General features: G+C 41.1%; 59 protein-coding genes (1 of these 59 running past the window's edge). 48 read left to right on the top strand and 11 right to left on the bottom strand.

Features of this window, described 5'->3' with window-relative positions; genetic code table 11:
- Positions 1-259 precede the first annotated feature (259 nt).
- The 24 genes from ACFQ38_RS01760 (at position 260) to recO (ending at position 25,807) form a co-directional block, all read left to right on the top strand.
- Positions 260-2,260 (top strand): methyl-accepting chemotaxis protein, encoded by a 2,001-nt coding sequence (locus ACFQ38_RS01760; RefSeq protein WP_381479632.1) that lies wholly within the window; start codon positions 260-262, stop codon positions 2,258-2,260.
- Between the two features lie 187 nt (positions 2,261-2,447).
- Positions 2,448-4,271: a translation elongation factor 4 gene (gene lepA / locus ACFQ38_RS01765; RefSeq protein ID WP_336822599.1), complete on the top strand. Its 1,824-nt coding sequence runs from the start codon at positions 2,448-2,450 to the stop codon at positions 4,269-4,271.
- A gap of 335 nt (positions 4,272-4,606) precedes the next feature.
- A complete protein-coding gene (gene hemW, locus ACFQ38_RS01770; protein ID WP_381479633.1) occupies positions 4,607-5,740 on the top strand; it encodes a radical SAM family heme chaperone HemW in 1,134 nt (377 codons plus the stop codon).
- Between the two features lie 95 nt (positions 5,741-5,835).
- Positions 5,836-6,888: a heat-inducible transcriptional repressor HrcA gene (gene hrcA / locus ACFQ38_RS01775; protein WP_336822601.1), complete on the top strand. Its 1,053-nt coding sequence runs from the start codon at positions 5,836-5,838 to the stop codon at positions 6,886-6,888.
- 11 nt (positions 6,889-6,899) lie between these two features.
- Complete coding sequence (gene grpE, locus ACFQ38_RS01780) at positions 6,900-7,499, top strand: nucleotide exchange factor GrpE (RefSeq protein WP_336822681.1); 600 nt, start codon at positions 6,900-6,902, stop codon at positions 7,497-7,499.
- A 45-nt stretch (positions 7,500-7,544) separates the two neighbouring features.
- The gene (gene dnaK, locus ACFQ38_RS01785) at positions 7,545-9,374 is read left to right on the top strand and encodes a molecular chaperone DnaK (protein ID WP_336822602.1); all 1,830 of its coding nucleotides are present in this window, start codon (positions 7,545-7,547) and stop codon (positions 9,372-9,374) included.
- 220 nt (positions 9,375-9,594) lie between these two features.
- On the top strand, positions 9,595-10,728 hold the full coding sequence (dnaJ, locus tag ACFQ38_RS01790) for a molecular chaperone DnaJ (RefSeq protein ID WP_336822603.1): 1,134 nt from the start codon (positions 9,595-9,597) through the stop codon (positions 10,726-10,728).
- 15 nt (positions 10,729-10,743) lie between these two features.
- The gene (gene prmA / locus ACFQ38_RS01795) at positions 10,744-11,688 is read left to right on the top strand and encodes a 50S ribosomal protein L11 methyltransferase (RefSeq protein WP_336822604.1); all 945 of its coding nucleotides are present in this window, start codon (positions 10,744-10,746) and stop codon (positions 11,686-11,688) included.
- Positions 11,689-11,691: 3 nt separating this feature from the next.
- Positions 11,692-12,432 carry a 16S rRNA (uracil(1498)-N(3))-methyltransferase gene (locus ACFQ38_RS01800; protein WP_336822605.1) on the top strand — a complete coding sequence of 247 codons (741 nt, stop codon included), beginning with the start codon at positions 11,692-11,694 and terminating at the stop codon, positions 12,430-12,432.
- Between the two features lie 16 nt (positions 12,433-12,448).
- The gene (gene mtaB, locus ACFQ38_RS01805) at positions 12,449-13,789 is read left to right on the top strand and encodes a tRNA (N(6)-L-threonylcarbamoyladenosine(37)-C(2))-methylthiotransferase MtaB (RefSeq protein WP_381479634.1); all 1,341 of its coding nucleotides are present in this window, start codon (positions 12,449-12,451) and stop codon (positions 13,787-13,789) included.
- A gap of 333 nt (positions 13,790-14,122) precedes the next feature.
- The gene (gene deoC / locus ACFQ38_RS01810) at positions 14,123-14,794 is read left to right on the top strand and encodes a deoxyribose-phosphate aldolase (RefSeq protein ID WP_336822607.1); all 672 of its coding nucleotides are present in this window, start codon (positions 14,123-14,125) and stop codon (positions 14,792-14,794) included.
- A 183-nt stretch (positions 14,795-14,977) separates the two neighbouring features.
- Positions 14,978-15,151, top strand: coding sequence for a 30S ribosomal protein S21 (gene rpsU, locus ACFQ38_RS01815; protein ID WP_336822608.1), 174 nt, complete (start codon positions 14,978-14,980; stop codon positions 15,149-15,151).
- 238 nt (positions 15,152-15,389) lie between these two features.
- On the top strand, positions 15,390-16,670 hold the full coding sequence (locus ACFQ38_RS01820; RefSeq protein ID WP_336822682.1) for an NfeD family protein: 1,281 nt from the start codon (positions 15,390-15,392) through the stop codon (positions 16,668-16,670).
- 14 nt (positions 16,671-16,684) lie between these two features.
- A complete protein-coding gene (gene floA / locus ACFQ38_RS01825; RefSeq protein WP_336822609.1) occupies positions 16,685-17,689 on the top strand; it encodes a flotillin-like protein FloA in 1,005 nt (334 codons plus the stop codon).
- A gap of 37 nt (positions 17,690-17,726) precedes the next feature.
- Positions 17,727-18,242: a hypothetical protein gene (locus ACFQ38_RS01830; RefSeq protein WP_381479635.1), complete on the top strand. Its 516-nt coding sequence runs from the start codon at positions 17,727-17,729 to the stop codon at positions 18,240-18,242.
- A 48-nt stretch (positions 18,243-18,290) separates the two neighbouring features.
- Positions 18,291-18,542 carry a hypothetical protein gene (locus ACFQ38_RS01835; protein ID WP_336822610.1) on the top strand — a complete coding sequence of 84 codons (252 nt, stop codon included), beginning with the start codon at positions 18,291-18,293 and terminating at the stop codon, positions 18,540-18,542.
- A complete protein-coding gene (locus tag ACFQ38_RS01840) occupies positions 18,535-19,620 on the top strand; it encodes a sporulation protein YqfD (protein WP_381479636.1) in 1,086 nt (361 codons plus the stop codon). Before ACFQ38_RS01835 ends, ACFQ38_RS01840 begins: the two co-directional genes overlap by 8 nt.
- Before the next feature lie 6 nt (positions 19,621-19,626).
- Positions 19,627-20,583 (top strand): PhoH family protein, encoded by a 957-nt coding sequence (locus ACFQ38_RS01845; RefSeq protein ID WP_381479637.1) that lies wholly within the window; start codon positions 19,627-19,629, stop codon positions 20,581-20,583.
- Between the two features lie 70 nt (positions 20,584-20,653).
- Positions 20,654-22,792 carry an HD family phosphohydrolase gene (locus ACFQ38_RS01850; protein WP_381479638.1) on the top strand — a complete coding sequence of 713 codons (2,139 nt, stop codon included), beginning with the start codon at positions 20,654-20,656 and terminating at the stop codon, positions 22,790-22,792.
- A gap of 21 nt (positions 22,793-22,813) precedes the next feature.
- Positions 22,814-23,284 (top strand): rRNA maturation RNase YbeY, encoded by a 471-nt coding sequence (ybeY, locus tag ACFQ38_RS01855; RefSeq protein WP_336822614.1) that lies wholly within the window; start codon positions 22,814-22,816, stop codon positions 23,282-23,284.
- A 6-nt stretch (positions 23,285-23,290) separates the two neighbouring features.
- Positions 23,291-23,641, top strand: coding sequence for a diacylglycerol kinase family protein (locus tag ACFQ38_RS01860; protein WP_336822615.1), 351 nt, complete (start codon positions 23,291-23,293; stop codon positions 23,639-23,641).
- Positions 23,642-23,663: 22 nt separating this feature from the next.
- A complete protein-coding gene (locus tag ACFQ38_RS01865; RefSeq protein ID WP_336822616.1) occupies positions 23,664-24,077 on the top strand; it encodes a cytidine deaminase in 414 nt (137 codons plus the stop codon).
- Complete coding sequence (gene era, locus ACFQ38_RS01870; RefSeq protein WP_336822617.1) at positions 24,058-24,975, top strand: GTPase Era; 918 nt, start codon at positions 24,058-24,060, stop codon at positions 24,973-24,975. The genes ACFQ38_RS01865 and era overlap by 20 nt, the downstream gene beginning before the upstream one ends.
- 46 nt (positions 24,976-25,021) lie before the next feature.
- Positions 25,022-25,807: a DNA repair protein RecO gene (gene recO / locus ACFQ38_RS01875; RefSeq protein WP_336822618.1), complete on the top strand. Its 786-nt coding sequence runs from the start codon at positions 25,022-25,024 to the stop codon at positions 25,805-25,807.
- Between the two features lie 34 nt (positions 25,808-25,841).
- Here recO and ACFQ38_RS01880 read toward each other — a convergent pair whose 3' ends face one another.
- On the bottom strand, positions 25,842-27,221 hold the full coding sequence (locus ACFQ38_RS01880) for a glycine--tRNA ligase (RefSeq protein ID WP_336822619.1): 1,380 nt from the start codon (positions 27,219-27,221) through the stop codon (positions 25,842-25,844).
- 383 nt (positions 27,222-27,604) lie between these two features.
- On the opposite strand from ACFQ38_RS01880, the gene ACFQ38_RS01885 reads away from it, so the two are divergent.
- The 9 genes from ACFQ38_RS01885 (at position 27,605) to ACFQ38_RS01925 (ending at position 37,155) form a co-directional block, all read left to right on the top strand.
- Positions 27,605-28,234, top strand: coding sequence for a helix-turn-helix transcriptional regulator (locus tag ACFQ38_RS01885; RefSeq protein ID WP_381479639.1), 630 nt, complete (start codon positions 27,605-27,607; stop codon positions 28,232-28,234).
- Positions 28,235-28,271: 37 nt separating this feature from the next.
- Entirely contained in the window at positions 28,272-29,084 is an 813-nt protein-coding gene (locus ACFQ38_RS01890; protein ID WP_336822621.1) for a pyruvate, water dikinase regulatory protein, read from the top strand.
- Positions 29,085-29,415: 331 nt separating this feature from the next.
- Positions 29,416-31,344: a DNA primase gene (gene dnaG / locus ACFQ38_RS01895; RefSeq protein ID WP_381479640.1), complete on the top strand. Its 1,929-nt coding sequence runs from the start codon at positions 29,416-29,418 to the stop codon at positions 31,342-31,344.
- 36 nt (positions 31,345-31,380) lie between these two features.
- The gene (gene rpoD, locus ACFQ38_RS01900; RefSeq protein ID WP_381479641.1) at positions 31,381-32,556 is read left to right on the top strand and encodes an RNA polymerase sigma factor RpoD; all 1,176 of its coding nucleotides are present in this window, start codon (positions 31,381-31,383) and stop codon (positions 32,554-32,556) included.
- A 97-nt stretch (positions 32,557-32,653) separates the two neighbouring features.
- A complete protein-coding gene (locus ACFQ38_RS01905) occupies positions 32,654-33,202 on the top strand; it encodes a hypothetical protein (RefSeq protein WP_381479642.1) in 549 nt (182 codons plus the stop codon).
- A 93-nt stretch (positions 33,203-33,295) separates the two neighbouring features.
- Positions 33,296-34,435: an acyl-CoA dehydrogenase gene (locus tag ACFQ38_RS01910; RefSeq protein WP_381479643.1), complete on the top strand. Its 1,140-nt coding sequence runs from the start codon at positions 33,296-33,298 to the stop codon at positions 34,433-34,435.
- Positions 34,436-34,843: 408 nt separating this feature from the next.
- A complete protein-coding gene (locus ACFQ38_RS01915; protein WP_336822626.1) occupies positions 34,844-35,215 on the top strand; it encodes a cytochrome c in 372 nt (123 codons plus the stop codon).
- 126 nt (positions 35,216-35,341) lie between these two features.
- The gene (locus ACFQ38_RS01920) at positions 35,342-36,040 is read left to right on the top strand and encodes a tRNA (adenine(22)-N(1))-methyltransferase (protein WP_381479644.1); all 699 of its coding nucleotides are present in this window, start codon (positions 35,342-35,344) and stop codon (positions 36,038-36,040) included.
- Positions 36,037-37,155, top strand: a complete 1,119-nt coding sequence (locus ACFQ38_RS01925; protein WP_381479645.1) for a Nif3-like dinuclear metal center hexameric protein — start codon at positions 36,037-36,039, stop codon at positions 37,153-37,155. Before ACFQ38_RS01920 ends, ACFQ38_RS01925 begins: the two co-directional genes overlap by 4 nt.
- A 48-nt stretch (positions 37,156-37,203) precedes the next feature.
- On the opposite strand, the gene ACFQ38_RS01930 is transcribed toward ACFQ38_RS01925, so the two are convergent.
- Both ACFQ38_RS01930 and vrrA read right to left on the bottom strand, forming a co-directional pair.
- The gene (locus tag ACFQ38_RS01930) at positions 37,204-38,181 is read right to left on the bottom strand and encodes a 4-hydroxy-3-methylbut-2-enyl diphosphate reductase (protein WP_336822629.1); all 978 of its coding nucleotides are present in this window, start codon (positions 38,179-38,181) and stop codon (positions 37,204-37,206) included.
- A 64-nt stretch (positions 38,182-38,245) separates the two neighbouring features.
- Positions 38,246-38,710: a VrrA/YqfQ family protein gene (vrrA, locus tag ACFQ38_RS01935; protein ID WP_336822630.1), complete on the bottom strand. Its 465-nt coding sequence runs from the start codon at positions 38,708-38,710 to the stop codon at positions 38,246-38,248.
- Between the two features lie 113 nt (positions 38,711-38,823).
- Between vrrA and ACFQ38_RS01940 the strand changes: the two genes are divergently transcribed.
- Together ACFQ38_RS01940 and ACFQ38_RS01945 are read left to right on the top strand one after the other, a co-directional pair.
- Positions 38,824-40,128, top strand: coding sequence for a DEAD/DEAH box helicase (locus ACFQ38_RS01940; protein ID WP_336822631.1), 1,305 nt, complete (start codon positions 38,824-38,826; stop codon positions 40,126-40,128).
- Positions 40,115-41,017: a deoxyribonuclease IV gene (locus ACFQ38_RS01945; protein WP_381479646.1), complete on the top strand. Its 903-nt coding sequence runs from the start codon at positions 40,115-40,117 to the stop codon at positions 41,015-41,017. The genes ACFQ38_RS01940 and ACFQ38_RS01945 overlap by 14 nt, the downstream gene beginning before the upstream one ends.
- A gap of 57 nt (positions 41,018-41,074) precedes the next feature.
- Here ACFQ38_RS01945 and ACFQ38_RS01950 read toward each other — a convergent pair whose 3' ends face one another.
- Positions 41,075-41,323, bottom strand: coding sequence for a hypothetical protein (locus ACFQ38_RS01950; protein WP_336822633.1), 249 nt, complete (start codon positions 41,321-41,323; stop codon positions 41,075-41,077).
- Positions 41,324-41,477: 154 nt separating this feature from the next.
- Between ACFQ38_RS01950 and ACFQ38_RS01955 the strand changes: the two genes are divergently transcribed.
- From ACFQ38_RS01955 to ACFQ38_RS01965, 3 genes are read left to right on the top strand one after another with little or no spacing between them, the layout of a single operon-like run.
- Positions 41,478-42,248, top strand: coding sequence for a metal ABC transporter ATP-binding protein (locus ACFQ38_RS01955; protein WP_381479647.1), 771 nt, complete (start codon positions 41,478-41,480; stop codon positions 42,246-42,248).
- Positions 42,245-43,111 (top strand): metal ABC transporter permease, encoded by an 867-nt coding sequence (locus ACFQ38_RS01960; RefSeq protein ID WP_381479648.1) that lies wholly within the window; start codon positions 42,245-42,247, stop codon positions 43,109-43,111. The genes ACFQ38_RS01955 and ACFQ38_RS01960 overlap by 4 nt, the downstream gene beginning before the upstream one ends.
- Positions 43,108-43,524, top strand: coding sequence for a Fur family transcriptional regulator (locus ACFQ38_RS01965; RefSeq protein WP_336822636.1), 417 nt, complete (start codon positions 43,108-43,110; stop codon positions 43,522-43,524). The genes ACFQ38_RS01960 and ACFQ38_RS01965 overlap by 4 nt, the downstream gene beginning before the upstream one ends.
- Positions 43,525-43,730: 206 nt before the next feature.
- Here the strand turns inward: ACFQ38_RS01965 and ACFQ38_RS01970 are convergent, their stop codons facing one another.
- From ACFQ38_RS01970 to ACFQ38_RS01985, 4 genes are all read right to left on the bottom strand, one after another.
- A complete protein-coding gene (locus ACFQ38_RS01970) occupies positions 43,731-44,315 on the bottom strand; it encodes a 5' nucleotidase, NT5C type (protein WP_381479649.1) in 585 nt (194 codons plus the stop codon).
- A complete protein-coding gene (gene ispG, locus ACFQ38_RS01975) occupies positions 44,312-45,436 on the bottom strand; it encodes a flavodoxin-dependent (E)-4-hydroxy-3-methylbut-2-enyl-diphosphate synthase (RefSeq protein ID WP_336822638.1) in 1,125 nt (374 codons plus the stop codon). Before ispG ends, ACFQ38_RS01970 begins: the two co-directional genes overlap by 4 nt.
- An 85-nt stretch (positions 45,437-45,521) precedes the next feature.
- A complete protein-coding gene (locus ACFQ38_RS01980; RefSeq protein WP_336822639.1) occupies positions 45,522-45,848 on the bottom strand; it encodes a hypothetical protein in 327 nt (108 codons plus the stop codon).
- Between the two features lie 45 nt (positions 45,849-45,893).
- Entirely contained in the window at positions 45,894-46,397 is a 504-nt protein-coding gene (locus ACFQ38_RS01985) for a DUF1189 family protein (protein WP_381479650.1), read from the bottom strand.
- Between the two features lie 203 nt (positions 46,398-46,600).
- Between ACFQ38_RS01985 and ACFQ38_RS01990 the strand changes: the two genes are divergently transcribed.
- The 4 genes from ACFQ38_RS01990 (at position 46,601) to ACFQ38_RS02005 (ending at position 51,781) form a co-directional block, all read left to right on the top strand.
- Complete coding sequence (locus ACFQ38_RS01990) at positions 46,601-48,232, top strand: Na/Pi cotransporter family protein (RefSeq protein ID WP_381479651.1); 1,632 nt, start codon at positions 46,601-46,603, stop codon at positions 48,230-48,232.
- Positions 48,233-48,318: 86 nt separating this feature from the next.
- Complete coding sequence (locus ACFQ38_RS01995) at positions 48,319-48,804, top strand: DUF456 domain-containing protein (protein WP_381479652.1); 486 nt, start codon at positions 48,319-48,321, stop codon at positions 48,802-48,804.
- Positions 48,805-48,888: 84 nt separating this feature from the next.
- The gene (gene sodA / locus ACFQ38_RS02000; protein ID WP_336822643.1) at positions 48,889-49,491 is read left to right on the top strand and encodes a superoxide dismutase SodA; all 603 of its coding nucleotides are present in this window, start codon (positions 48,889-48,891) and stop codon (positions 49,489-49,491) included.
- Positions 49,492-49,597: 106 nt separating this feature from the next.
- A complete protein-coding gene (locus tag ACFQ38_RS02005) occupies positions 49,598-51,781 on the top strand; it encodes a peptidoglycan D,D-transpeptidase FtsI family protein (protein WP_381479653.1) in 2,184 nt (727 codons plus the stop codon).
- Between the two features lie 72 nt (positions 51,782-51,853).
- Here ACFQ38_RS02005 and ACFQ38_RS02010 read toward each other — a convergent pair whose 3' ends face one another.
- Positions 51,854-52,327 carry an endolytic transglycosylase MltG gene (locus ACFQ38_RS02010; RefSeq protein WP_381479654.1) on the bottom strand — a complete coding sequence of 158 codons (474 nt, stop codon included), beginning with the start codon at positions 52,325-52,327 and terminating at the stop codon, positions 51,854-51,856.
- Positions 52,324-52,677, bottom strand: a complete 354-nt coding sequence (locus ACFQ38_RS02015) for a DUF433 domain-containing protein (protein WP_336822646.1) — start codon at positions 52,675-52,677, stop codon at positions 52,324-52,326. The genes ACFQ38_RS02010 and ACFQ38_RS02015 overlap by 4 nt, the downstream gene beginning before the upstream one ends.
- A gap of 171 nt (positions 52,678-52,848) precedes the next feature.
- On the opposite strand from ACFQ38_RS02015, the gene rpmG reads away from it, so the two are divergent.
- The 5 genes from rpmG to ACFQ38_RS02040 all read left to right on the top strand — a co-directional run bounded on the left by rpmG (position 52,849) and on the right by ACFQ38_RS02040 (position 57,031).
- Positions 52,849-52,998 (top strand): 50S ribosomal protein L33, encoded by a 150-nt coding sequence (gene rpmG, locus ACFQ38_RS02020; RefSeq protein WP_060210366.1) that lies wholly within the window; start codon positions 52,849-52,851, stop codon positions 52,996-52,998.
- A gap of 60 nt (positions 52,999-53,058) precedes the next feature.
- Positions 53,059-53,637 (top strand): 5-formyltetrahydrofolate cyclo-ligase, encoded by a 579-nt coding sequence (locus tag ACFQ38_RS02025; RefSeq protein ID WP_336822647.1) that lies wholly within the window; start codon positions 53,059-53,061, stop codon positions 53,635-53,637.
- Complete coding sequence (locus ACFQ38_RS02030) at positions 53,634-53,825, top strand: YqgQ family protein (protein WP_336822648.1); 192 nt, start codon at positions 53,634-53,636, stop codon at positions 53,823-53,825. The genes ACFQ38_RS02025 and ACFQ38_RS02030 overlap by 4 nt, the downstream gene beginning before the upstream one ends.
- Positions 53,826-53,969: 144 nt before the next feature.
- The gene (locus tag ACFQ38_RS02035) at positions 53,970-55,847 is read left to right on the top strand and encodes an LTA synthase family protein (RefSeq protein WP_336822649.1); all 1,878 of its coding nucleotides are present in this window, start codon (positions 53,970-53,972) and stop codon (positions 55,845-55,847) included.
- Positions 55,848-55,927: 80 nt separating this feature from the next.
- A complete protein-coding gene (locus ACFQ38_RS02040; RefSeq protein WP_381479655.1) occupies positions 55,928-57,031 on the top strand; it encodes a YqgU-like beta propeller domain-containing protein in 1,104 nt (367 codons plus the stop codon).
- A 56-nt stretch (positions 57,032-57,087) separates the two neighbouring features.
- Here the strand turns inward: ACFQ38_RS02040 and ACFQ38_RS02045 are convergent, their stop codons facing one another.
- Positions 57,088-57,270, bottom strand: coding sequence for a DUF2759 domain-containing protein (locus ACFQ38_RS02045; RefSeq protein WP_336822651.1), 183 nt, complete (start codon positions 57,268-57,270; stop codon positions 57,088-57,090).
- 159 nt (positions 57,271-57,429) lie between these two features.
- On the opposite strand from ACFQ38_RS02045, the gene ACFQ38_RS02050 reads away from it, so the two are divergent.
- Positions 57,430-57,671, top strand: partial view of an MBL fold metallo-hydrolase gene (locus ACFQ38_RS02050; protein WP_336822652.1) — the 5' portion only. It continues 391 nt past the right edge of the window; only the first 242 of its 633 coding nucleotides appear in the window; it begins with the start codon at positions 57,430-57,432; its stop codon lies off the right edge, out of view.

The following is a 57,671-nucleotide window of genomic DNA, read 5'->3' on the forward strand; positions in this document are numbered from 1 at the left end:
TGGAACGGAAAGCGACGGTTGTCAGGGGTTCCCCATTTATTCTCCAACCAGAAAGGGACTATCACAGAAAATCAGTTTTCACTGACTTTCTGGACAGCCCCTTTTCATGTTTATTAGGCAATATGTATGAGTTAAATTTCTAAAATATGTACATTTAGTGAATAGTAGCTTTATTGTTGCGGACTATTCGCCTATAATGGAGTGAAGAAAGTCGGAATGGATTGAATATAAAGAAAAAACACGTATTGGGGGCTGGAGCATGAAATCGATTAAAGCAAAAATTATTGTAAGTGTATCTTTATTATTTTTAATTTCTTTAGGAGTCATTTATGTAATTGTTACGAATCAAGTGCTCAAGCATTCAGAAAATGTCATTTTGGATCAAAGCCAAGTTGCCGTCGATGAAATGGGGCGCAGCATTGAAAATTTCATGTTGCAGTACGAAAAAGCTTTGCAATTAATTACAAAAAACCCGGCAGTATTAGAATTCATAGAAACTCAGAATGGAAATGTCGAGGAAGAGGAGTTGCTCAATCGGAATATTGAACAAGCCTTCGAAAATTATATGGAGCAATTGCCGGAAGCAGATCTAATGTATTTTGGTTTTCAGAATAAAAATATTAAATTTGTGCCACACGTTGAAATCCCTAATTTTGACCCGACTAGTCGAGTTTGGTACATAGGTGCAAGTGAACAACCCGATAAAGTAGTTTGGTCGGACCCTTATGTCGACGCAGCTACAGGTGGTTATGTCATTACTGCATCGAAAGCTGTTGCTCATAATCGTTCGGTTGTTGGAGTAGTTGGTGTAGATATCAGTTTAGGCAATATTACGAAAAGCGTGTCAGAAAGTGACTTCGGTTTCGAAGGATATCCATTTTTATTTGATAGCAACGGTGGAGCGATCGTACATCCCTTAATTGTTCAGGAAGAAGAGATGAAGGATTTTTCCTATATGACAACACTGTTTAGCACTGAAAACCAAAAAGGCGTTGGACGGTATATCGAAAACAAAGAAAAGATGATTAGTGTCCATAGTGAAATTCCTCATTTGGGGTGGACGGTAGGCGCTGCATTCAAGCAAAATGCTATCGCTAAATCAACAAGCCAAATGAAACTGATCATTATAGCCATCTTCATCATAACAGAAATAGTGGCAGTGGCTGTATTATGGGTTATCATTTCAAAAATTATTAGCCCTCTATCCGTAATCCGCAGAACTATAAACCGAGTGGCGGAAGGAGATTTGCATGCCTCTGTCGAAGGTGCTACAAAAGATGAATTAGGTAAGTTAGCGGAAAACTTTAATATGATGATAGCGAAGGTTAGAGAAATTGTTTCAGTCGTAAATCGGTCTGTCAGTGAGGTACGCTTATCTGCAGAGGGACTGAGCGCATCTGCGGAGGAGACAACTGCCGTTAGCGAGCAGATGGCTGGAGCAATTGATGACATTGCATCTGGGGCGACAAAATCGGCCCATGATACTGAATTTGCAGTCGAAACCGTCAATCAATTAAATGATCAAATTAATGGTATACAAGAGAAAGCAAGATTGATGACATCCATTGCGTTTGAGGCTAACGAAGCGAATAATGAAGGAAGCAAGCGAGTGGATGAACTACAAGTATCATTTAATAATTGGAAAACGAATTTACAATCGATGGCAGAAGTCATTGAACAGCTTGAGTCAAAAGTAGGCGCGATTGGAGTTGTGATGGAAACGATCACTACTATTTCAGCACAAACGAATCTACTTGCTCTAAATGCAAGTATTGAAGCTGCGCGGGCAGGTGAGCATGGAAAAGGTTTTGCGGTAGTAGCAGAGGAAGTAAGAAAGCTTGCTGAGCAATCTACCCTTGCGACAGAGGAAGTGAAAATGACTGTCCAAGAACTTCAACAAGGCTCAAGACAAGTGACGCAGCAAATGAAAGAGACAGGTGAAACTTTTCATGCACAGGAACAAGTTGTGTTGGATACTCAACGGACATTTGGCGATATGTCTAACTTAATGGAGAGGCTTGAACAATCAATTAGTAGTGTTTTTGATGAGATTAATCGAGTCGTCGAACGTAAGGAAAAGGTTCTTGAAACGATTGAAACGATGTCATCGACTGCCGAAGAGACAGCTGCAGCGAGTGAGGAAATTAGCGCCTCCACGGACGAGCAACTTCGAGCGATACGCGAGGTTTCAGAAGCAGCGGACACGTTGACAAGTCTAAGTGATGAATTGCAAAAAGCAATTAGCCAATTTAAAATTTAGCATAAAGTGTAATTAGTGAGTGGAGAATGCTATCTGTTTCTCCACTTGCTTTTTTTAGATAAGAGTGTCCGGCATGCCGTAAATGATGTATTTTTACAATAAAATAGCATAGCGACATAAGATTTTGTAACATGTTCCTGAGTTATTTGCTATAATGCAAATAGCTGAAATAGGAGTGAACTGACAGATGAATCTTGATGAGAAATTAGCACGTCAAAAAAATATTAGAAACTTCTCCATCATCGCGCATATCGACCATGGTAAATCGACTTTGGCCGATCGGATTTTGGAAAAGACAGAAACAGTCAGCTCGCGCGAATTGAAATCACAAACATTGGATTCTATGGATTTGGAGCGCGAACGCGGCATTACGATAAAACTGAACGCTGTGCAACTGACCTATACGGCGAAAAATGGAGAGGAATATATTTTCCATCTTATCGACACACCAGGGCATGTCGACTTCACATACGAAGTGTCCCGCAGCCTTGCCGCATGTGAAGGCGCGATTTTAGTAGTCGATGCGGCACAAGGCATTGAGGCTCAAACATTGGCAAATGTATACTTAGCATTGGACAATGATCTTGAAATTTTGCCGGTCATCAATAAAATTGATTTGCCAGCAGCAGATCCAGATCGTGTAAAGCAAGAAATTGAAGATGTGATTGGGTTGGATGCCTCAGAGGCGGTCCATGCATCTGCAAAGGCCGGCATTGGCATTGAAGAAATTTTAGAGCAGATCGTTGAAAAAGTGCCTGCCCCTCAAGGAGACCCAGAAGCACCTTTGCAGGCGTTAATCTTTGATTCCCATTATGACCAATATAAAGGCGTAATCGTCAACATCCGTATAATGGAAGGTTCAGTCAAACCGGGCGATACGATTCGCATGATGGCTACTGGAAAAGAATTCGAAGTAATTGAGACGGGTGTTTTTACACCGAATATATCATATCGTGATGAACTGACAGTCGGGGATGTAGGCTTTTTATCGGCAGCTATTAAAAATGTCGCCGATACACGCGTCGGTGATACGATTACAAATGCTAAAAAACCTGCGAGCGAGCCGTTACCTGGTTACCGACGCATGAATCCGATGGTTTTCTGTGGACTATATCCAATCGATTCATCGAAATATGTTGACTTGCGTGAAGCGCTCGAAAAATTGGAGTTAAACGATTCTGCATTGGAATACGAAGCGGAAACTTCACAAGCGTTGGGCTTCGGTTACCGTTGTGGTTTCTTAGGTCTTCTCCATATGGAAATTATTCAAGAACGTATCGAGCGGGAGTTCAAAATTGATTTAATCACTACGGCACCAAGCGTTATATATAATGTAGTGATGACGGATGGCACTGAGTTAAAAGTAGACAATCCGTCAATGATGCCAGATGCACAAAAAGTCGATTACGTTGAAGAACCATATGTCAAGGCGTCCATAATGGTGCCGAATGATTATGTTGGATCTGTTATGGAATTATGCCAGCATAAGCGTGGTAATTTCATCACGATGGATTACTTGGATAATTCACGGGTGAATATTATTTATGAATTGCCTTTAGCTGAAATTGTTTTCGACTTTTTCGATCAATTGAAATCAAGCACGAAAGGTTATGCGTCGCTTGACTACGAGTTAATCGGCTACAAACAATCCAAACTAGTGAAGATGGATATTCTCCTCAACGGAGAGCAAGTCGATGCGTTAAGCTTTATTGTTCACCGTGACTTCAGTTATGAGCGCGGAAAAGCGATTGTTGAGAAATTGAAATCATTAATTCCAAGGCAGCAGTTCGAAGTGCCTGTTCAAGCGGCAATCGGACAGAAAATTGTCGCCCGTTCCACAATTAAATCAATCGGTAAAAACGTACTTGCAAAATGTTACGGCGGAGACATTTCCCGGAAACGTAAACTATTGGAAAAACAAAAAGAAGGTAAAAAACGCATGAAGCAAGTTGGATCAGTTGAAGTGCCGCAAGAAGCTTTCATGGCTGTTTTGAAAATGGATGAAGATTAAATATAAAATGGCGATTTCCTATTTGTCTTTGAATAGGAAATCGCTTTTGTGTTTTTATAGGCAAACTGGATGTCTATGCGCTTTTTATTCGACTTCTGCGCGTTAAAAAGGAGTTATGCGGCTTTGGAACTTTTTATGTGTGCGTTTCGAAGATTATGCGCATAAGGTAAGCATTTATCCGTTTTTGTCAGATTTTATGAAGTAGAGGGGAATAAAATGTGATTGGATGGAGGGTATCATTTGTACCGCAAACATTGATAAGGTATCATATTTGGGTATTGTAATGCGGGGAATCGACGCTAATCGTCGATGCCGTCAAGAAAGGAGCAGGGCGAATGAGAGGCATGTATATCCATATTCCTTTCTGTCATCAAATTTGTCATTATTGTGATTTCAATAAAGTGTTTTTTAAAAATCAACCTGTAGATGAATACATTGAGTCGATCGGACATGAACTATCTATTTTACAAAATGAAGGGCATTCTTTTAGCAATATAGAAACAGTGTTCCTTGGCGGAGGCACTCCAACTTCATTGTCTGAAAAACAATTGGATCGGCTTTTAGAAATTATTAATGCATTTGTAGATTATAAAAAGCTTCGTGAGTTTTCGACGGAAGCTAATCCAGATGAACTTACTGAAGACAAATTAGCGGTATTAAAAAATGGCGGAGTGAGTCGATTGAGCATTGGCGTCCAATCATTCGATGAAGAATTACTGAAACAGATCGGAAGGACGCATGGGGCGAATGACCCGAAACGAGTTATCGATGAAGCAAGGCGCATCGGCTTTGAAAATATTAGTATCGATCTTATATATGGTTTACCGAACCAAACGATCGGGCAATGGAAGGATACATTGGATGAAGCACTTTCACTTGACTTGCCCCATTACTCAGGGTATTCGCTTATCATTGAACCGAAAACTGTATTTTATAACTTAATGAACAAAGGGAAACTACCGTTGCCTGGGGAAGATGCAGAAGCGGAAATGTTTGCAATACTGATGGAACAAATGGAAAGAGCAGGCAAAAAACAATATGAGATTAGTAATTTCTCAGTACCGGAATATGAATCGGTACATAATCTAATTTATTGGGATAATGATGAATATGCCGGCGTAGGGGCAGGAGCCCATGGCTATTTGAAAGGGGAGCGATATGCGAATATTGGTCCGCTGAAAAAATATATGGAGCAAACCGACAATGGAAATCGTCCACTTTTCAATATTCATACAGTATCGCAGAAAGAACAGATGGAAGAAGAAATGTTTTTAGGACTTAGGAAATTGAAAGGTGTAACCTTTTCGGAATTCGAACGTAAATTTACTACCCCATTAAAAGAGGTGTATGGCGAGCAATTGGATGAACTTGTCGAAAAGGGGTTGATTCAAGTAAAGGATGATCGTGTCCAGTTGACTCGAAAAGGGATATTTAGGGGCAATGAAGTATTTCAACGTTTCCTATTGTAAACGTGAGTCAATTCATTGACACATCTCAGGGGATTTGATAAATTATGAGTAGCATTAGCACTCGCAATTATAGAGTGCTAACAGGAGTGATGATTATGTTGACAAACAGACAATTGCTTATTTTGCAACTGACGGTTAACGATTTCATCGAATCCGCTCAACCTGTCGGATCAAGACAGTTATCAAAAAAACCGGAGGCTCCTTACAGTCCGGCGACGATCCGCAATGATATGGCGGATTTGGAAGAGTTGGGCTACTTGGAAAAGACCCATACTTCATCCGGCAGGGTGCCATCTGAAAAAGGCTACCGTTTCTATGTAGATCACCTGTTGACGCCCGACAAATTGAAATTGGAAGACAGTTTGCAATTGAAATCGATTTTTCAGGATCAGGTAGTTGAAACGGAAGAATTGATTCGGAATTCCGCGAAAATCATTTCGGAATTAACGAATTATACATCCATATTATTAGGTCCAGATATGTCGACTCATTCGGTGAAACGTTTTTCGATCATCCCTTTAGATGAAACAAAAGCTGTTGCGCTCATCGTGACAGATAACGGCCATGTCGAAAGTCGGGTCTTCGATGTCCCGAGTGGTTTAAAAGCTAGTGATGTCGAGAAGATGGTGAATATTTTAAACGAAAGTCTTGTTGGGACTTCGCTGAACCAGCTTCAAAATAAGCTTGCACATGTGACAAAAGCTATTTTTGATCGACATATACAACATGCTGGAGATTTGTTCGCTTCTTTCCAACAAGCTATGACAATTAAGCCAGAGGAAAGAATTTATTTTGGCGGCAAATTGAACATGATGAAGCAGCCCGAATTCAATGACCTCCAAAAAATGAAAAAGTTTTTTGATCTAATTGAAAATGACGCACCTGCTTTGACGTTCTTCCAGGACGATTCAAAAGGGATCCATGTTCGAATTGGATCGGAAAACAAGCATATTGCTATGGAAGACTGCAGTGTTATCACCGCTAACTACTCTGTCGGAGATCATACGTCAGGCTCTATTGCAATCGTTGGACCAAAACGGATGGATTACGGCAGGGTCATCACGCTGCTTGACATCCTTAGCGAGGATTTATCGAGTGCCTTATCCAAGATGACAATCGGTGGAGGGGCGGACAGGAGGAAAGAGTAGTGACTGAAGAAATGAAACAAGCTGAAGAAAAGGCCCGCGAAGAAGGGGCGATTGAAGAAGAACAACAAAATGCTGCTAGTGAACAAGCGGCAAATGAAACAGAAAATGAATCGGCACAAGCGGAGCAATCTGATGCAACCGAAGAACAAATCGATGAAAAAGATGCCCTGATTCAGGAGTTAGAAGAAAAGCTGCAAGAGGAAGAGAACAAACTTCTTCGAGTGTTGGCAGACTTCGAAAACTTCAAAAGAAGAACGAATCTTGATAAGGAAGCATTGCATAAATACAAGGCTCAAAGTGTTATGACAAGCTTGCTGCCTGTATTAGATAATTTTGAGCGTGCACTTTCGCTTGAAACAAAAACAGAAGAAGCACAGTCGATGTTGACAGGTATCGAGATGATTTACCGCAACTTAGTCGATTCCCTTAAAGCGGAAGGACTCGTTGAAATCGAAGCGATTGGTAAAGAGTTCGATCCCAATTTCCATCAGGCGGTCATGACAGATAACGATCCCGATAAAGATTCCGGCATCGTGCTTGAGGAAATGCAAAAAGGGTATATGCTGAAAGATAGAGTTCTTCGACCATCTATGGTCAAAGTGAATGAATGAAAAATGTTTGGTTATGAATGACGCATTTATTTAGGAGGAAGTTACATGAGCAAAATTATTGGTATTGACTTAGGAACAACAAACTCAGTGGTAGCTGTTTATGAAGGCGGAGAAGCAAAGGTTATTCCAAACCCGGAAGGGAACCGGACAACACCATCTGTTGTCGCTTTCAAAAACGGTGAACGTCAAGTTGGTGAAGTCGCTAAACGCCAATCAATTACAAATCCGAACACAATTATGTCAGTGAAGAGACATATGGGTTCCGATTATAAAGTGAAAGTGGAAGATAAAGAATATACACCACAAGAAGTTTCCGCTATGATCCTTCAATATATGAAAGGATATGCGGAAGACTACTTAGGCGAAAAGGTGACGAAAGCAGTTATCACCGTTCCTGCTTATTTCAACGATGCACAACGACAAGCGACAAAAGATGCTGGTACAATTGCAGGACTTGAAGTAGAACGAATTATAAACGAGCCCACAGCTGCTGCGTTAGCATACGGCTTAGATAAAACTGAGGACGATGAAACAATTTTAGTATACGACCTCGGTGGCGGTACGTTTGACGTTTCCATTCTTGAGCTGGGCGATGGTGTATTCCAAGTGCGTGCAACTGCAGGTGACAATAAATTAGGCGGCGATGATTTCGATGAAGTAATCATCGAGCATCTTGTACAAGAGTTCCGCAAAGAAAACGGCATTGATTTGTCAAAAGATAAAATGGCGATGCAGCGTTTAAAAGATGCAGCTGAAAAGGCGAAAAAAGATCTTTCTGGCGTAACGTCGACTCAAATTTCCTTGCCGTTCATTACAGCAGGAGAAGCAGGTCCTTTGCACCTTGAAATGACGCTATCACGTGCGAAATTCGACGAATTGACTGCTCATTTAGTAGAGCGTTCAATGGTGCCTACACGCCAAGCTATGAAAGACGCAGGCCTTTCACCTTCCGATATTGACCGTGTCATTCTCGTAGGTGGTTCTACACGTATTCCTGCTGTTCAGGAAGCAATTAAGAAAGAAACGAACAAGGAGCCATTCAAGGGCGTTAACCCTGACGAAGTTGTAGCGATGGGTGCGGCTGTTCAAGGGTCAATTATCCGCGGTGATGTTAAGGACGTTGTATTGCTTGACGTAACTCCTTTATCTTTAGGAATCGAGACGATGGGCGGCGTATTTACGAAGCTGATCGAACGCAACACGACGATCCCTACAAGCAAGTCCCAAGTATTCTCTACAGCTGCTGATAACCAGCCTGCAGTAGATATTCATGTATTGCAAGGTGAACGTCCAATGGCCGCTGACAATAAAACATTGGGCCGTTTCCAATTGACAGATATTCCGCCTGCACCACGCGGGGTTCCTCAAATCGAAGTTACTTTCGATATCGATAAAAATGGTATTGTTACAGTAAAAGCGAAGGACCTTGGAACACAAAAAGAGCAAAACATTACGATCCAATCAAGCTCAGGCCTATCCGATGATGAAATCGAGCGCATGGTGAAGGACGCTGAAGCGAACGCTGAAGAAGATAAAAAGCGCAAAGAAGAAGCAGATTTGAAAAATGATGCAGATCAACTTGTCTTCATGGCCGAGAAAACATTGAAAGACTTGGAAGGCAAAGTTTCTGAAGAAGAAGTTAAAAACGTTGAAGAAGCAAAAGATGAGCTAAAGGCTGCGGTTGAAGCAGGCAACTTAGAAGATATGAAAGCGAAGAAACAAAAGTTGGAAGAGTTAGTCCAACAGCTTTCAGTAAAACTTTACGAACAAGCTGCAGCACAAGCGCAAGCTGAGGGCGATGCTTCAGCTGACCAGTCCCAAGACGACGGTGTAGTGGATGCTGATTTTGAAGAGGTTGACGACAAGAAAAACTAAATAAAATCAATAACGGATTGACGGAAAAGTCAAAGTCGAATATTCCGGCTTTGACTTTTTCCTTTGTCGCCGGCATGTTACAATGAATCGATGCAGTGTATATCTGAACGGATGGACAGTCGGCAAGTTGCAACCCCGGCTTTTTAAGTTCCAAATGACAGCCGATCTGTCTATGATATAGCAATAAGAGCAGTTCAAAGAAGCATGGGAGCGTGGAATGATGAGTAAGAGAGATTATTATGAGGTATTAGGCGTACCGAAAACAGCAACTAAAGAGGAAATTCGGAAAGCATATAGAAAGTTATCTAAACAATATCATCCTGACTTGAACAAAGAAGCTGGTGCTGAGGAAAAGTTCAAGGAAGTGACAGAAGCATTTGAAACATTAAGCGATGACTCAAAACGCGCGAATTATGACCAATATGGCCACGCTGATCCAAACGGAGGCTTCGGAGGATTTGGCGGCTTCGGTGGCGGCGGTGGAGATGGATTCGGCTTTGAAGACATCTTCAGTACATTTTTCGGAGGAGGCAGTACTCGGAGACGTGATCCGAATGCGCCGCAAAAAGGGAACGATCTGCAGTACTCCATGACAATTGATTTTATGGATGCAGTTTTCGGAAAAGAGACGGAAATCGAAGTCCCTCGTGAGGAAGAATGTGATACTTGCCATGGTACAGGAGCGAAAAAAGGAACGCCGGTTAATACATGTACACAGTGTGGCGGCAGTGGGCAAATTTCCATTACCCAAAATACGCCATTAGGCCAAATGGTGAATCGTAGAACATGTCCTACATGTCAAGGAACAGGCAAAATCATCCCAGAAAAATGTGGAACTTGTCACGGTTCTGGTAGAGTGACAAAACGCAAGAAAATTAAAGTGACAATTCCTGCGGGAGTTGATGACGGTCAACGGTTACGTGTTTCCGGACAAGGAGAAGCAGGAGTGAACGGCGGCCCGGCAGGTGATTTATATATCGTCTTCAGGGTGAAACAGCATGAGAAGTTCATTCGTGAAGAAGATGATATTTTTCTTGAACTGCCAATCACTTTCCCACAATTGGCTTTAGGAGATGAAATCGAAGTACCGACTATTTACGGCAATGTCAAATTGAAAATACCTGCTGGAACACAAACTGGAACAAACTTCCGTTTGCGTGGTAAAGGAGTTAAAAACGTACATGGTCATGGAGTGGGTGACCAGCATGTTATTGTAAAAGTCGTTACACCGAAAAAAATGACAGAAAAACAGAAAGAATTATTGCGAGAATTTGCTTCCATCAATGGAAATTCACCAGACGAGTATTCAAGTTCTCTTTTTGATAAAATCAAACGTACGATAAAAGGCGATTGAAAGGGATGAACGAAGTTGAAGTGGTCCGAAATTTCCATCCACACAACACATGAAGCGACAGAAGCAGTTGCAAATATTTTGCATGAGGCAGGCGCAAGCGGAGTCATTATAGAAGATTCTAATGAGCCAGATCGCATCCATGAAGACCGTTTTGGTGAGATTTACGAATTGAAAAAAGAAGATTTTCCGACTGAAGGGGTCATTGTTAAAGCTTACTTACCTGTCAATAGCTTTTTGATAGAAACGATGCGTGAAATAAGAGAGTCTGTAAAAAATTTGAATGATTTCGGTTTGGATATTGGTAAAAATCTTATTCAGACGAGTGAAGTGGATGAAGAAGATTGGGCGACTGCATGGAAGCAATATTATCATCCGGTAAAAATTTCGGAACGGTTTACGATCGTTCCGACTTGGGAACAGTATGTGCCGGTTGAAACAGATGAATTGATCATCGAGTTGGACCCTGGAATGGCATTTGGAACAGGCACACACCCGACAACTGTCCTATGCTTGCAAGCTCTTGAAAAGTATGTAAAACAAGGAGACTCTGTTATTGACGTCGGTACCGGCTCAGGCGTTCTTGCTATCGGAGCAGCTCTATTAGGCGCAAAAAGAGTGCAAGCACTTGATTTGGATGAGGTCGCAGTTACTGCCGCCAGGGAGAATATTTCATTAAATAAAGTAAACAATATCGTAGATGTAATGCATGGCAATTTACTTGACTCGGTTGATGGCGAGGCTAATATAATTGTTGCCAACATATTGGCTGAAGTTATAATGACATTTACTAAAGACGCGTATGACACTTTACCTGAGCAAGGGCTGTTCATTACTTCAGGCATTATTTCACAAAAACGCGATGAAGTTCGAGCAGACTTGATTGATAAAGGGTTTGAAATTATTGAAACGGTATTGATGGAAGATTGGGTAGCCATTATCGCCCGCAAAGGGAGTGTGTAAGGCTTGCAACGGTATTTTCTAAGCACGCCATTTGATGTTGCAGGAAATGCTTTAATCGATGGTGAAGATAGCAAGCATATAGCAAAAGTGATGCGCATGAGCGTTGGCGATCATGTAGTAGCTGTATTTTCAGGAGAAGGCTATATTTCAGAGATAACTGAAATGACGGATGAGGGCGTTCTAGTTAAGCAAGTGGAAGGACCGCTCCATTCGAATGAGATGCCTGTTCAAGTCACGATTGCATGCGGCTTGCCGAAAGGCGATAAATTGGATTTAATTGTCCAAAAAGGAACAGAATTAGGTATGGCTGCGCTTATCCCTTTCGAAGCTGAGCGTTCAATTGTAAAATGGGATGCTAAAAAGGGCAATAAGAAAACAGAACGGTTACGCAAAATTGCAAAAGAGGCAGCAGAGCAATGCCATCGAACCATTATCCCTGAAATCGCTTCTCCAGTATCATTTCAAGAGTTATTGCTGCATGCAAGAAATTTCGATGTCCTATTATTTGCAGATGAAGAGGATGCAAAAAGTGATGAACCGAACAAGATTGCAGACCGATTGAAAAACGTGTATCATAAACAATCGGTAATGGTTGTCTTTGGACCAGAGGGCGGAATATCGAGAAAAGAAGCGGAAGCTTTGCGATTAGCAGGCTTTCAATCGGTTTCTTTAGGACCGCGCATATTGCGAGCAGAAACCGCTCCATTTTATCTATTGTCCGCAATGTCATATGAATTCGAATGAAAGAGGTGAGCAGCTGATGTCTTCTGTAGCTTTCCATACATTAGGCTGCAAAGTGAATCATTATGAAACGGAAGCGATTTGGCAGCTTTTCAGAGAAGCTGGCTATGATCGTACCGATTTTGAAAAACAAGCTGACGTTTACGTCATTAATACGTGTACAGTAACAAATACGGGAGACAAAAAAAGTCGTCAAGTGATCCGGCGTGCAGTTCGCCAAAATCCAGACGCGGTCATTTGTGTAACGGGTTGTTATGCTCAAACATCTCCTGCTGAAATTATGGCGATTCCTGGCGTTGATATCGTTGTTGGGACGCAAGATCGTACGAAGCTATTAGGTTTGATCGATGAATACCGAACAGAACGCCAGCCAATTAACGCGGTGCGTAACATTATGAAAAACAGAGTGTATGAGGAATTGGATGTTCCTGCGTTTACAGACCGCACTCGCGCTTCCTTAAAAATTCAGGAAGGCTGCAATAATTTCTGTACATTTTGCATCATCCCTTGGGCACGTGGGCTAATGCGTTCGCGCGATCCTGAAGAGGTAATCCGCCAAGCGCAGCAGCTTGTCGATGCTGGTTATCTTGAAATTGTATTAACAGGCATCCATACAGGTGGATATGGGGAAGATTTGAAAGATTATAATTTAGCGCGTCTGTTGCGCGATCTTGAAACGAAAGTGACAGGATTGAAACGCCTTCGAATCAGTTCAATCGAAGCGAGCCAGCTGACTGATGAAGTAATTGATGTACTGCGCAACTCTTCCAAGATTGTTCGTCATTTGCATATTCCAATTCAATCTGGTTCTAATACTGTATTGAAACGAATGAGAAGGAAGTATACGATGGAATTTTTCGCGGAGCGTTTAGATCGCCTTCGTGAAGCATTGCCGCAATTGGCAATAACATCGGATGTTATCGTCGGGTTCCCTGGAGAGACGGAAGAGGAATTTATGGATACATACAATTTCATCCGCGATCACCGCTTTTCTGAATTGCATGTCTTCCCGTATTCTAAACGGACAGGTACGCCAGCCGCAAGAATGGAAGACCAAATCGATGAGGAAGTAAAAAATGAAAGAGTGCATAGACTGCTTGAATTGAATGATCAATTGGCGAAAGAATATGCAGCTGATTTTGAGGATGAAGTGCTTGAAGTGATTCCAGAAGAGAAATATAAACTGGATTCGGAGAGTGGATTGTACGAAGGGTATACTGATAACTATTTAAAAGTCGTTTTCCCGGCAGATGAATCAATGGTCGGAAAAATTGTCAAAGTGAAAATAGTGAAAGCGGGATATCCTTACAATGAAGGGCAGTTTGTCCGTGTCATTGAAGAAGAAAAAGCGTTGTCATAATTGAATGGAAATATCCACCTATACGCTAGGTGGATGCACATTGTAGACAAAGTATCTAATTGCTTTGTCTACAATCTTTTTATACAGGGATTATAAAAGAAGAGGATTTGCCGATCTTGGTTAGTAAACAGTTGCCACGTGGTTAGCCGCTTAATTGTGCATTGAGCTGCATCCTGCTTCAAAGATGAATAGGAGAGTTTGTCATCAACCCCCGTCTGCCTGACCATAAGGCGGGCGTTTTTCATCGGTTGCCTAAAATGTAAAATAGTAGGCAGGTCATACCTTTCTTTGTTATGATTAGAGAGGTACGTACATCATGGAGGAGGTATTCGATTGAATACAAATTATGCAGTATACATTGATCATACATTATTGAAACCGGAAGCAACAAAAGACCAAATCATCGCATTATGCGAAGAAGCAAAAAAATATTCCTTCGCTTCAGTTTGCGTGAATCCAACTTGGGTAAAAAATGCAGCAGAGCAATTAAAAGGATCGGATGTAAAAGTATGTACGGTTATCGGTTTTCCTTTAGGGGCCAATACACCGGAAGTAAAAGCTTTTGAAACGAAAGATGCAATTGAAAACGGTGCACAAGAAATAGATATGGTCATTAACATTGGCGCTTTAAAAAGCGGGGATGATGAGATAGTGCAACAGGATATTGAAGCTGTCGTCAAAGCAGCGAAGGGTAAAGCAATCGTAAAAGTAATTATCGAAACTGCATTGTTAAATGACAATGAAAAACGGAAAGCTTGTGAGCTTTCTAGAATTGCAGGCGCTGATTTTGTTAAAACATCTACTGGGTTTGCTTCCGGAGGAGCTACTATTGAAGATGTAAAATTAATGCGAGCTGTTGTTGGCCCAGAAATGGGCGTTAAAGCTTCAGGTGGTGTACGCAACTTTGAAGATATGAAGAACATGATCGATGCAGGCGCGACAAGAATTGGTGCAAGCTCGGGCGTGCAAATTATGCAAGGCCTCCAATCAGATTCAGATTATTAAGTGGAGATGTAAGTGTTGAAAATCCAACTGAAATAGTGATGAACCAAGATTTTCCCCTCCGCCTATCTTAATGAGATATTTTGAAAGTTTTTTATTGACCGCATTGTCATTGTGCGATATAATTTTTTAGTACAAGGACATTTGCCTTGTGTCGAAGTGTGTTCGGAGGGAGGGACAAGAGATATGACGAAAACCGTCGTTCGCAAAAATGAATCGCTTGAAGATGCTCTTCGCCGCTTCAAACGTACTGTATCGAAAAGCGGTACAATACAAGAGGTAAGAAAGCGTGAGTATTACGAAAAACCGAGTGTCAAACGGAAAAAGAAATCCGAAGCTGCTCGTAAGCGTAAATTCTAATTTAAAATCGATTCTTTAAAATTTAGATTGTAATTTATATAAACCGAAAAGTCCTTTGGATTTTTCGGTTTATTTATTATGTACTAAAAGATTATTTTCAGCAAGATCAATTATTTGCTTTGTAAAAATGAAACCAATTAGTAGTTTGTTACGTAAAGAAGGTATACTGTTCTTATGTAAGTGAGGTGAACCGAAAGTGCAGAAGAAAATTGGTACATTCCTGTTGTTATTGTCACTGATGTTTGTTTTCATAATACCGTTCTCATCAGTAGATGCAAATGTGGATAAAGTCTATCGTGTGCCGATAAAGGGTGAAGTTGAAAAAGGCTTGTTTGCATTTTTGCAACGATCCTTTACAGAAGCCGAAGAAGCAGGGGCGAAAACACTTATCCTTCAAATTGATACACCCGGAGGCTTTACGGATGCTGCTGGCGAAATTGCAAAACTGATGGAAGAGAACAAAGATAAGATGGAAATCATAGCTTTCATTAACGACAAAGCATTATCGGCAGGAGCATTTATCGCATTGCATGCTGATCAAATTTATATGACGCCTAGCGGAACAATCGGAGCTTCCCAAGTGATTGAAGGGTCCGGCAAGGCAGCTGATGTCAAAGCGCATAGTGCTTGGGTTGCTCATATGAAGAGTGCTGCAGAATCATCTGACAGAAACCCTGATTACGCAATTGCAATGGCAGAACCTAAGATTGATATGAAGGAATATCGAGCCCCAAAAGGTGAACTGCTCACACTCACTGCAAAAGAAGCAGAAGAGGTCGGCTATAGTGAAGGGACAGTTCGAACATTTAATGATTTGCTGATGAAAATTGGTATGGAAAATGCAGAAGTCGTTTCAACCGAAGTATCATTTTCCGAAGGCTTAGCAAGGTTTATAACCAATCCCGTCGTCGTTCCAATTTTGCTATCGATTGCTGGTCTCGGCCTCGTATTGGAACTTTATTCACCAGGGTTCGGCGTACCGGGAACGATGGGAATTGTCGCATTGCTATTGTTTTTCTTCGGCCATCTCATAGCTGGATTTGCGGGCTATGAAACCTTAATCGTCTTCTTAGTAGGGGTAGGACTCATCGTGTTGGAGTTTTTTGTGGCAGGCGGAATAGCTGGAGCTTTAGGTGCGCTTGCCGTTGTTGGAAGCATTATTATGGCGGGCGGCAATCCGATGTATATGGCGTATTCCGTGTTGATCGCGATAGCTGTAGCCGTCAGTGGGATGGTGATCATTATGAAGTTTTTCGGCAAACGTCTGCATCTGCTAAACAAAATGGTATTAATGGACGCAACGGATACGGAAAGCGGTTATGTTTCCAATGAGAACAGATTGGAACTATTAGGTAAAAAGGCTACTACCATTACACCTCTACGTCCTTCCGGGACAGTTGAATTGGATGGCGAGCGGATTGATGTAGTGTCCGAAGGAAGTTATGTTGATAGAGGTAAACATGTTATGATTGTAAAAGTTGAAGGTTCCCGTATAGTTGTAAGGGAAACTCAGGAATAGGGGGCGGATGAATTATGTTAGAAGCAATAACAGGTGGTGGAGTAATGATAGGTATACTTATTGCTCTCATCATTATCGTATTGGCAGTGTTTTTCCGGTTTGTTCCGGTTGCATTGTGGATTTCTGCAATGGCTGCAGGTGTACGAATCAGCATTTTCACGTTAATTGGTATGCGTTTAAGAAGGGTAATTCCGAGCAGGGTCGTCAATCCATTAATTAAGGCGCATAAAGCGGGGTTGAATGTTTCAATTAACCAATTGGAAAGCCACTATCTTGCTGGCGGTAACGTAGACCGTGTTGTCAATGCTTTAATTGCAGCACATCGTGCGAATATTGAATTATCGTTTGAGCGTGCAGCAGCAATTGACCTTGCTGGCCGTGACGTATTGGAAGCAGTTCAAATGTCCGTTAACCCAAAAGTAATTGAAACACCATTTATTGCTGGTGTCGCACTTAACGGTATTGAAGTAAAAGCAAAAGCGCGTATTACTGTACGGGCAAATATCGATCGTCTCGTTGGTGGTGCTGGTGAGGAAACGGTTATTGCACGTGTAGGCGAAGGGATCATTTCAACTATCGGTGCATCTGTCGACCATGCGAAAGTTTTAGAAAATCCGGATTTGATTTCTCAAACTGTTTTAGCGAAAGGACTTGATTCCGGAACAGCATTTGAAATTCTGTCGATCGACATCGCAGACGTTGATATCGGTAAAAATATTGGTGCTGAGCTTCAAACAGAGCAGGCGATGGCAGATAAGAACATTGCTCAAGCGAAAGCGGAAGAAAGACGTGCAATGGCCGTTGCGAACGAGCAAGAAATGAAAGCGAAAGTTCAGGAAATGAGAGCGAAGGTTGTCGGTTCGGAAGCGGAAGTTCCGCTTGCTATGGCAGAAGCGTTGCGTACAGGAAATATTGGCATTATGGATTACATGAACTACAAAAATATTCAAGCGGATACAGGCATGCGTGACTCGATTAGCAAAATTGGCGGAGATCAAAATCCTAAGCCTAAAGAGTAACGCATAAGCTGCTGATTCCCGGAAAGGGGATGCGCAAATGGAGCAGTTGATCATTTTAGCGATCATCGGTATTATTAGTGCGATTTTCGGCAAGAAGAAAGAACAGCCGAGCACAAAAGAAAGAAAACCGGCAATGACACGACCTGATCAGCCTGCCACGCCAGATCCGATGCGGAAGCTGAAGGAAATGTCTAAAGAATTGTTTGAGGAAATCGAGCGGGAGTTTCAATTGCCGGACGACGAAGAGCCTCCAAGCAGACAGACGCCAAAATCGGCTCCTGCACCTGCTAAGCCGGCATCACAACCGAAGGTAACAGTTTCTCCTAAACGGGAGACTGCACCAGTTGTGAAAGTTAAGGACAAACTTGATCTGGCTACAACAAGAGATAAAACATCCGTTGAGCCCCATCAAGGGAGGCTATCTGCTCATCAGGGAAAACAAGTATGGTCGCCGCCGGTTGAGCATCATGAAATGATACCTAAAAACGAGGAAGACCTCATTAAAGGCATCATCTTCTCAGAAATCTTAGGACCTCCAAAATCAAAACAATAAGCATTGACCCCCTATTCGAATCATAAGGTATGAATAGGGGGTTTTGTCATGAGAAAACTTTTTAAAATGGGCTCATCCGTTACAATCGATGAATATGTTTCTGTCCATATAACTGGTCCGTATTCATTAGAGAAAATAGGCCCCGACTACGCAGTGATCAGAAGCGGGGATTATATTCTTGAAGTATTAGGGGATGAACTCATTATTGAGACACTTTCCGAGGAAGTAGCTATACTTTCATTTGAGGTTCTACGAAATTTTACGATTAATGAAGTGAAGCGTGGTGCCCATTATGCGTGAACGGTTTAGAATTACTTTAAAAGGTAAGACGGACCTTTCCCGCTTTATTAGTTTTCTATCTTCAGAAGGAGTAAAACTATCTTATATAACGGAAGATGGCGGGATGATTCGCTTTCAGACGGATCGGAAAGGGATGATGTTCATCCGTCGCCATAGACGCCGTTACCGTTTAAAAATGAGAATAGAGCATCTGGATACAGAATCTGTAGAGAAGCGTATCTTTTCGTCTTTCCGTTTTTTAATTGCTTGTCTCATTCCATTGGTAGCATCTTTGTTTTTATGGAAAATTGAAATTGAAACGGATTCGCCGGAAGTTGCGGATCGCATTGAAACGAAATTTGAAAAAGCGAATATTATGCCATTACAGCTCTTAAAACGCTTGCCAAATGAAGGAGAGATTCGCCAGTTGCTCATGAGTGACGACCCAGCCCTTTCATGGGTTAGGTTTAAACGGTCGGGTGGCACGTTGACAGTGATTCCGATGCTCTCGCCTAAGTTAAATGAGAAAATCGAAAAGGACGGTCCTCCATCCGACTTAATTGCAAGGACAGGTGGCGTTATAACAGGCTTTCAACTGAAAAGCGGCGAACGAGTCGCCAGAGTCCACCAAACGGTCAAGAAAGGTGATCTCCTTGCTTCAGGCATACTTGAGCAAGGGAATAAAAAAGCGTTAGTCGGAGCGGAAGGTTCAGTATATGCGGATTACTGGGCAGAATATAGTTTTCAAATGCCTAAGACGATCGAATATCATACATTAGGTGAAGAAACTGTCGAACTGAAGTGGCAATCGCCGATTATTCAATCGAAAAATGGCGGGATTGCGTTTCAAAAATTTATTACTTTCGAACATAATCGAGAAGACCGTATCCAACTGTTGGAGTTGACAGAGGGAATGGAGGAGACCGTTATATTACCACTCATAAAATACAAAATTTTGTCAGAAACAGAGTCGAATCTTAAAATAAAAGATGAAAACATTTTACAGTTAGCGTTTGAAAATGATACAGTTATTGGGACTATATTGTTTTTAATGAATGATAACATCGCTACGAAAAGACCGATATCCCAAGGAGACTGAAAACTATTGAGTGAACAACTAATTCAACTTCATATTGAAGAACCAAATGAAGCGGTCATGCTTCTTGGCATTTCTGATCAAAACATGAAATTGATTGAGGAAAACTTAAATATATCGATTTTAACAAGAGGCGACACAATTTCATTGGCTGGTGAAGAACAGAACATCATTGCAGGCAAGTTTTTATTGGAACAATTGCTGAAAGTAATCCGTAAAGGAATTAATATCAATTTACGCGATATTTCTACCGCATTGGAAATGGTGAAAAGCGGTACGTTGGAATACTTTGCTGAATTGTATGATGAGGAAATTGCAAGGACTGCAAAAGGGAAAGTAATCCGAGCTAAAACGATCGGTCAGCGGGAATACGTCCAAGCAATCCGGAAAAAGGATCTCGTGTTTTGCATCGGACCTGCAGGGACGGGAAAAACATATTTAGCAGTTGTATTGGCAGTTCAAGCAATGAAAACCGGCTCTGTCAAGAGAATTATCTTGACGAGACCAGCAGTTGAAGCCGGAGAAAGCTTAGGTTTTCTACCGGGGGATTTGAAAGAGAAGGTAGATCCTTACTTACGCCCGCTTTACGACGGTTTACATGACGTTTTAGGCGTTGAGCAGACGGAAAGGCTTATAGAGCGAGGGGTTATTGAAATTGCGCCATTGGCTTATATGAGAGGGCGTACGTTGGATGATGCATTTGTCATTCTTGACGAAGCGCAAAATACGACGAAAGCACAAATGAAGATGTTCTTAACCCGATTGGGATTCGGATCGAAAATGGTCATTACCGGCGACCGGACACAAATCGATTTGCCAAGAGGTGTCGATTCTGGACTTCTTGCTTCGGAATCCATCTTAAAAAAAGTTTCGGACATACATTTTCAATATTTAGAACAAGGCGATGTCGTCCGTCACCCAATCGTTGCTAAAATCATCGAAGCGTACGAAAGCGAGCAGTCATGAAATGGCTGCTTTTTACATAATGGCAAGGCATGACAGAGATATAGAGAGAAAGAGATAGGGGGATGTTTTCTTGTTCAGACCGCTTGTGAACCTATTCAAATCGCTGAAGTTCAAATATATGTCCATGTTTGTAATAAGCCTATCAGCTATTCTTCTATTTTTATTGATGTACGGCAATGTAAAACAGGAAACATACGAATTGCATGAATTTAAAATATCCCCAAAAACCGTCAGATCATTAAAAACGGTCGAAGACACAGTGAAGACAGAGCAAGAAAAGAAGAGGATCGCTGCAGAAGTAACCCCTTTTTATCAGTTTAATGAAGAGGTTTCTAAAATCAGGCAAGCGATTGCAGCCTCATTATTTGATTTCATAATCGAAGCGAAAGAGGAAAATGAAAAGAGTGCTGCTGATACAGAGGATGGAGCAGAAGTCAAAACGAAAAGCAGGTCGGAGCAAATTAAAGAAATCCGCCAAAAGCTGAAGAAATTAGAAGAAGAGGAACCGAATCTTCGATTGACTGACGATGCGATCATTAGCTTACTGAAGGAAGATCCTTCCGATTTACGAAATATGCAACAGGAACTGACGAAAATTATTGGTGATGAGTTATCAAAACCGATACGGTCAGGAGATTTAGCTAGTGTAAGATATGAAGTGGAACGAAAGCTGCGGCTGTCGGATGCAATTCCTTCCGATCAATTGCAAACTTTGATTACGTTAGGTAGATCGTTAGTAGTAGAAACGGAAACAATTAATCGTGAACTGACAGATAAGCGCATTGAAGAGGAAAAGAATGCAGTTGAGCCAACAAGAATTCTGCAAGGACAAGTTATCGTCAGGGAAGGTCAGTTCATTGATTCTGAAATATACCGGCAATTGGAATTGACGGGCCTTTTGACGAACAAGTCCTCTATGAAGCCGATGTTAGGACTTGCTTTATTTGTTCTTTTCTTATCTGTAATTATGTATATGCATTTTTACACATGGGAAGAAAATAAAAATCGCAAGAAGAAGGCTTTGTTCATCGTCTATTCAATATTTTTTATTCTCGTCATCATGATGAAATTAATTAGTTTAATAGATAAAGAATTTGACGTCCAAGTCGCATTTCTTTTTCCGACTGCGTTGGCGCCACTCCTCATTAAGCTGTTAACGAATGAACGGATGGCCTTGATGATTACCATCATAACTGCTGCTACAGCTGGGATTATGCTACAAGAAGGTTATGCGGCGATCATGCAGATGGAACTTACTCTTTATATTTTATTTAGCGGTTTGCTCAGCTTGTATTTATTAGGAAATAATGGACGACGCTCTAACATTTTGCGAACAAGCATAGGGGTTGCAGTTGCCAATATTTTATTTATAGGTTTTTACTTGTTAATGACACAATCGAATTATGAGCTGAATGAATTGATTTTCTATTTCGCTGCAGCAATCGCTTCGGGCATATTATCTGGCGCGCTCACGATTGGCCTCATGCCTTTCTTTGAATCTGGCTTCGGTTTATTATCCGATATGCGCTTAATTGAATTGTCCAATCCGAACCATCCGTTATTGAAAAAAGTATTGACGGAGACGCCCGGCACGTACCACCATAGCGTCATGGTCGCGAACTTGGCAGATGCAGCATGTGAGTCGGTAGGCGGGAATGGGCTATTGGCGAGGGTAGGAAGCTATTATCATGACATTGGAAAAACGATTCGACCGACGTTTTTTATTGAAAATCAGCATGGAGGGCAAAATCCTCATGACGAATTGCCGCCGGATAAGAGCAAGGATATTATTATTGCTCATGCGGTTGATGGAGCAGAGCTGCTGAAAAAGCATAAAATGCCTGCTGAAATCATCGATATTGCCAGGCAGCATCACGGAACAAGTTTGCTAAAATATTTTCATGTTAAAGCTCGTGAAATGGGACAAGATGTTAAAGAAGCTGATTATCGCTATCCTGGTCCGAAACCGCAAACGAAGGAAATTGCAATCATATCGATAGCTGATAGTGTGGAGGCGGCTGTCCGTTCGATGAAAGATCCGACGCCTGAAAAAATTGCCAATCTTGTCAAAGCAATTATTACGGACAAGCTGAATGACGGGCAGTTTGACGAATGCGATTTATCAATGAAAGAGCTTCGGAAAGTTGAAAAAGTCATTTGTGAGACGCTGAATGGCATTTTCCATAGCAGAATTGAATATCCAGAATAACTTTTAAAGGAAGGTGATTGAATGCTGGAACTTTATTTCAATGATGAAACGGGTACTGTAAAAGAAGAAGTGGAAACGTTAGTACGAAACGTATTAAATCATGCAGCTGAAATGGAAGGGCTTTCTGGACATCCTGAACTGTCTGTAACATTTATGACGGATGAGGAAATTCGGAAAGTGAATGCAGAATACCGCGGTAAAGATACGCCGACGGATGTTATTTCTTTTGCTTTGGAAGAAATGGCTGAAGGAGAAGTCGCGATAATTCTTGAAGATGATATGCCGACTGTATTAGGAGATATCCTCATTTCCGTAGAAACAGCTAAAAGGCAGGCGAAGGAATATGGGCATGATGAGCAAAGAGAAATTGGTTTCTTGGCACTTCATGGCTTCCTGCATCTTTTAGGGTACGACCATATGACTGAAGAGGAAGAAAAGGAAATGTTCGGCAGGCAGAAGGAGATTCTCACATCATTCGGACTTGAAAGGTGAGGTAGCATGCATCGTTTTTTCAAGTCTTTCTATTATGCGATGAAGGGGATTCTTCATGGATTCGCATCCGAAAGAAATTTGAAGTTTCATCTTGCGGCAGCGGTACTGACGATTGTTCTTGGTTTTTTAAGCGGTTTGTCACAGATGGAATGGTTGATCATCATTATGTTGATCGGCGGGATGATTGCTCTTGAACTGATGAACACTGCAGTTGAAAGGGCAGTGGATTTAGTGACCGATGAATTCCACTTGTTGGCGAAACAAGCAAAAGATCTTGCTGCAGGTGCAGTTTTAATATTTGCAATCGCAAGTGCAATGATCGGTCTCATCATTTTCATCCCAAAATGGTTTTTATAAATTACGTTAGAGAGGTTTTTTTATGGATAAAGAAAAGTTAATGTTAGAGGCAAAGAAAGCCCGAGAAATGGCATATGTGCCTTATTCAAAATTTCCTGTAGGAGCAGCTCTTCTGTCGGAGGATGGGAAGGTGTACCACGGCTGCAATATCGAGAACTCTGGATATAGTATGACGAATTGTGCTGAGCGGACAGCATTTTTCAAGGCAGTTTCAGAAGGTGTTAAAACGTTTAAAGCGCTTGCTGTTACTGGTAATACGGAAGGTCCTATTTCTCCTTGTGGCGCTTGCCGACAAGTGATTGCGGAGTTTTGTGACGGTTCAATGCCGGTCTATTTAACAAATTTAAAAGGTGATGTACAAGAAACAACAGTTGCCGAACTCCTTCCAGGTGCTTTTACGAAGGAGGATTTATCATATGCTGCAAGACAACAATAATCCATTCAAATCCGGTTTTATCTCCATCATTGGTAGACCGAATGTAGGGAAGTCTACGTTTTTAAATCGTGTTGTCGGGCAAAAAATTGCAATTATGAGCGATAAGCCGCAAACGACGAGGAACAAAGTGCAAGGTGTTGTGACGACCGATCATTCGCAGCTCATTTTTATCGATACACCAGGTATTCACAAGCCGAAGCACAAATTAGGGGATTTCATGGTGAAATCAGCAAGAAATACGTTAAAAGAAGTCGATGTCATCATGTTTATGGTGAATGCGAATGAGCCGATTGGCGGCGGTGACCGTTTCATTATCGACATGCTTGAAAAGACGGAGACACCTGTCTTTTTAGTAATCAATAAAATCGATCTCGTTCATCCTGACGATCTTTTGACGATTATTACTTCTTACACGGAAGAGTATAATTTTGCTGAAATTGTGCCTTTATCGGCTTTAAACGGCAATAATGTAGAACGTCTTATGGAAACTTTGACGAATTATTTGCCAGAAGGTCCTAAGTATTATCCTGATGATCAAGTGACCGATCATCCAGAACGGTTTATCATTTCAGAATTGATCCGAGAAAAGGTGCTCCATTTGACGCGTGAAGAAATTCCCCATTCGATAGCAGTCGTCATTGAGAAGATTGATCGTGAAGAAGAACGAAATATCGTGAATGTCATGGCGACAATCGTTGTAGACCGTGACTCACAAAAAGGCATCATAATTGGGAAAAAAGGTGCTTTATTGAAAGAAATTGGCACTCGCGCAAGACGTGATATTGAAATGCTGTTAGGTTCGAAAGTATTTTTGGAACTATGGGTAAAAGTGCAAAAGGATTGGCGAAATAAACCCGGACAGCTCCGTGAATTTGGATTCCGCGAGGATGAATATTAATCATGCTGTTTACTGATTAAACAAAGCTGAAGAAGGAGTGGTTGCCTTGCTAAATAAATGGGAAGGAATCATTCTCAAAAGCATACCATATGGCGAGGCCAACAAAATTGTAACGGTTTATACACGGGAAGCCGGCAAAATGACAGCTATGGCGAGAGGTGCGAAGAAGCCGGCAAGCAGATTGGCTGCTGTTACGCAAAATTTCACTCACGGATATTTTCTTATTCGTACAGGTCGGGGAATGGGGACGTTGGAACAGGGCGACCCGATTGATTCTATGCGTCATATTCGAGAAGATCTTGAAGCGACCGCGTATGCGAGTTATGTTGTCGAATTGATTGATAAGCTTACGGATGATCTTGACCAGCGAGCGAACGTATTCGGCTTATTACAGGCGGCATTGCATGCCATCAATGAAGGATATGATCCAGAAGCGATCAGCTTATTTGTCGAGTGGAAAATGTTGCCTGTAGCAGGTGTCCATCCAGTACTCCATCAATGTGCAAATTGTGGAGCGACAGAAGGGGAATTCGCATTTTCGTTTCAGGAGATAGGTTTTCTCTGTCATCGTTGCTTTTCGACCGATCCTTATTTAATACGTATTACCCCTACTCAACTAAGGCTTATTCGGACATTTTATACAGTGCCGATTGAGCAAGTTGGTTCTTTGACACTTAAACGGGCGACGAAGCAATTTATGAAAAAATTAGTCCGCACAGTATATGATGAACAGACCGGTATCCGATTGAAATCGAGAGCGTTTCTTGACCAGTTGGAAAGGACGCCTGAGCTGTTTCCGAAAAGAGAAAACCCGGAAAAAAAGGATGATTAAGTCCTTTTCTTCCGGGTTATTCTATTTCATTTTATTAAAAAGTTAAGTGCTTTTCGATGTATTCTTTTACATCAGCGATCGGCATACGTACTTGTTCCATTGAATCGCGATGTCTCACTGTCACTTGGCGATCTTCTTCGGAGTCAAAATCATACGTAATGCAGAATGGCGTTCCGATCTCATCCTGTCTGCGGTAGCGGCGACCGATCGACTGGGAATCATCGTATTGGACGACGAAATGCTTTCTCAATTCCGCATATACTTCATCTGCACCTTCAGATAGCTTTTTCGATAAAGGCAAGACTGCCGCCTTCACAGGTGCAATGGCAGGGTGGAAACGCATCACTGTACGTTTATCATCGCCTTCCAATTGTTCTTCTGCATAAGCATCGCAAAGGAACGCTAATGTTACGCGGTCCGCACCGACGGAAGGCTCTATGCAATACGGAATGAATTTTTCGTTTGTAACAGGGTCTTGATAATGGAAATCTTCTCCTGAATGTTCCATATGACGTGAAAGGTCGAAATCTGTACGGTTCGCAATGCCCCAAAGCTCGCCCCAGCCGAATGGGAATTTATATTCAATATCAACTGTGCCTTTCGAATAGTGGGATAGCTCTTCTTCATTATGCTCACGCAGGCGAATGTTGCCGGCAGTTAAGCCGAGGTCAAGAAGCCATTGTTTCGAGAAGTCCCTCCAATATTCGTACCACTTCATATCTTCGCCCGGTTTGCAGAAGAACTCTAATTCCATTTGTTCGAATTCACGTGTTCTAAATGTAAAGTTTCCTGGTGTAATTTCATTCCTAAAGCTTTTACCAATTTGTGCAATACCAAATGGCATTTTTTTGCGCATGGAGCGCTGAACATTTTTAAAGTTTACGAAAATACCTTGTGCAGTTTCTGGACGTAAAAAGATTTCGTTTGCAGATGAATCTGTTACACCTTGAGAAGTTTTAAACATTAGATTAAATTGGCGAATGCCTGTATAATCCATAGCGCCGCAAGTTGGACATGCGATTTGATGTTCTTGGATCAATTCCTCCATTTTCTCGAAAGGCATGCCGTCAACGACCATTTCAATGCCTTTTGCATCCAATGCATCTTCAATCAGTTTGTCTGCACGATGGCGCGTTTTACACTTTTTACAGTCGATCATTGGATCATTGAAGTTGCCAATATGGCCAGATGCTTCCCAAACTTTAGGGTTCATAAGGATTGCTGCATCTAATCCTTCGTTATATGGAGACTCTTGGACAAATTTTTGCCACCAAGCACGTTTAATATTATTTTTCAATTCGATGCCTAATGGGCCATAATCCCAAGTGTTCGCCAGCCCACCATAAATTTCAGAGCCAGGAAAGACGAATCCTCTCTGTTTTGATAAGTTCACAATTTGCTCCATGTTCAACATAGATCATCCCTCCAAATAAAATAAGCACCCATCCCCGGACGTAACGTCCGGGGACGAGTGCGTGTTCACCCGCGGTTCCACCCCGATTGGTTGAATAACAACCCTCTTTGGAAATCGATAGCTCAAGGTTGCCGTTTCATGCCGGTGCGGACTTTCACCAATCCCCGCTCGCTAATGTTGGCATTACTTATAGACCTGTCGTCGCTTATTCAATTACATAGTAGATAAATTCTGTATTAGTGTAGCATGGATGTTGAATCTCTGCAATCTTTTGTATGAAAGGAATGATATTATTTCCTCAAAGCCGCGGGGATAGGAAAAATAGAATCAAAATGCTATACTAATCAAGGATATATTATCGAACGATTAGGGCGGTGATTCATATGGAATTGAATAAGCGCCAGACCGAAATCCTTGAAATCGTCAAATTGGATGGTCCGATTACCGGTGAACAAATTGCCGAGCGATTGAAATTGGCGAGAGCGACGATTAGGCCGGATTTGGCAATCCTAACAATGGCAGGATTTTTAGATGCAAGGCCAAGGGTTGGTTATTTTTATTCCGGAAAAAAGCCGACCCAATCGGTGTCAGATGGAATGATCGGCATGAAAGTCGGGGATTTCCAGTCAATCCCTGTCGTCGTGAACGAAAATGTATCGGTCTATGATGCGATTTGTCAAATGTTTTTAGAAGATGTAGGCACGCTCTTCGTTGTTGATAAATCTTCTTGCTTGTCAGGTGTGTTATCAAGAAAAGATTTGCTACGCACAAGTATTGGCACAACCGAATTGGAAAAATTACCGGTCCACGTCATTATGACACGAATGCCGAATATTACATATTGCAAAAAGCAAGATACGCTTATACATGCAGCAAAAAAGATGATGGATAAACAAATAGATTCCTTGCCTGTCATTGTTGAAAAGAGCAAGGGCCTTGAAGTAGTGGGAAGAATTACGAAGACGAATATAACTGCCGCTTTTCTTTCATTGGCGGAAGAGCATGAATTATGATCAATTACCCAAAAGCATAATGAGTAGGAGTGATCAAATGAGGAAATTGACATTGTTCATAGTTTCCGATTCTGTCGGCGAAACCGCAGATTTAGTTGCAAAAGCAGCAGCAAGCCAATTTAGACAGGACTTGGAAACAGTATCGATGAAACGTTTTTCCCACGTTGAAGATGAATCGCAGCTAACTGAAATCGCTTATTTGGCGAAAAGGCAAGATGCAATTATCATTTATACATTAGTAAAAAGCAATATGCGTCAAAAGCTGTTGGAAGAATGCCGCAAGCATCAGTTGAAATGCATTGATTTGTTAGGACCAATTGTCGATAAAATCAGTCAGCAGCTTACTGAGAAGCCTTTCGAAGAACCTGGACTTGTTAGGCAATTGGACAACGATTATTTCAAAAAAATTGAAGCGATTGAATTCGCGGTTAAATATGATGATGGAAGGGACCCAAGAGGTGTTTTAAAGGCTGATATTGTGCTTGTCGGCGTTTCAAGAACGTCAAAGACACCTTTATCGCAATACTTGGCACATCGCAGGTTTAAAGTTGCAAATGTGCCGTTAGTACCGGAGGTGGATCCTCCGGAAGAGCTTTATCAAATCGATCCAAATAAATGTTTCGGTTTAGTCATTTCTCCTTCAGTTTTAAATTCGATTCGAAGAGAGAGACTGCTCACTTTAGGGTTGAAAGATGATGCGAATTACGCACAAATCGACCGGATCAGGCAAGAATTAGATCATTTCAATAAAGTCGTTTCTAAGATAGGCTGCAAAGTGATTGATGTTTCCAATCGTGCTGTTGAAGAAACAGCAAATCTTATTATGAGCGAAATGTCAAATCGCTTTTAATTGTTTATTTGCATAGAACGTGTAGCATCCTTTGGAAGGACCACCCGGGCAAAATGGTTGGTTCTTCTTTTGCGGATGTGTACAATAGTTATTTGGTAAAACTTGAATTCGTCAATTTGATAAATAATAGTATGATGTTAAGAGCTTACTAAGTGCGTAAGTTGGATTAGTTGATGAGATGAAAGTTGAGTTGCAATTGTCATTACGTATATTCAATACTTTTTTTCGCATAATAATAGATTACGATGTATAATTTGAAACGAAATAAGCAAGGAAGAATATACTGAACGCTTTGAGTCAAACTAGAAAAAATAAAGGCGATTTGCAACAATTGCTTAACTACACTCTATTAATTTACAAATCATCACTTAAAAATTATTTTGTCGAAAAAGCAGGATTTGCGGAATCTATCTCGAATTCAGTAAGAGAGTGGAATGGTGATTCAATGACGAAAATACCAGAAGAGACAATTGAAGAGATCCGCTCGAAAACAGATATTGTTGATTTGATCGGTGAATACGTCCAGCTAACAAAAAGGGGGAAGAACTACTTCGGCTTATGTCCTTTCCATGGCGAAAGCACGCCATCTTTTTCAGTTACTGAAGAAAAGCAATTATTTCATTGTTTTGGCTGCGGTGCGAGCGGAAATGCCATTACATTCGTTATGGATATTGAAAACGCTACGTTTACCGAAGCAGTTTCTAAACTTGCAAGCCGATCAGGGATTGCAATTGAAACATTTAGCGCAGACGGAGCTGTTCAAAAGAAAAGTAATGAGCATCAGTCTCTTTTAGATGCGCACGCATTTGCTGCTAATTTCTATAGTCATTTATTACTTAATACGGTTGAGGGCGAAAAGGCCTTGCATTATTTGGAGAATAGAGGATTTACCCGTGAGCATATCGAAAAGTATGGTATAGGTTGGTCCTTGGAAGATAGGGAAACGTTAACTCAATTATTGCAGCGGAAAAAATTTGATATGAAGGAGATGGAAAAAGCAGGTCTCATTATTATGAAACAAGATGGGACAGGCTATTTTGACCGTTTTCGTGGACGTATCATGTTCCCGCTTCATGACGATAATGGAAATGTAGTCGGCTTTTCTGGAAGGCGTCTTTCTGATTCAAAAGAAGAAGCTAAGTACTTAAATAGTCCAGAAACCCCCATTTTTGAAAAGAGCAGACTGCTTTATAATTTTCACCAAGCGCGTCTTAATGTACGTAAATCGGGTAAAGTAATACTATTTGAAGGATTTATGGATACAATTGCCGCAGAACGTGCAGGAATTTTGAATAGCGTGGCAGTAATGGGAACATCCTTATCTGAAACACATCTATTGAAATTGAAACGCATTGCAAATCAACTGATCATCTGTTGCGATGGAGATGATGCAGGTTGGGAGGCAGCAAAACGGTTTGCAAATCTATCCATTCAAAAAGGATTGGATACGCAAATTGCTTTATTGCCAGGAAAAATGGATCCTGATGAATATATTGCTACCTTTGGAGGCGATGCTTTCGTCAACAAGGTAATTGGCAATCCATATTCATATATGTCTTTTATCATTGCTTATGCAAAACGATCAAAAAACCTATCACATGAAAATGATGTGTTGCAATATATCCATGAAGTATTGGAAGAACTTGCACCTAAGTTATCCCCGATCGAGAAAGATTTAATGATACGCCAGTTATCCGCAGAAACCGGTGTATCAGCCGAAGCGCTCCACGAGCAATTGACAAAACGGTTAGGCAAAATGGCCAAGCAGGAAAAAGCGCAATGGCAAGAATCACGACTCGAACAAGCTGCACCAATAGCGGCACCACGTAAAATGACGAGTATAGATCGGGCTGAACGATTGTTGCTATGCCATCTTCTCAATGACGGAGCCTTATTCGATAGGGTAAGGCAAGATCATCAGGAGATGTTCATCCGGGAAGATTATTCGACAATCTTCGTCAAGTTAGCCGGATTTTACGAACAACATGGCGAGCCGGATTTTCATAGATTTGCGGAAACGATCGAGGATCGTGAACTTCGTAAAATTGTAATGGAAGCGGCAATGATGGATAGAGATCCGGAGTCTGGAGAGCAAGAAGTGAATGATTGTATTCATCATTTGGCCAAGCAACGCATTATCCAGAAAATTGAAGAGATGATGCATGCATCAAAAGAAGCAGAAAAAATGAACGATCATACCCGGGCACTGGAGCTGGCCAGGGAAATTATACAGCTCCGGAAATCATTATCGGCAATGTAGAGCCGTATTCCGGCGAATTAAGGAGGAACGGGTATTATGACTAAAAAAGAGCAATCCGGAGAATTGGAGAACGAAATGACATTAGAAGAAGTAAAAGCTAATTTATTAGAAGCAGGCAAAAAATCGGGTGAATTAACGATTGAGGAAGTAACAGAAAAACTATCCGCATTTGAAATGGAGCCCGACCAATTTGAAGAATTCCTTGATCAGATTGAAGCCCAAGGGATCGAAATGGATCGAAAAGACGATGATGAAGACGGAGGAAAGGAAGAAGAACAATTCGACCTAAATGATTTAAGTGTGCCTCCCGGCGTCAAAATTAACGATCCTGTGCGCATGTATCTGAAAGAAATCGGCCGGGTCGATTTATTGACTGGTGATGAAGAGGTCAAATTAGCGATCCGTATCCAAGAAGGCGTGGAAGCGGAACAAAAGCTTGCCGAATTGGATAAGCCCGACCCTGAACTTGAAGAAATCGTCTTTAGGGGGGAAAATGCCAAGAAAAAACTAGCGGAAGCCAATCTCCGGCTCGTCGTCAGCATTGCAAAACGATATGTTGGTCGTGGAATGCTGTTCCTTGATTTGATTCAAGAAGGGAATATGGGTCTTATTAAAGCCGTAGAAAAATTTGACCATACGAAAGGATTTAAGTTTAGTACGTATGCGACATGGTGGATCCGTCAAGCGATTACCCGTGCCATTGCGGACCAGGCGAGAACAATCCGAATCCCGGTTCATATGGTTGAAACGATCAATAAATTAATTCGTGTGCAGCGTCAATTGCTGCAAGATTTAGGTCGTGAACCGTCACCTGAGGAAATCGGGGAGGAGATGGATTTAACAGCAGAAAAAGTGCGTGAAATCTTAAAGATTGCTCAAGAGCCTGTATCGCTGGAAACGCCGATTGGAGAAGAAGATGATTCGCATTTAGGTGATTTCATCGAAGACTCTGAGGCACAATCCCCTTCTGATCATGCAGCGTATGAATTGCTGAAAGAGCAGTTGGAAGACGTATTGGATACATTGACAGACAGAGAAGAAAATGTTCTAAGACTTCGCTTCGGATTGGACGATGGCAGAACTAGAACGCTTGAAGAAGTCGGGAAAGTGTTCGGTGTAACTCGTGAGCGCATCCGTCAAATTGAAGCAAAAGCTTTGCGTAAGTTAAGACACCCATCGCGAAGCAAACGATTGAAAGATTTCTTGGAGTAATTTCCAATCTTATATAGCGAATTGGATAGGCTATCCGAAAAGTGGCGAATTACTTTTCGGACAGCCTTTTTTATAAGAATAGGGGCTTGGTTTGGTCATGAGTGTACAAAGAAAAAAAATCATCACAACAGAAATCAAATATTGGAAACAGCATAATTTATTGCCGGAGCATTATTGCGATTTCTTGCTGACGCTGTATACAGAGGGAGAAGAGGTAGAAAGCAAACCTTCTTCTGCTATCCTATCAAAAGAAAAGAAAACAATTAAAATGCAATATATTTGGTTGGCAATTATCGGCTTGGCAGTTAGCGCATCATTATTCATTTTTAAAGACAATCCCCTCATTCCAATGAGTATCGCTACGATTACGGTAATCTCTTTGTTGATTGGAAGTATGAACAGTAGGCTTCTAAAAAAAGGGATCGTTCCTTTTTTGTATGTGTTATGTGCAATGATTTTGCTATGCATGTCATTAGTTGTTTGGATGAGTTTTTTTGAAGGACAAACGATGTTATTAATTGCTTTGCTTATATTGAATTGTGTTTTATGGCTATTCGCCGGAAGGATGCTTAAACTTATCTATTTCACGATTTCCGGGGCTGCAGGCTTGCTACTTATTATCGGTTTTTTGTTTACATCTCTATGAGAATATAAACTTCATTCTATAGAATGTTGTGAATCAATGATTATATTCGGTATAATAAGAATGTAAGCGTTCACAACAAAGGGGATGAAGAAATTGAATTTCGATTTAACAGATGAACAACAGATGATCCGGAAAATGATGCGGGAGTTTGCAGACGAAGTTGTCGCTCCTGGAGCCATCGAGAGGGACCGGACAAAAGAATTCCCGAAAGAGATTTTTAAACAGCTTTCGGATATGGGAGTAATGGGACTTCCTTTTCCGGAACAGTACGGTGGCGGTGGAGGCGACACGATTAGTTTTGCCATTGTCACAGAAGAGTTGAGCCGTGCTTGCGCTTCAACCGGCATCACGTATTCTGCGCACATTTCATTGGGGGGAGCTCCATTATATTTGTTTGGTACCGAGGAGCAAAAAGAAAAATATTTAACGCCGATATGTAAAGGGGAAACATTCGGCGCATTTGGATTGACAGAGCCTAATGCAGGTTCGGACGCGGGGGGGACGCAGACGACTGCACGTGAAGAAGGCGATGAATTTGTCATTAACGGTTCCAAAGTATATATTACGAATGCAAGCCATGCAAGGCATCTTGCGCTCACTGCTATTACTGGCCAAGAAAATGGAAAGAAAGAAATAAGTGCCATTATCGTTCCGACAAATAGTGAAGGATTCACCATTATCGATAACTATGAAAAAATGGGGCTGAACGCGTCCAATACGACGGAATTGGTATTGGACAATGTTCGCGTGCCGAAAGAAAATTTATTAGGAAAACGCGGCCACGGTTTTCGCCAGTTTTTAGTTACGTTAGATGGTGGACGTATTGGCATTGGTGCAATGGCTGTAGGAATTGCCCAAGCAGCTTTTGATCGGGCATTACGCTATTCCAAGGAACGGAAACAATTTGGAAAAACATTATCGGAATTCCAAGTAATTCAGTTTAAATTGGCTGATATGGCAATGAAAATTGAACTAGCGCGTAATATGGTCTATAAAGCAGCATGGTTAAAAGACCAAGGACGTCCGTTTACGAAGGAAGCGGCAATGTGCAAATTATACGCTTCAGAAATTGCGATGGAAATTGCCGATGAAGCGATCCAAATTCATGGAGGCTATGGATATATGAAAGAATATGAAGTCGAACGCTATATGCGGGATGCAAAATTGCTCGAAATCGGTGAAGGAACTTCAGAAGTCCAAAGAATGGTCATTGCGCGCCAAGTTGGTGTTTAATGGAAAAGAGCTCAATACTGTGAAATCATTAGACCAATAATAAATTGTCCGATCAACGGCAATTCTCTTCGAAACGCTGAATTTCGTTTGTGGGGAATCCATTACGATTATCCAAGAAAGCGATAAGAATGATTGCGAACATATGAAAAGGAAAATCACAATCCAAACGCCAATTTTATTGAACGGTTTAGCAGCTTCCTTGGAAATCGAGCCTTTTAAGTAATTTTTGTGTTTATGGTCGAATTTCCAAAAACAGATACCGACAAAAATCGGAAAAAGTTTGTCTAAATTGTCACAAACGGTTAAATGAATAAGGATAACTCTTTCAGTTTTTCATCGAATACAGTACAATGATAGTTGTGTACTGTATTATTTACAGAATAGATCCCGGTGAAGGAGGGTAATTCAATGAAAAACAATCCTGTAGTGCCTTATATCCTTATTTTTGCGCTTGGATTAGGACTTATTTTCTTCATGTCTCTTTACGGTATTGAACAAAAAGATGAAATCGCAGGTTCGGATGAAGAGGGAAATACAGAAGAAAATGCAGCAGCCGAGGATTTTGATCCTGAGGAATTCGTCCAAGGCCAATGTATTACTTGTCACGGTGATGACTTGACTGGAAACATGGGACCAAGCCTTGTTGGCTTAACTGAAACTCCAGAAGAGATTCACGACATCATCAAGAATGGTACACAAGGCGGAATGCCACCATTCGGCAGCAAGCTTGAAGATGATCAAATCGATCAATTGACAGAGTATCTTCTATCTCTTAAATAAGTAGTGGAGAGTCATCGGAAGTCGGCACCTTGCTGATGTTCCGATGACTCTTTTCAATTCAATAAGCTGCCTGCTTTTGATAAAGTAAGCAATAGTTATATAACGAATTGGAAAGGTGGCGGTTAATTGAATACTGTGAAATTGTCTGATCGTCTTGCGGCAGTAGCGTCTTTTGTAGAAGAAGGGGCCGTTCTTGCTGATATTGGAAGCGATCATGCTTATTTGCCGTGTTATTTAGTTCATGCACATAAAATCGAGAGAGCGATAGCGGGGGAAGTCGTCAAGGGGCCATTTGAATCCGCAGTGAAAAATGTAAAACGTGAAGGATTGGATGATCATATTACGGTTCGTTTAGCGAATGGATTGTCGGCTATTAAAGAGCATGATCAAGTCGATACTGTGACGATTGCAGGAATGGGAGGTCCGTTGATTGCTACTATCCTGCAGGAAGGAAAGGATAAGCTCTTTTCCGTAAAACGGATTATAACGCAACCGAATATTCACGCTTCTTCTATTCGTCAGTGGGCGATGGAAAACGGATGGAAGATTGTCAATGAGCAAATTTTAAAAGAAGACGGCAAAATTTATGAAATTATCGTATTGGAAAAAGGCAAATCGGTATATGATGATTTGGAAATTGCTGTAGGACCTTTTTTATTGCAACAACGCTCGGATACTTTTTTAGAAAAATGGAATCGCGAAGTTTTAGAGTGGCAACGTGTCTTGCAATCTTTGGAGCATGCGGCAGAAACGGAAGAAATCCGTTTGAAAAAAGATCATTTGAGCAAGCGAATCCAATTAATAGGGAAGGTGTTGTCAGATTGAAGAAAGTGAATGGACATGAAATCATATCTTTGTTTGAGCAATGGTCGCCTAAAAGATTCGCGGAAGACTGGGACCCGGTCGGTTTGCATATCGGTCAATTAAACCGTCAAGTTGAAAAAGTGTTAGTAACATTAGATGTCAACGAAGATGTTATTGACGAGGCGATTGAAGCAGGGGCGAATTTAATTATTGCCCACCATCCACCGATTTTCCGCCCAATGAAGCATATTTGGACGGATACTCCTCAAGGAAGAATGGTCGAAAAATGTATCAAGTATGATATTTCCGTTTATGCAGCTCATACAAATTTGGACGTTGCATCCGGTGGAGTCAATGATTTATTAGCTGACAAGTTAGGTTTGAATCATTTGGAAGTGATGGAAGTGACACATTCTGACCCGCTTTATAAATTGGCTGTTTTTTGTCCTGTTGAACAGGCGGATGAATTGCGTGCAGCATTGACTAAAGCAGGAGCTGGCGCGATCGGAGATTATGCAGGGTGCAGCTTCACTTCTACAGGCATCGGACGCTTCTTGCCACAAGACGGTGCCGATCCTTTCATCGGAGAAATCGGCAAAATGGAACAAGTTGAAGAGGAACGGATCGAAGTCGTATTGCCGGGACCGTTGCGACAAAAAGTGTTAAAAGCAATGCTTGATGCCCATCCGTACGAAGAGCCTGCGTATGATTTTTTTGTTTTGGACCAACGGACGGATGCGTACGGTTTAGGCCGTGTCGGCACGATCAAAGAACCAGCGAAGCTCGATGATTTTGCGGATTATGTAAAAGAGGCGTTGGACGTACCGGCATTGAGAATTGTCGGCGATGGCAATAAAATCGTGAAGAAAGTGGCAGTATTAGGTGGAAGCGGCAGCAAATACATTCATTCTGCGAAAAGGAAAGGTGCAGATGTATTTGTAACAGGGGATATTGACTTTCATACGGCCCAAGATGCAGAAGCGATGGGATTATCGATTATAGATCCTGGTCACCATGTTGAAAAAGTGATGATTGCAGGCGTGGCGCTTAAAATGGAACAGCTCTGTAAAGAGAGTGGATATGAGGTTACTTTTATCCAATCAGTAATCGATACAGAGCCATTTCGATTCATTTAAAAAATGGACTGCCTTCTCTCGGTTAGACGATGAAGGCAGTCCGTATTTTTACAATGTAGCGTACGGTTCAATTCGTTTGACCGGTTCAGGATTTTTGATTTTCGGCAAAATCTTTTCCAATTGAAATTTCCGCTCTGGTATATGCGTATCTGCGTTATTCGGATCAAATTTTTCAAGGAAGCTGATCACTTCACGCACAACTAAAGTTGGAGTTGAAGCTCCAGCTGTTACAGCGACCGTTTCTACGCCTTTCAGCCAGTCGATGTTAATTTCCGATACGTCAGAAATGCGATAGGAAGGCGTGTTGGCAATTTCAACTGACACTTGAGTTAAACGGTTTGAGTTGTTGCTTTTCGGGTCGCCGACAACGATTAGCAAATCGGCTTCTCCTGCCTGCTCAGCAACTGCTTCCTGCCGTACTTGTGTAGCAAGGCATATTTCTTTATGCTCTTCAATATGAGGGTATTTTTCTTTGAGAGCTTCCATAATATGCGCAACATCCCATTGACTCATCGTTGTCTGGTTCGTAACGAGCAACTTGTCGCTTTCCACATTCAAAGAGGCTACATCTTCTATCGTTTCGATAAGATGGACAGCGTGCGGCGCAACTCCAATTGCCCCTTCCGGTTCCGGGTGGTACTTTTTCCCGATATAAATAATTTCATACCCCTCGGAAGTTTTTTGTTCAATCAAATCGTGGGTGCTTGTAACATCCGGACATGTAGCATCTATCGAAACAAGACCTTTTTTGCGGGCCAATTCACGAACTTCCGGCGATACGCCGTGCGCAGTGAAAATAACTGTGCCCTTCTCTACTTGTTCTAAAATTTCTAAACGGTTTTTTCCGTCTAATGTAATAATGCCGTCCTGTTCAAATGCATCTGTTACATGTTTGTTATGGACAATCATGCCTAATATATAGATAGGTCTCGGCAATGTTTTGTCGAGCGCCGCATTTCTTGCGATAACCATTGCATCGACAACCCCATAACAGTAGCCGCGTGGGGAAATCTTTAAAACTTTCATCCGTTCCTCACTCCTCTAAAGTGATCTATACCTATTATAGCGGAGTTAGGCGTACGTTTCAAAATTATAAAGTGGGCGGCTGGAATATCCTTGGAGTGGAAGCGTTTGTTGGTGCACTTCGTGCTGCTGCGGAGGCAGCTCTTTGCGCAGTGGCTGCAGTTCCACCGGCGCCACCAGCTGCTGCAGTGGCGCTATTTGCCGACGGCAGAGATTGGAAACCTTTATATAATCTCCACATCGCCGGCAAATTTTGGAACATAGGTGCAATTTGCTGGACTAATGGAGCATATTGCTGTGCAGTATTTAAAAAGCGGTTGGCCGTTTGCATGTACATTTCCATCCTTGACGGTCCTTGCTGCATGCCTGCGGGACCGGGTCCTTGCCTGAACGGAGCCCTTTGCGACCCTTGAAAAGGCGCTCTTGGCGGCTGATTGAAAAACTGCTGTGTTGGAGCGCCAAAGCCCATTGGCCTCATTCCAAACGGTGACGGCTGTTGACGGGCGAATGGATAGAAGGATTGATATCTCATGATGAAACCCCTTTCCTTTGGTCAATATATACTTTCACATATATACTATGCGAAAATCACGTACGATGGAACGGAATCATGCTACAATAGGAATACGTTAGGAGGCATAATGAATGTCCAAATTTACTGATTATCAATTCAAACCATTTATCCGCGAAGCGATTGCCCGATTAGGATTCGAACAACCGACTCCTATCCAAAAAGAGATGATTCCTCTGATTTTAAAGGGGAGCAACGCGATTGGACAAGCTCATACAGGTACGGGGAAGTCACATAGTTTCCTCATCCCGTTATTGGAGCGCATAGACCAAGAGTCAGATGAGCTGCAAGCAGTTATTACAGCCCCTACTAGGGAGCTTGCAACGCAGCTGCATGAAGAACTTAAGAAATTGATTGCTGAGACTACAATTAAAACTGCTTTACTAATAGGTGGAACGGATAAACAGCGTTCCATTGGAAAATTAAAATCGACGCCTCAAATTGTTGTTGGGACACCGGGCCGTATTCGTGATTTATCAACAGAAGGGGCATTGCCGATCCATACTGCTTCCATCTTAGTCATTGACGAGGCTGATTTGGCATTTGACATGGGATTCATTGAAGATATTGATCAGTTCGCTTCAAAAATGCCAGCAGAGCTTGAGATGTATGTATTTTCAGCGACAATTCCTGAAAAGCTAAAGCCTTTTCTCTCAAAGTATATGGATAGTCCTGTCCATATCCAAATTGGCAAGAGAAAGCCATTAACGGAAGGCATGCATTATTCACTTGTTCCTGTTCGAAGCATGGATCGGAAAAAGAAATTATTGTCCGTATTGAAATCTATTAATCCGTATCTATCAATCATTTTTACAAATACAAAACAGAATGCAGATGAAGTTGCGGATTATTTGGCAGATCACGGCATTAAAGCTGGCAGGATCCACGGAGCTTTAACACCTCGGGAACGGAATCGAATGATGAAGCAAATTCGCGATCTTGAGTTCCAATATATTGTTGCGACAGATCTTGCGGCGAGGGGAATCGACATACCAGGAGTAAGTCACGTTGTCAATTATGAGCTGCCAGATGACTTGGAGTTTTTCATCCATCGTGTTGGCCGAACGGCAAGGGCAGGGCTTGAAGGAATTGCAATAACTTTATATGCGCCTTCGGAAGACGACAAAATCGTCCAAATCGAAAAAATGGGAATCCCATTTGTCCATGAAGATGTGCGCAATGGCGAATGGTTTGAAGTGAAAGACCGCCATGCGAGAAAGAATCGTGTAAAAGAAGTCGATGAGTTAGACCGGAAAGCGGCATCTTTCGTAAGGAAACCAGCAAAAGTAAAACCAGGATATAAAAAGAAAATGTCTAAAGAAATTGAGGATTTTAAGAGGCGGGAAAGGAGATTGAAACGAAGAAATGGGAAAAAATGATCAACTATTATTAGGTTCGCATGTTTCAATGAGTGGCAAGAAAATGTTGTTAGGTTCAAGTGAAGAAGCGTTGGGCTACGGCGCTACCACTTTCATGATTTATACAGGTGCTCCCCAAAATACGAGGAGAAAGCCGATTGAAGAGCTGAACATTGAAGCGGGCCAGGCACATATGAAGGAAAATGGCATGTCAAACATTGTTGTGCATGCTCCATATATTATTAATATAGGGAACACGACCAAACCTGAAACGTTCAGATTAGGTGTCGATTTCCTGCAGCAAGAAATCGAACGGACTGCAGCATTAGGTGTGGATCAAATTGTTTTGCATCCAGGTGCGCATGTTGGGGCAGGGGCCGATCAAGGTATTGCAAAAATTATTGAAGGGCTCAATGAAGTGCTATCCAGCAAATCAGATGTCCGAATTGCTCTTGAAACGATGGCTGGCAAAGGAAGTGAATGCGGCCGGAGTTTTGATGAGTTAGCAAAAATTATAGATGGTGTGACGAATAACGAAAGGCTGTCTATTTGCTTTGATACTTGTCACGTCCATGATGCTGGATATGATATTGTGAACGATTTTGACGGCGTTTTAGATGAATTCGATCGAATCATTGGTAAAGACCGGATTTCAGTCATCCACGTGAACGATAGTAAAAATGAGCGTGGGGCAATGAAAGACAGGCATGAAAATATTGGCTTCGGCCATATTGGCTTTGATCCACTCTGTTATATCGTGCATCATCCTGAATTTACAGCGATCCCTAAAATTTTGGAGACGCCATTCATTGGGAGTGACCCTAAAAAGAAAAAAGCACCGTATGAGGTTGAAATTGAAATGTTGAGATCAAAAACTTTTGAACCTGATCGCCTCATGGCAAGCGTTTAACAAATGAAACCGTTGCAGGAAGAAGTTGTAAGTAAACTTCCTGCAACGGTTTTAATGTTATTTTAGCGAGTCTAAATAATATTGGAATAACTCCTCGCCCTTTCTTTCTCCAACCGCTCTCTTCACTTTCTCTACAAATTCAGGGGGAACACCGGTAAATAACCAATGGAGTGAAATGTCATCCAAAAGGGGCCGCAAAGCTCTAATTTCTTCAATGCTTAAGCGAACTCCATAAGAAGCAGCAAGTGCCTGTGCATCGCGATCGCTCGACATTTTCAAATCATTTATGAAGCGTATAAAATCCAATCTTCATCCATCCTTCTCAATGGGTTGTATTTCTGTCAACATTCCGCTATACTTTTACAGTAGTCTTAATCGTAATCATTCCTGTTTAAAAATGGGTGAATCGATTTCCGGGAACGATAAAACCGGAATTTTTTACAAGGAAGGAATCCTATTAATGAAAAAAACGATAATTGAATGTCAGAATGTAAGTTTTACATACGAGCATTCGACTGTACTTGAACATACTTCACTTGAAGTGAAAGAAGGGGAGTTCTGGGCGTTAATTGGGCCAAATGGATCCGGTAAATCTACATTGCTTAAAATTATCTTGGGCTTATTAAAACCTGATACAGGAACGGTAAAGCTTTTTGGGCAAAACATTGAGTCGTTTAAACAACGGGAGAGAATCGGATTCGTTTCGCAAAAGTCCAATGCGTTCAATTTGGGTTTCCCGGCAACTGTATTAGAAGTAGTGAAGAGTGGCTTAACGCGAAAAGTAGGTTTGTTTAAACCATTCTCCAAACAAGATGAAGAAACAGCAATGAATGCATTGCGAATCGTAAAAATGGAACAATTTGCGAGGAAAAATATTGGCGAACTTTCCGGCGGGCAGCAACAGCGGGTTTTCATTGCAAGGGCGCTTGTTGGGAAGCCCGATCTATTAATAATGGATGAGCCGACTGTTGGGATAGATCAGCAGAATGTCACATCTTTTTATACTATGCTAAAGGGTTTGAATCGTGAACATGGAATCGCGATTTTACTCGTTACGCATGAAATCGATCTTGTTACGGATTTAGCATCCCATGTCGCTTGCCTAAATCGCACGATTCATTTCCACGGTGTGCAATCGGAATATAAGAAAATGGATGACGCTGACATTTCTTCTTGGTATGGACATCCTGTAAGGCGAATCCATCATAGCAGCACGGAGGTGGAGGAATGATCAGTGCGATTTTGTCTTATGAATTTCTGCAAAACGCTTTTTTATCGGGCTTGATTATCGGAGTGATTGCTCCTCTATTAGGGCTATTTATAGTCGTGAGACGCTTAGCTTTAATAGCTGATGCATTGAGCCATGTTGCATTGGCGGGAATTGCGGGAAGTTTGTATTTAAGTCAGCAAGTATTGTTTTTCTCAGCATTGAATCCAGTATATTTAGGGATGGCGACTGCGGTCGGCGGTTCTTTGCTCATTGAAAAATTGAGAGGAGCATATCGTCATTTTGAAGAGCTTGCCATTCCGATTATTCTTTCAGCTGGGATTGGATTTGGTGCGATCTTCATTTCTTTGGCGAAAGGTTTCGGCTCTGATTTAGTAGGTTATTTATTTGGTTCTGTGTCAGCTGTAAGCAGGCAAGATTTATGGATTATACTTTTTACAGCGATCGTTGTTATTGCTTTCATTTATTTTTTCTATAAGGAATTATTTGCATTATCATTCGATACAGAGTATGCAAAGGTATCTGGGATTAACGGTAAAATTATACAAACATTCTTTATGATTATTGTAGCACTTGTAATAGGCGCTTCGATGCGGATTGTAGGAATTCTATTAGTCTCATCGCTTATGACCATCCCTGTTGCAGCTGCAATTCAAATGGCGAAAAGCTTTAAAGGGGCAATGTTTTATTCAATTGTCATAGGAGAGCTATCTGTTATTATTGGGCTATTTTCTGCATTTCATTTGGATATCGCACCAGGAGGAACGATCGTTCTTACATCGATTGTTATTTTACTAGTCGTCCTTGGATGGAAAAAAACGATTGGGAAGAAATCGGTTCAAAATAGGGAGGAGGATTTGGCATGACCTTAGACGAAGCGTGGCGCATTCTTCAAAGCAATCAATTCAAAAAAACAAAAAACAGAGATAGGATTTTAACTTACTTTTCCGAGCATGATCGTTATATTACAGCGAATGAAGTGCGGACATTCATGCTTGAAGACAATCCGAATATTAGTTTTGATACAATCTACCGAAACTTAACGACTTTTTCTGATCTTGGTATTTTGGAAGAGACTGAGTTGAACGGTGAAAAGCATTTTCGGATGCAATGTGATATTAGTGCCCATCACCATCATTTCATTTGCACAGCATGTGGCAAGACGAGAAATATTCCGCATTGTCCTATGGAATCGATCTCTGTCAATCTTTCAGGGTACGAGGTGGAGGGTCATAAGTTCGAAATCTATGGGAAATGTCCTATGTGCACGGCAAATTAATAATATTCCACTCATGGAAAGTCATGCAGATCAAAATGGTACCAATCTGTCATTCTGATTGATGAACTACACCCTGAAAAAGGGTAACAATTTTGAGTTGAAACAGGAGATTTCAATCTCTTGTCATTACAAATAAATCAAAAAACCGGATGAGAAAAGCGAGTCATTTTTCTCATCCGGTATTATTTTGAGTAGTAGGTGTAATGTTATTTTACAGGCTGTCCAGTAGGAAATAATTTTTTAATGTGGTGATCAGCTTCAAGCCAGCTATGTACTCGGATTACACCTTCGGGAATCGGTTTCCGGTTGTAAGGCGTATCGAACAGGATGACTGGGATAGTAAGCTCTTCGTGAATATCAACTGCATTATCATGTTTGTCTTCGAAAAAAGCATCTACTTTGAACTGTTTTGCAGCTTCAATTTTATAATGGCTACCAATCAATTCGATATGATCGAATGGGATATTTTGTTGTGCGAACCACTCATGTGTGCATTCAAGTACGTTTGCACCTCTCGCTGATATGAAGAAAAGCTCATAATGCTTTTGCCATTCTGTCAAGATCTGTTTAACATTTTCCTGAGCAGGTGATTCGGCATAAATGGTCGCTTCGGTTTGCCGATACCAATCATAAAAGGTTTCCGGGTCCACGTCAAATGCCTTTGTTAGGTCATACTCTTTTATATCGTCCAAGCATAGATTGCATCCGAAACGGTCATTGATGAAAGGGAGCAGGGAAGTAGGGCAAGTGACCGTACCGTCGATATCAATCCCAAAACGGATTTCCCTCATTCAACTGACCCGCTTTGCAACAGCAATTCTTCTTGCCGCTTTTTCTCGAAGTATTCTTCAGCCAATTTGTCAATTTCTATTTTCAACTCATCGACCATTGTTTCTTCAGGCACTTTCCGAACTGTTTTCCCTTTCATGAAAAGCAAACCTTCCCCACGGGCACCGGCGATGCCGATATCCGCTTCCCGTGCTTCTCCAGGACCATTTACAGCGCAGCCTAAAACAGCTACTTTAATAGGCGCTTTAATATTTGAAATATATTCTTCAACTTCATTTGCAATCGATATTAAATCAATTTCAATGCGACCGCATGTTGGGCAAGAAATAAGTGTTGCCGCATTCGATGAAAGGCCGAATACTTTTAACAATTCACGTGCTACTTTTACTTCTTGGACAGGATCAGCGCTTAAAGAAACGCGCATCGTGTTGCCAATTCCTGCAGATAGAAGCGTTCCAAGGCCCGCTGCGCTTTTTATAGAGCCTGCGAAGATTGTACCAGACTCTGTAATGCCTAAATGCAATGGATAGTCAAAAGCAGCTGCTGCCTTTTTATAAGCTTCGACCGCTAAATTTACATCGGAAGCTTTTAAAGAGACGATTATGTCATGAAAATCAAGATCTTCCAAGATTTTAATGTGATGGAGTGCACTTTCAACCATGCCGTCTGCAGTTGGGTAACCATATTTTTTAAGAATATGTTTTTCAAGGGATCCAGCATTCACGCCAATCCGAATCGGGATTCCTTTTTCTTTTGCTGCTTTAACGACTGCTTCCACTTTTTCTTGCCGACCGATATTGCCCGGATTGATCCGAATTTTATCAGCGCCTTGTTCAATTGCAATTAAAGCTAATTTATAGTCAAAATGAATATCAACTACAAGTGGAATGTTAATTTGCTTTTTAATTTCTCCGATTGAATATGCAGCGCGTTCATCTGGACATGCAACACGGACGATTTGGCAACCGGCTTCCTCTAGTCGTTTAATCTCAGCGACTGTCGCCTCTACATCATGTGTTTTCGTAGTTGTCATACTTTGAATGAATAACTCATCACTGCCACCGATAGTCAAGTTGCCGACGCGAACCGGGCGTGTTTTGGATCTGTGTATCATTTCGCTCATGGTCATTCTCTCCTTAAAAACTCATAACTATCTTCTATTTTATCAATCATCTACAAGAAAAGACAAGGAAGAGTACTTCTTTCTTCTAATCACAAAGCTTTTCAGTTGGATCTGCTAACGGTAATTTGACGGACAAACCTCCGACAATCGGTTGGTTTTGCAAATGAGGATTAAGGGAATAAAAAAGTGATAATCGATCGACAAATGTCGTATGTGGATCCGGATAAAGCGCAAAAAGTGACTCAATTGTATCTCCTGTAACAGTTGTGACGTTTATGACTTCAGTATGGTTCCGATCACAGGGCACTTCCTCTCCGTAAAATGCCGCAAGCGGGATTGTCCCATTTGAAAAGTCGATGCGTAATATATGAAAGATGATGAAAATGGCAAGTGCAGCTAGTAATGTTCGCATGATTATCCCCCCTTCAAATAATATATGTCCGAAGAGGGGAAGTATTCATCGTGCGGATTTTGGATAGTACTTTATAGCTGAAACAATATAAAGAAGGTGAACGATAGACGTTATGATGATTCCTGCAGTTTTGAAAGAAGGCAGGAAATCAATTGCTAACGTAACAATGAGTGGAACAGTAATAGCGATCGCGGCAGTCCTCCAAACGTGTCGGAATTCTGCACGTCTTTTCATAAGTTTTGCGGTCAAGGTTCCTAAATAAGCGAAGAGGCTAATGCGCACAAAGAGATAGAAAGTGGAAATGACCAATTGAAAAATGAAAGCCATTGGATAGATAAGTCCTCCAATTGTCTTGCTGTACTCCATCAATTCCGGAGAGGCTTCAAATAAATTTGAATCACCGAATGTGAAGCGTAAGAATGAGAGAGAAGTCATGATAAAGATAAAGATGAATATGTAGCGCATCACTTTTCCAATGGGCAATAAACGGAATGCCGCAAGTTTTTTCGGTTCATGGAAAGCAGCTAAGAATAATTGATGGAATTTCACTTGGCATCCTCCTTTAGATACCAATAGTTTATCATTTTCTTCAAGCGGATTGTAGAAGCCGAATTCCGACAGAATTATGACTTTTATCGAACGTATTGTTAAGGGAATGTAAAGATTTTGCTAGTTCTATTTACAATCTGTTCATATTGCAAACATAATAGGGTGCTAAACATACATAAAGGATGATGGAGGTCGACTGGTTAATGGAAGTCAACTGGATGGAAATGCTCTTTCAATTTGTCGGAGGGTTAGGAATCTTTCTCTTCTCCATTAAATACATGGGAGATGCCCTTCAGAAAGCGGCTGGAGATAGGCTGCGCGCTATATTAGATAGGTTTACGACAAATCCATTCATGGGCGTTCTTGTCGGGATCATCGTCACTGTTTTAATACAATCGAGCTCAGGAACAACGGTCATTACTGTCGGCCTTGTCAGTGCAGGTTTCATGACATTGCGGCAAGCGATCGGTGTCATTATGGGTGCCAATATTGGTACAACCATTACTGCGTTCATAATTGGTCTTGACGTTGGTGCTTACGCATTGCCGATCATGGCTGTAGGTGCATTCATGATCTTCTTTATTAAAAAGAATAAAATTCAAAACATTGGTGAAGTCATGTTTGGGTTCGGCGGTTTATTTTTAGGATTAGAATTGATGAGTTCAGGCATGAAGCCGTTGAGCTCTCTCGATGCATTTTCGGATTTCACCGTCATAATGAGTGATCATCCAGTATTAGGCGTCGTTGCAGGTACGGTGTTTACACTTGTTGTTCAAAGTTCGAGTGCGACAGTTGGGATCTTGCAAGGCTTATATGCTGAAAACTTGATTTCATTGCAAGCTGCACTTCCTGTATTATTCGGTGATAATATTGGTACGACAATAACAGCGGTATTAGCGGCTTTAGGTGCATCTGTAGCTGCAAGGAGAGTAGCTGCAACGCATGTCCTTTTCAATGTTATCGGTGCAATCATTTTCATGCTGCTGCTTTATCCGTTTACAATGTATGTTGAATGGATTTCCAATCTCTTAAATCTTGAACAGAAGATGCAGATTGCATTCGCTCATGGAACGTTCAACGTCGTCAACACCATTATACAATTCCCGTTAATCGGTGTATGGGCATTTTTAGTGACGAAGCTCATTCCAGGAAAAGATGTCACAATTGAATATAAACCGAAACATCTTGACCCAAATTTCATTAATCAATCGCCAGCGGTTGCAATTGGACAAGCGAAAGAGGAAATCATCCGGATGGGTGACTTTGCAGTGCAAGGCATGCAAGAAACCTATGAGTATTTAAAGACAAGTAATAAAAGGCACGCTGAAACGGCTTATCAAATCGAAGACGCCATTAATAATTTGGACCGCAAAATTACCGATTACTTAGTTGAAATTTCAGCGGTTAACATTTCTCCTATAGAGTCTGCAAGGCATGTAATGCTTATGGATACTGTCCGGGATATCGAACGAATTGGTGACCATTTTGAAAACATTATCGAACTGATCGATTTTCGGGAAGTGAACCGCGTTAAATTGACGGAAGATGCGATGGAAGATTTGTCTGAGATGTTTACTTTGACGATTGAAACGTTGCAAAAAGCGATTCAATCATTGAATATGAATGATACTGCATTAGCACGAACGGTAGCTGAACAAGAAGATTTGATCGATAAAATGGAACGCAAATTCCGTAAAAATCATATTGTCCGACTAAATGGCGGTCAATGTTCTGCGCAAGCAGGAATGGTATTCGTTGATATCGTCTCGAACTTGGAACGGATTGGCGACCATTCCGTAAATATTGCAGAAGCGATTTTAGGGAAGCGAGTTTAAATCTTGGAGTAATCCTTCTTTACACAAGCCGCCGCTTCAATGAGCGGTGGCTGATATTAAATTATAAGGAAAGAGAGATGGGCTGCATGGAATGGATAGGTTGGATTGTTGCGATCATAATGTTCATCATAGCATTCATCGGGTTGGTATATCCCATCATCCCCTCTGTTTTGTTCATTGTTGCAGGCTTTCTTCTTTACGGATGGATCGTCTCATTTGATGAATTAAGTTGGCTTTTCTGGGTCATACAAATTTTATTTGTCATTTTGCTCTTTGTAGCAGATTCGTTGGCGAATCTTGTAGGTGTTAAAAAGTTTGGGGGCTCGAAAGCCGGTATGTGGGGGAGCACGATCGGTTTATTGTTAGGACCGTTTATTATCCCTGTTGCTGGTATATTATTGGGTCCTTTTATCGGGGCAGTTTTAGGTGAGGTAGTCGTAACCCGCAGTAGCTTCAAACAATCATTAAAATCAGGAATCGGCTCTTTAGTCGGCTTTTTCACTTCCGTTTTTGCAAAGGGAGCCATTATGTTAATCATGATTCTTATTTTTATACTATTTGTTCTTCTTTAGTTCGTTTCAATTGAATGCATGACATTCTTTTGATAATCTTTATAGTGTAGGATAAATTATGAATCAATTGAGGAGGAATGACAAATGGCTTACAAATTACCAGAACTACCATACGCATACGATGCGCTCGAGCCTCACATCGACAAAGAAACGATGAACATTCACCACACGAAACATCACAATACTTACGTGACGAACGTGAACAATGCATTGGAAGGGCATGCTGATTTAGCAGCTAAATCAGTTGAAGAACTGATTGCAGATCTTGATGCTGTTCCAGAAAACATTCGCACAGCAGTGCGTAACAATGGTGGCGGCCATGCAAACCATTCATTCTTCTGGCAAATCATTTCGCCAAATGGCGGCGGAGCTCCATCCGGCGCACTTGCTGAAGCGATTGATAAAAAGTTTGGTAGCTTTGATGCATTTAAAGAGGAATTCGCTAAAGCAGCAGCTACACGCTTTGGTTCTGGCTGGGCATGGCTTGTATCCAATAATGGAGAATTGGAAGTTATGTCTACACCAAACCAAGACTCTCCTATTATGGAAGGTAAAACACCGCTTCTCGGACTTGACGTTTGGGAGCACGCTTACTATTTGAATTACCAAAACCGTCGTCCTGATTACATTGCAGCATTCTGGAATGTAGTAAATTGGGATGAAGTTGCAAAACGTTACGGCAAGTAATCTCCTATTAATGCAACTAAGCATACATCTTGTACGTCAAGATGTATGCTTTTTATTTCTGTGATGATATAATGCAGATTGGACTACATAAGAAGGAGAAATAAAGATGAAGAAGCCGATGCGCAAAGTGGATCAAGCGAAAATACGACAACGTCAACATATAGCATTTAGGATGAACTTGCTTTTTTTTTCGATTTTCATTCTGTTTTCTTTGCTCATTTTCAGGCTTGGATACTTACAAATCGTTAAAGGAGAAGACTATAAACGGTTATTGGAGCAGAAAGAGGAAATTGCGGTCAATACGAGTGTGCCAAGAGGCAGAATCTATGACCGTTTTGGCAAGGTTTTAGTAGATAACGAACCGAAAAATGCAATTACTTATACGAAAACATCCTCTACAACAGCTCAAGAAATGTTGGAAATTGCTGAGACATTGTCCACATTGATTGAACAGGATACAAAAAGAGTGACAATCGGTGACAAGAGGGATTTTTGGATTTTATTAAATCCTGAAAAAGCGAAAGAGAAAGTTTCTGCGAAGGAAGAGCTAGCAATAAAGGAAAGTGATAGCACACTTTCGAATAAAGATGTCCAACGGAAAGTGAACCAACTGACGCGTGAACGGATTACTGATGAAGAATTGAACTCATTTACAGATCATGAATTAGAAGTGCTAGCGATTTATCGTGAAATGATGTCGGGCTATGCCTATTCACCGCAAATTATTAAAAGCGGGGATGTGACGGAAGAAGAGTTTGCGAGGGTGTCAGAACGTTTAGGAGATCTTGAAGGCGTCAATACGACAACCGACTGGGAACGTGTGAAATTTTCCGATAGTACAATATTAGGTTCAACGACATCACCGATTGAAGGGATACCGAGGTCGCACTTGGATTATTTTTTATCAAGAGATTATTCGAGGAATGATCGAGTAGGCCGAAGTTACTTTGAGCAGTATTACGAGGAGTTGCTCAAAGGTCAAAAGACGATCGTGAAAAATGTGAAAGATCGTACAGGTCGTGTCGTGGAAACGAAAACCGTGCGGGAAGGGGAACCTGGCAAAGATCTTGTCTTATCAGTTGACAGTGAACTGACAGAAGCACTTGAAGAAATTGTTGCAAACAAATTGTTGGAATTGAAGAAAAGCCCAAGTGCAAGTTTGCTTGACCGGGCATTTGTCGTTATGATGGATCCAAATAATGGCGAAGTTCTCTCACTTGTCGGCAAGAAACTGGAGAAGGATAAAGATACCGGAAAATGGGAAGTGAGAGATTATGCATTCGGTACATTCACTTCCGCTTATGAAGTCGGTTCTACGGTTAAATTGGCAACAGTATTAATCGGTTATAACGAAGGCGTATTAAATATTGGTGATGTGAAAATCGATGAACCGATTTATATTGCCGGATCAAATCCTAAACGGTCGCTGTTTAACCGAAATGGCCGTGTTGCGGTGAATGATGTGACCGCTTTGGCGAAGTCGTCAAACGTTTATATGTTCAGAATTGCGATGGCTATGGGTAATGCAGTTTACCGTCCGCATGCTCCGTTGCCAATCGATATTGGGGCATTTGATCGTTTACGACAAGCGTACGCTTCGTTCGGATTAGGAGTTAAAACTGGAATTGATTTACCTGGTGAATATGCAGGCGTTACTGGTACGGATACGATATCGGGTAAGCTGCTTGACTTTGCAATTGGACAATTTGATACATATACGCCATTACAGCTTGCGCAATATGTATCGACTGTCGCAAATGGAGGATATCGCATTGCACCGAAAGTTTTAAAGGAAATTCGGGAGCCATCCGAGGACGGTGTTACATTAGGTCCTCTTATTCAAGAATCTGAAACAACAATATTAAATCGTATCCAAAACAACGAAAAAGAAATAGAGCAAGTAAAAAAAGGAATGATTGCTGTTTATCAGCCCGGTGGAACAGCGTCAACATTTTTACAAGGTAAATCGTATACAGCGGCAGGGAAGACAGGTACAGCCCAATCTTCCTATTATGGTGACGACCGCAGTAAATACGGAACAAGAACAATCAATTTGACGCATGTAGGCTATGCTCCCGCGGATAATCCCGAGGTTGCATATGCTGTTGTAGTTCCGTACATTACGACGAACCCGAATGTATCTCCTCCACCAGCTGCAACGGATTTGGCGAAAAGTGCGCTGGATACGTATTTTGAGTTGAAAAAGAAGCGTGAAAAAGAAGGAATCATTCATTCCACTGAACCGCCAATTATTAAAGAAAAAGACCAAGATGATTCAAACAGCAAATAAATTAGCAAAAAAGGCTATTGGGCAGTAGATTGTTATTGCCCGATAGCCTTTTCCTATTTTGGAAGAACCAATTTATTGAGCCCCTGTTATAAGGGATGCGATTTTTTTCATATCCATCGTAGAGTCGATCTCATATTCGCCAATTTGTATCCGTCCCGAAAGATGTTGTTCTCTTAAATATTGCTCGAATTCTCGGGCGTTCTCTATTAGCCCTGCACGTTCCAATTTTGATGCGACATCAGAAGAATTTGAGCCTCTTTCAATCGTTAAAATCGTTTTCATAATCGGATCGGAAGAAACAACATCATTATTTTGCGTTTCAGTTTTGGAATTCTTTGTATCGACACTGTCGGCTGCTGAAGAAATTTGAGCAGTCGCCAATTCCTTTTTCACCTTTGCCAATTCAGCTTCCGCGGCTTGCAATTGTTCTTTATATGAATCGGAAGACTCTGTAGGATTTGAAGAAGATGAGGTATCTGCAACATACAAAATGCCTCCTGATATAATACATCCGATTCCGACCGCTCGAAATAGATCACGTATCATACGAATACACCCCTCGATTTCAACACATCAACTACATCCGTCTCCGGTAATGATGAGCGCTTAGCGATTTCGCTAATAGAATACCCTTGGGCATGCAGCGATAAAATTTGATTGACGATGATTTCATGGATCGGCTTTGCCTTCGTTTTTTTTGTATGGCCAACTGTAGGAACACCAATGAGCAATTCTTCCTCAACCGTTTTCAATCGTTTTTTCAACTGATGCATTTCCTGGTGTAGACTGATGGATATGTTTTCAATATCCTCTTCATTTTTTGGGGACCTGTCAAAGAAAAATGACAAAATGACTAAGATTATTCCAATGATCAGTAAAATGAGTGCTAAATCCAATTTGCGACGCCTCCGGAAATAGATTACTTTGTTCCCATATTATCATAATGGTTCAATGAAAGGAATTTGAAACTTTCTTCTTTACATACACGCGTGATATGGTACAATTGAAAAGTCGTATAAATCATGCTCATAGTAAATTGAAGACCGAAATGAGTGGGAGGGACAACAATGCGCGTAAATATTACACTTGCTTGCACGGAATGTGGAGAGCGTAATTATATTACAAAGAAAAACAAGCGTAACAATCCGGAACGTCTTGAAATGAAAAAATATTGCTCACGTGAAAAGAAACAAACTTTACACCGTGAAACGAAATAATTGCTCATGCCAAAACTCTTCACGGGTTTTGGTTTTTTATTTCAGGATGGGGGAATAGAAATGAAGAGTAAAGTAGAGGTTAGGAAGCAAATGCTATCCACCATGAAAAATTTTTCTTCTGAGCAATACGAAAAAAAATCGAAACAAGTTATTCAACGGCTGCTGTCATCAGAGTTTTATAAGCAGTCGCATACTATAGGTGTTACGATTTCGCGATTTCCTGAAGTGGATACACGGCAATTCATCGAGCAGGCGTGGAAGGACGGTAAACGCATTGCCGCTCCAAAATGCATTCCTGCCACACGGGAAATGGATTTTCGCTTCATCACATCATGGGCCGATGTGACATCGGACTATATGGATTTATTGGAACCAACCGTTTCACGTACTAAACAGGCCATCAAAGATGATATTGATTTGCAAATTGTTCCAGGAGTCCTTTTTTCGGATGAAGGCTTTCGGGTTGGATTTGGCGGAGGCTATTACGATCGCTATTTAGCCCACTTCACTGGCGATACAGTCGCAATCGCTTTCAAAGAGCAAACTGGCCATGAACTCCCCGTTGAGCAGCATGATCTACCGATAGGGGCGATTTTGACAGATGAAGACATAATCATCTGCAGGAGTGATGTGAAATGAAAGACTTCTTCAGTGTTCTCCAGCTATTAAAAAGGTTTGGAACCTTTATCTATACAGGTGATCGACGAACAGACATTGAGTTAATGATTGCAGAGTTGAAAGACCTATATGACAATGGATTAATCATGAAAGAGGATTATTTGACAGGTATGGTTATTTTAAAGAAAGAGTTAAGTGAAGTTCAATGAGGATTCACCTATCGACTATTACTTTAGCACTTAATTGTTCTTCAAATGAAACCTTTTGCACATAAACTCGTCTATACTATATAGTGCATGTACAAATGATAGGGTGAATTTACAATTACCTTCATCAAGAAAGGAAGATTAGCATTGAAAAAAGTAATTTGGCCCAAACATTCAGTACTAGTCATAGCCATCATTGCAACTTGGCTTACAACTTATATAGGCTATAAAGCTTCTTTTAATATGAAAATAGATAATGTAATGCAAGAATTCATCTTGTTCATTAATCCTTTAAGTTTTCTATTATTCATTTATGGAATCGCATTATTCATTAAAACGACAAAACGACGGAATATCTATATTTTCTCGGTAAGTTTAATCACATCCATCATTATGTTTAGCAACGCGGTCTTTTATCGATTTTTCAGTGATTTTATAACTTTGCCATTGTTATTCCAAACGAACAATTTCGGAGATTTGTCTTCATCTGTATTTGCGAGCCTGCATGCGATGGATATTTTCTTCTTTACTGACGTAGTCATTATCGGATTGGCAATCAAATTTATTCCCCAAAGGGAACAAAGCATTCATCATGGAAAAATTGGCCGGAAATTGTATTTTGTCGTGACTGCTATGATTTTGATGGTCAACTTAGGCTTAGCAGAATCACAGCGTCCACAATTGCTTACCCGGAGCTTTGACCGTGAATTGTTAGTGAAAAACTTAGGTACGTACAACTACCATATTTATGATTTGTTCATTCAATCGAAAACACATGCACAACGAGCATTGGCGGACGGTAGTGAGCTGACAGAAGTGAAAAACTATATTTCAGCAAACTATGCTGAGCCGGATCCAGAAATGTTCGGTATAGCGAAAGATCGTAACTTGATTATTATTTCTTTAGAATCTTTGCAAAGCTTTGTCATTAATAATGAAATGAAGGGCCATGAAATCACTCCATTTTTAAATGAGCTGACTCGTGATCCTGATACTTTCTATTTCAGCAACTTCTATCACCAAACTGGCTTAGGTAAAACCTCAGATGCTGAATTTATTGTTGAAAATTCAATTTACGGACGAAATGGCGGTGCTGTATTCTTTACAAATAGCGGAAATACATTCCACTCTTTGTCTGAACGCCTTGGTGATAACGGCTATTTTACAAGTGTAATGCACGCCAATAACCGCAGCTTCTGGAATCGAGACATTATGTACCAGGCATTTGGTATTGATAAGTTTTACGATGTGGAAAGCTACGAAATCGGCGAAGGTGAAGCGGTTAACTGGGGTATGAAAGATATCCCGTTCTTTGAACAATCCGTTCAATTGATGAAAGACTTCCCTCAGCCATTCGCAACAAGAATGATTACTTTGACGAACCATCATCCATTCGATCTTGATGAGGAAGATATGATCATTCCTCCATACGATTCGAATTCGAACACGCTAAATAAGTATTTCCAAACGACTCGTTACATGGATGAATCGATTAAAGTCTTTTTTGATGAATTGAAGAAGAATGGACTTTATGACAATTCAATCATCGTTATGTATGGTGACCATTACGGAATTTCCGAAAACCATAACAAAGCGATGGGCATGTATATGGATAAACAAATTACACCATTTGACAATGCTGAATTGCAAAAAGTTCCATTCTTTATCCATATACCTGGATATGGCAAGGGAGAAGTATCTGATGAATTAGCCGGACAAATGGATATTCGTCCGACAGTTCTACATCTGCTTGGGATTGATACGAAAGATGACATGCAATTCGGTGCAGACTTATTCTCGCCAGACCACGAACCGTTCGTCATTTTCCGAGATGGACGATTCATCACTACAGATAACATCTATGCTCATGAAGTGTGCTATGATATCAATACGGGAGAACCGACTGACGGAGAGGCTTGTGAACCGTTCATTGAACGTACAGCAACCGAACTTGGCTATTCAGATTTGATCATAAACGGCGATCTGCTCCGTTTTCAAGATGAAGACGATAAAGATGATCAATAGATAGCATTTATCATAGTTGACCAAAGTCTGCACGGGTTTTTCCGTGCAGGCTATTTTTATGGATTGGAAGGAGGGAAGCTGTGAATAAAAGTTTGATTTTGGCATTGATAATATCCTTATTTCTTGTTGGGTGCACAAAGAAGGAGCCTGCTATTGAGAAGCCTCCTATCATACCTATAGATGATAATGAACCGGTAGAGCATAAGGAAGAGACTCCACAAAATGATCCAATATTACATGTAAATCCATCAACTTTCCATTTTGTTGCTACATTTCTTGCGAATGACCGTATTCTATATGTAGAAAAAGAGGGGAATCTTTATCAATTAAAATCTTTTCACATTACTACTGGTGAAAGCGAAGTCATATATGAGGATGAAGCCTTCATCACGGATGTTTTTGTTCATCCGGATAGTGAGCATTTACTTATACATACGAGTGAAAATAATGATTCAGCCTTAGTGAAAATCATCAAGTTAGATGGTACATTAGAGCATGAAATTGAAATTTCGTCTACTGAACTTTCCATTGAGTGGAATGCGATTGATCCGAAGAAAGTTTTATTCACAGCTTTCCATGAAGACTGGTCCTTCGATCTGTTCGTCTTCGATGGGCATAGTGAATCATTGGATTTATTATTATTAGATGATCCTTTCCCAAAATGGTTTGGTGATGGTCAGATCGCCAGCGCTGACTTTGAGCATCCACTTGACGGTGGTGAAATAACGATAACAGATAGCAAAACGCTAAAAAGCAGAAAGATCGGTATAAAGGATGCAATCTTCTTTGATACTTTTAAAGATTCTATGCTCGTAGTTGAAGCGCCGCAAGATGGTATATCCTCTTATTCGTTGATAGACTCTAAAGGGGAAAAGAAGGTTTTAATGAATATGCCGGCAATTAGCAATTATTCGGAGTGGCTTGTTCCGGAAGTCGAATGGATTCATGAAAAGGAATTCTTTTTATTGGCTCCTCAAGAGGGTGGTCAGCTCGATCAATTGAACTCTCCGTTCCAGCTGATGCATGTAAGTGACGGGAATGCGATCCCAATTGCTAAGGATTTGGAATGGAATCCAATGAATTGTTCAAGCGATGGAAAACTGTGCATGGTAGGCTATACAAAAGAAGAAATGGTTCATATGGAGACTGGCGAGCGGAGAAATTGGATTCAAATTGAAGAATAAATAAAAACATCCCGTGGCAAAGCCAGGGGATGTTTTTATACAATAGAAATTGTGGATCATTTTTCAAGTACTGGCGGGTATCCTGCGTAGATGATTGTCGCAATTGTGAAACCGCCAAAAATGACGACAGATGCCACGTTGAACACGATGCTCAAAATATTGCGCTCTTTAAATCCTTGTACTGTACCAAAAACTGAAAGAATTGCAACAAGGCCAAAAATCACCATTAAAATGTTCATGGGATGACACTCCTTTCAACAGAGAAAAAATGAATGCCGATATAGCAATATTCCTCTTCTATTGTACTGTTTAAACAAAAATTTGTCGAGGTTAATTAATGACGATTGTTTGAAAAGCATCGACGACTTCATTATGATCGAAAGTGGGAGGTGGGATTCGTGAAAATTGACATCTATCCATTGGGATTGATTCAAACGAATTGCTATGTGCTTAGCAATGAAAATGGAGATGCACTTATTATCGATCCGGGAGATGAAGGTGCGCGTCTAAGAAAGGAAATAGACAAGAAACGGTTGAAGCCTGTTGCGATTTTATTGACACATGCACATTTCGATCATATCGGCGCTGTCGATTATATAAGGGACCATTATTCGATTCCTGTTTATATGCATAAAGAAGA

The organism is Sporosarcina contaminans, from assembly GCF_042679045.1.
Lineage (GTDB): Bacteria > Bacillota > Bacilli > Bacillales_A > Planococcaceae > Sporosarcina > Sporosarcina contaminans.

Coding starts and splice junctions, on each gene's coding strand:
- ACFQ38_RS01760 (WP_381479632.1), top strand. CDS start 260: ATGAAATCGATTAAAGCAAAAATTATTGTAAGTGTATCTTTATTATTT.
- lepA (WP_336822599.1), top strand. CDS start 2,448: ATGAATCTTGATGAGAAATTAGCACGTCAAAAAAATATTAGAAACTTC.
- hemW (WP_381479633.1), top strand. CDS start 4,607: ATGAGAGGCATGTATATCCATATTCCTTTCTGTCATCAAATTTGTCAT.
- hrcA (WP_336822601.1), top strand. CDS start 5,836: ATGTTGACAAACAGACAATTGCTTATTTTGCAACTGACGGTTAACGAT.
- grpE (WP_336822681.1), top strand. CDS start 6,900: ATGAAACAAGCTGAAGAAAAGGCCCGCGAAGAAGGGGCGATTGAAGAA.
- dnaK (WP_336822602.1), top strand. CDS start 7,545: ATGAGCAAAATTATTGGTATTGACTTAGGAACAACAAACTCAGTGGTA.
- dnaJ (WP_336822603.1), top strand. CDS start 9,595: ATGAGTAAGAGAGATTATTATGAGGTATTAGGCGTACCGAAAACAGCA.
- mtaB (WP_381479634.1), top strand. CDS start 12,449: ATGTCTTCTGTAGCTTTCCATACATTAGGCTGCAAAGTGAATCATTAT.
- rpsU (WP_336822608.1), top strand. CDS start 14,978: ATGACGAAAACCGTCGTTCGCAAAAATGAATCGCTTGAAGATGCTCTT.
- ACFQ38_RS01820 (WP_336822682.1), top strand. CDS start 15,390: ATGTTTGTTTTCATAATACCGTTCTCATCAGTAGATGCAAATGTGGAT.
- floA (WP_336822609.1), top strand. CDS start 16,685: ATGTTAGAAGCAATAACAGGTGGTGGAGTAATGATAGGTATACTTATT.
- ACFQ38_RS01830 (WP_381479635.1), top strand. CDS start 17,727: ATGGAGCAGTTGATCATTTTAGCGATCATCGGTATTATTAGTGCGATT.
- ACFQ38_RS01835 (WP_336822610.1), top strand. CDS start 18,291: ATGAGAAAACTTTTTAAAATGGGCTCATCCGTTACAATCGATGAATAT.
- ACFQ38_RS01840 (WP_381479636.1), top strand. CDS start 18,535: ATGCGTGAACGGTTTAGAATTACTTTAAAAGGTAAGACGGACCTTTCC.
- ybeY (WP_336822614.1), top strand. CDS start 22,814: ATGCTGGAACTTTATTTCAATGATGAAACGGGTACTGTAAAAGAAGAA.
- ACFQ38_RS01860 (WP_336822615.1), top strand. CDS start 23,291: ATGCATCGTTTTTTCAAGTCTTTCTATTATGCGATGAAGGGGATTCTT.
- ACFQ38_RS01865 (WP_336822616.1), top strand. CDS start 23,664: ATGGATAAAGAAAAGTTAATGTTAGAGGCAAAGAAAGCCCGAGAAATG.
- era (WP_336822617.1), top strand. CDS start 24,058: ATGCTGCAAGACAACAATAATCCATTCAAATCCGGTTTTATCTCCATC.
- ACFQ38_RS01880 (WP_336822619.1), bottom strand. CDS start 27,221: ATGTTGAACATGGAGCAAATTGTGAACTTATCAAAACAGAGAGGATTC.
- ACFQ38_RS01885 (WP_381479639.1), top strand. CDS start 27,605: ATGGAATTGAATAAGCGCCAGACCGAAATCCTTGAAATCGTCAAATTG.
- ACFQ38_RS01890 (WP_336822621.1), top strand. CDS start 28,272: ATGAGGAAATTGACATTGTTCATAGTTTCCGATTCTGTCGGCGAAACC.
- rpoD (WP_381479641.1), top strand. CDS start 31,381: ATGACTAAAAAAGAGCAATCCGGAGAATTGGAGAACGAAATGACATTA.
- ACFQ38_RS01905 (WP_381479642.1), top strand. CDS start 32,654: ATGAGTGTACAAAGAAAAAAAATCATCACAACAGAAATCAAATATTGG.
- ACFQ38_RS01915 (WP_336822626.1), top strand. CDS start 34,844: ATGAAAAACAATCCTGTAGTGCCTTATATCCTTATTTTTGCGCTTGGA.
- ACFQ38_RS01930 (WP_336822629.1), bottom strand. CDS start 38,181: ATGAAAGTTTTAAAGATTTCCCCACGCGGCTACTGTTATGGGGTTGTC.
- vrrA (WP_336822630.1), bottom strand. CDS start 38,710: ATGAGATATCAATCCTTCTATCCATTCGCCCGTCAACAGCCGTCACCG.
- ACFQ38_RS01940 (WP_336822631.1), top strand. CDS start 38,824: ATGTCCAAATTTACTGATTATCAATTCAAACCATTTATCCGCGAAGCG.
- ACFQ38_RS01945 (WP_381479646.1), top strand. CDS start 40,115: ATGGGAAAAAATGATCAACTATTATTAGGTTCGCATGTTTCAATGAGT.
- ACFQ38_RS01955 (WP_381479647.1), top strand. CDS start 41,478: ATGAAAAAAACGATAATTGAATGTCAGAATGTAAGTTTTACATACGAG.
- ACFQ38_RS01960 (WP_381479648.1), top strand. CDS start 42,245: ATGATCAGTGCGATTTTGTCTTATGAATTTCTGCAAAACGCTTTTTTA.
- ACFQ38_RS01965 (WP_336822636.1), top strand. CDS start 43,108: ATGACCTTAGACGAAGCGTGGCGCATTCTTCAAAGCAATCAATTCAAA.
- ACFQ38_RS01970 (WP_381479649.1), bottom strand. CDS start 44,315: ATGAGGGAAATCCGTTTTGGGATTGATATCGACGGTACGGTCACTTGC.
- ispG (WP_336822638.1), bottom strand. CDS start 45,436: ATGAGCGAAATGATACACAGATCCAAAACACGCCCGGTTCGCGTCGGC.
- ACFQ38_RS01980 (WP_336822639.1), bottom strand. CDS start 45,848: ATGCGAACATTACTAGCTGCACTTGCCATTTTCATCATCTTTCATATA.
- ACFQ38_RS01990 (WP_381479651.1), top strand. CDS start 46,601: ATGGAAGTCAACTGGATGGAAATGCTCTTTCAATTTGTCGGAGGGTTA.
- ACFQ38_RS01995 (WP_381479652.1), top strand. CDS start 48,319: ATGGAATGGATAGGTTGGATTGTTGCGATCATAATGTTCATCATAGCA.
- sodA (WP_336822643.1), top strand. CDS start 48,889: ATGGCTTACAAATTACCAGAACTACCATACGCATACGATGCGCTCGAG.
- ACFQ38_RS02005 (WP_381479653.1), top strand. CDS start 49,598: ATGAAGAAGCCGATGCGCAAAGTGGATCAAGCGAAAATACGACAACGT.
- ACFQ38_RS02010 (WP_381479654.1), bottom strand. CDS start 52,327: ATGATACGTGATCTATTTCGAGCGGTCGGAATCGGATGTATTATATCA.
- rpmG (WP_060210366.1), top strand. CDS start 52,849: ATGCGCGTAAATATTACACTTGCTTGCACGGAATGTGGAGAGCGTAAT.
- ACFQ38_RS02025 (WP_336822647.1), top strand. CDS start 53,059: ATGAAGAGTAAAGTAGAGGTTAGGAAGCAAATGCTATCCACCATGAAA.
- ACFQ38_RS02030 (WP_336822648.1), top strand. CDS start 53,634: ATGAAAGACTTCTTCAGTGTTCTCCAGCTATTAAAAAGGTTTGGAACC.
- ACFQ38_RS02045 (WP_336822651.1), bottom strand. CDS start 57,270: ATGAACATTTTAATGGTGATTTTTGGCCTTGTTGCAATTCTTTCAGTT.